Here is a 57671-nt window from a genome sequence, read left to right on the forward strand (position 1 = left end):
CACCCCTTCTCCCGAAGTTACGGGGTCATTTTGCCGAGTTCCTTAACGAGAGTTCTCCCGCTCACCTTAGGATTCTCTCCTCGCCTACCTGTGTTGGTTTGCGGTACGGGCGCCTCTTTCCTCACTAGAGGATTTTCTTGGCAGTGTGAAATCAGGAGCTTCGGTACTTAAATTCCCTCCCCATCACAGCTTGACGTTGCCGAGCGGATTTGCCTGTCTCGACCGTCTTACTGCTTGGACGCACACATCCAGTGGTGCGCTCTCCTTATCCTCCTGCGTCCCCCCGTCGTTCAAACGGAAAGGAGGCGGTACAGGAATATCAACCTGTTGGCCATCGCCTACGCCTTTCGGCCTCGGCTTAGGTCCCGACTAACCCTGAGAGGACGAGCCTTCCTCAGGAAACCTTGGGCTTTCGGTGAAAGAGATTCTCACTCTTTTTTCGCTACTCATACCGGCATTCTCACTTCTAAGCGCTCCACCAGTCCTTACGGTCTGACTTCGCAGCCCTTAGAACGCTCTCCTACCACTGATCCGTTCGGATCAATCCGCAGCTTCGGTGGTGTGTTTAGCCCCGGTATATTTTCGGCGCAGAGTCACTCGACCAGTGAGCTATTACGCACTCTTTCAATGATGGCTGCTTCTAAGCCAACATCCTGGTTGTCTAAGCAACTCCACATCCTTTTCCACTTAACACACACTTTGGGACCTTAGCTGGCGGTCTGGGCTGTTTCCCTTTCGACCATGAACCTTATCACCCATGGTCTGACTCCCAGAACAAAGTCGTTGGCATTCGGAGTTTGACTGAATTCGGTAACCCGGTAGGGGCCCCTCGTCCAATCAGTGCTCTACCTCCAAGACTTTCTATTCTGAGGCTAGCCCTAAAGCTATTTCGGAGAGAACCAGCTATCTCCGTGTTCGATTGGCATTTCACCCCTACCCACACCTCATCCCCGCAATTTTCAACTTGCGTGGGTTCGGGCCTCCAGTCAGTGTTACCTGACCTTCACCCTGGACATGGGTAGATCACACGGTTTCGGGTCTACGACCGCCTACTGCTTCGCCCTATTCAGACTCGCTTTCGCTGCGGCTCCGCTGCTTTAGCTTAACCTTGCAGACGGTCATAACTCGCCGGTTCATTCTACAAAAGGCACGCCGTCACCCATCAATGGGCTCCGACTACTTGTAGGCACACGGTTTCAGGATCTCTTTCACTCCCCTTCCGGGGTGCTTTTCACCTTTCCCTCACGGTACTGGTTCACTATCGGTTACTAGGGAGTATTTAGCCTTGGGAGATGGTCCTCCCGGATTCCGACGGAATTCCTCGTGTTCCGCCGTACTCAGGATCCACTCCGGAGAAAAGAAGATGTCGACTACAGGGCTCTTACCTGCTCCGGCTGATCGTTCCAGATCGATTCATCTATCCTCTTTTTTTGTAACTCCAAAGGAGTGTCCTACAACCCCAGAAAGCAAGCTTTCTGGTTTGGGCTGATTCCGTTTCGCTCGCCGCTACTTGGGAAATCGCGTTTGCTTTCTCTTCCTCCGGGTAATGAGATGTTTCAGTTCCCCGGGTCTGCCTTCCCTTACCTATGTATTCAGTAAAGGATCCTGCTCCATTACGAGCAGGGGGTTTCCCCATTCGGAAATCTTCGGTGCATAGCCTACTTACGGCTTCCCAAAGCATATCGGTGTTAGTCCCGTCCTTCATCGGCTCCTAGTACCAAGGCATCCACCGTGCGCCCTTATTCACTTAACTATTATCGTCGTGAAAAGACGTTAAAAAATTGATGTTTGATGTCTTGTCATCCCGTGTCGTCCTCTATCAAAAGAAGATCGCCACGTTCTGATTAATCTTATCCAGTTTTCAAGGTTCACATTGAAAGATCGTTTGATCTCTCAAAACTGAACAACCAACCATGTGCGTCTTCCGTATGCGGCAGCTTCCCGGTGTTCTCGTAAGAGAAAGGGGTTGCCTTGCATAGTTCCTTAGAAAGGAGGTGATCCAGCCGCACCTTCCGATACGGCTACCTTGTTACGACTTCACCCCAATCATTGGCCCCACCTTCGGCGGCTGGCTCCAAAAAGGTTACCTCACCGACTTCGGGTGTTGCCAACTCTCGTGGTGTGACGGGCGGTGTGTACAAGGCCCGGGAACGTATTCACCGCGGCATGCTGATCCGCGATTACTAGCGATTCCGGCTTCATGCAGGCGAGTTGCAGCCTGCAATCCGAACTGAGAATGGTTTTATGGGATTTGCTACACCTCGCGGCTTCGCTGCCCTTTGTACCATCCATTGTAGCACGTGTGTAGCCCAGGTCATAAGGGGCATGATGATTTGACGTCATCCCCGCCTTCCTCCGGTTTGTCACCGGCAGTCACCTTAGAGTGCCCAACTTAATGCTGGCAACTAAGATTAGGGGTTGCGCTCGTTGCGGGACTTAACCCAACATCTCACGACACGAGCTGACGACAACCATGCACCACCTGTCACTTGGTCCCCGAAGGGAAGACCCTATCTCTAGGGCGATCCAAGGATGTCAAGACCTGGTAAGGTTCTTCGCGTTGCTTCGAATTAAACCACATGCTCCACCGCTTGTGCGGGCCCCCGTCAATTCCTTTGAGTTTCAGCCTTGCGGCCGTACTCCCCAGGCGGAGTGCTTAATGCGTTAACTTCAGCACTAAGGGGTGGAAGCCCCCTAACACCTAGCACTCATCGTTTACGGCGTGGACTACCAGGGTATCTAATCCTGTTTGCTACCCACGCTTTCGCACCTCAGCGTCAGAGACAGACCAGAGAGTCGCCTTCGCCACTGGTGTTCCTCCACATATCTACGCATTTCACCGCTACACGTGGAATTCCACTCTCCTCTTCTGTCCTCAAGTTCCCCAGTTTCCAATGACCCTCCACGGTTGAGCCGTGGGCTTTCACATCAGACTTAAGGAACCGCCTGCGCGCGCTTTACGCCCAATAATTCCGGACAACGCTTGCCCCCTACGTATTACCGCGGCTGCTGGCACGTAGTTAGCCGGGGCTTCCTCGTTAGGTACCGTCAAGGTACCGCCCTGTTCGAACGGTACTTGTTCTTCCCTAACAACAGAACTTTACGATCCGAAGACCTTCATCGTTCACGCGGCGTTGCTCCGTCAGACTTTCGTCCATTGCGGAAGATTCCCTACTGCTGCCTCCCGTAGGAGTCTGGGCCGTGTCTCAGTCCCAGTGTGGCCGATCACCCTCTCAGGTCGGCTACGCATCGTTGCCTTGGTGAGCCGTTACCTCACCAACTAGCTAATGCGCCGCGGGCCCATCTGTAAGTGATAGCGAGAAGCCATCTTTTACCTTCCCCTCATGCGAGAGAAAGGATTACCCGGCATTAGCCCCGGTTTCCCGGAGTTATTCCGATCTTACAGGCAGGTTGCCCACGTGTTACTCACCCGTCCGCCGCTCATTCCACAAGCGTCACCCCCGAAGGGGATCTGCTTGCTTCCTGCGCTCGACTTGCATGTATTAGGCACGCCGCCAGCGTTCGTCCTGAGCCAGGATCAAACTCTCCATAAAAGTTGAGAATGACTTGCTCATTTTGCACACCGAATGTGCTTGTTTGAATTCTCTCTATATAATAGAAAGAATATGTTGACGTACTGGTTGGTTCGTTCAGTTTTCAAAGATCAAAATGTTCATGGTGGGCCTGAGTGGACTCGAACCACCGACCTCACGCTTATCAGGCGTGCGCTCTAACCAACTGAGCTACAGGCCCCTAGTGGTAGTTAATAATGGAGCGGGTGAAGGGAATCGAACCCTCATCATCAGCTTGGAAGGCTGAGGTTTTACCACTAAACTACACCCGCACAATATAATGTTAAGACTCGAAATCGATGGTCGGGAAGACAGGATTCGAACCTGCGACCCCTTGGTCCCAAACCAAGTGCTCTACCAAGCTGAGCTACTTCCCGTAAAATAATGGCGCGCCCGAGAGGAGTCGAACCCCTAACCTTCTGATCCGTAGTCAGACGCTCTATCCAATTGAGCTACGGGCGCCTTTAGAAGCGACAATATCCAATATACCATGCTTCAACTTGTGATGCAAGCACTTTTTTAAAAAAAGCTTAGTGCGGCCGAGAGGACTTGAACCTCCACGGGGTTGCCCCCACTAGGCCCTCAACCTAGCGCGTCTGCCGATTCCGCCACGACCGCTAATTGAATACACTGAGTTGCTTCAGTGAATGTATATAAGTGCGGGTGGAGGGACTTGAACCCCCACGCCGTGAAGCACTAGATCCTAAATCTAGCGTGTCTGCCAATTCCACCACACCCGCTAAAAATGGTGAGCCATGGAGGGCTCGAACCTCCGACCCTCTGATTAAAAGTCAGATGCTCTACCAACTGAGCTAATGGCTCTTAATAAAAAGTAATCTCTACTAACACTCTATAAATGAGATTTTAGTGAGTAAATTCAAATAGTTTCTGTTTTAAGCACAAGGAATATCATATAATTTTATTCCATCTTTGTCAACCCAAGGAACAAAATAAAATGGCTGGGCCAGCTGGATTCGAACCAGCGCATGACGGTACCAAAAACCGTTGCCTTACCGCTTGGCTATGGCCCAAAAAATGGCGGTCCGGACGGGACTCGAACCCGCGACCTCCTGCGTGACAGGCAGGCATTCTAACCAACTGAACTACCGGACCTAAAATATGTAAAACATAGTGACCCGTACGGGATTCGAACCCGTGATACCGCCGTGAAAGGGCGGTGTCTTAACCACTTGACCAACGGGCCATTCGACAAAAAAATAAAATGGCGGAGAAGGAGGGATTTGAACCCTCGCGCCGCTTGCGCGACCTACACCCTTAGCAGGGGCGCCTCTTCAGCCACTTGAGTACTTCTCCGTAATGGCTCCACCGGTAGGATTCGAACCTACGACCGATCGGTTAACAGCCGATTGCTCTACCACTGAGCTACGGTGGATCAATGTTAATAACGCTTAGCTTGTCATATGTAAAGTCAATATTGACTCGCAAGATCAGCGACGTTCTATATTTTATAACACTTAACGGTTTATGTCAAACCATTTTCAAATAAAAAATATTTTGTTATAAAAGAAAAGTTTCGCTTTTTTTAAGGCTTATTTAATTTAACACGCTCCTACACAATTCGTCAATGCCTTTCTATATCTTTTTTAATTCTCCCCTGCATTTCCCACAACGATATTTAGCTGTATTTATTCTTTTCCTTCGAATGTATTCGTGTGCGCAGTGCTTACATATGTAAGCATGTTTCTTCTTTTTTTCTTCAGAGGGTAGCGGCTTGCAGTGCCTTGGGGCCCCTGTCTTTTTTAAAAGTTCCTTAAATGCTCGGTCTTTATGGGCGAATCCTTTTCCTTCGATATGCAAATGATAATGGCAAAGCTCGTGTTTAACAATACCGACAAATTCTTCTTCGTCCATTTCCTTTAAGTATTTAGGATTTAATTCAATAACTCTTTTTGAGGGGATGTACCTCCCCCCTGTTGTTCTCAATCGGTGATTGAAGGTTACATGATCTACATATGGTTTCCCGAAAAACTCGAGTGATATTCTGTTAGTGAATTTATGTAAGTTTTGTTGATTGATCGACATATCGGAACACCTCTCGCCTTTTTTGCATAGTCTATTATAAAGGGGAATGTCTCCAATTACAAAAGGAGGAGATTAAATTGCCACATTGGCTTCGTAGACAGATGTTCAATGCCTTTTTAAATAAGGATAAATACCAAATTAAAATGCTGAATCAATGTTGGTACTTTTACCATCATCGGCTTAAAATAGAAAACCTGGAAGAATAGTTCTCCCAGGCAGCTACTCACCTATTTTTGAAGCATTGTAAGTGCAATCCGTTGTTTTTGTATATCTACATTTTCCACCCATATGGTAACGACATCACCTACTGAAACAACGTCCATGGGGTGTTTTACAAATTTATTCGATAATTTTGATATGTGAACAAGCCCATCCTGCTTCACACCAATATCAACAAAAACTCCAAAATCAACGACATTGCGTACCGTTCCTTCAAGCTCCATCCCTTGCTCAAGGTCCTCCATTGATAGAACATTTGTTTTAAGTAATGGTTTCGGCAGATCATCCCTCGGATCTCGACCAGGTTCCGTCAATGCTTTAATAATATCTACAAGTGTCGGCTCCCCTATATCCAGCTGTTCAGCTGTAGCGGGAATATCAATTTTATTTACCTTGTCCTTAATTTCCTCGTTTCCTAGATCCTCTGGCGAACATTCTATTTGCTTAAGCAGCGAGTAGGCAGCTTTGTAGCTCTCCGGGTGAATCGATGTTTTATCTAGTGGTTCCTCCCCTTCTAAAACTCGCAAAAAACCGATACTTTGCTCGAAAGTTTTAGCTCCTAAACGTGGAATATCCTTTAATTGCTTTCGGCTTGTAAATTTCCCTACTTCTTCTCGTTTCTTTACGACGTTATTAGCAACGCTTTTGCTAAGCCCCGCTACATATTGAAGTAAAGATGTTGAAGCTGTATTCACGTTGACACCTACCTGGTTTACTGCTGTTTCAACGACAAATGTGAGAGATCCAGTTAATTTCTTCTGGCTTACATCATGTTGGTATTGGCCTACCCCAATCGATTTCGGATCAATTTTCACTAGTTCAGCGAGCGGGTCTTGCACTCTTCTTGCAATGGATACTGCACTTCTTTCTTCTACTTGTAAATCTGGAAATTCTTCTCGTGCCAGCTTAGAGGCTGAATACACACTTGCTCCTGCTTCGTTAACGATCATATAAGAAGCTGGCAGTGTATACTTTTGAATCATCTCAGCAATAAACTGCTCGGTCTCCCTTGAGGCTGTCCCATTCCCAATAGCGATTAGTTCAATAGGATATTGCTCAAAATACGCACGAATCTTTTTCTCTGAACCTTCCACATCACTCTTTGGAGGGGTTGGGTGTATCACCGATACATCAAGCATCTTCCCTGTTTCATCAACTACAGCAAGTTTGCATCCGGTTCGATAGGCTGGGTCCACTCCTAGTACTACTTTCCCTTTAAGAGGCGGTTGCAACAATAAGTTTCTTAGATTACTGGAAAACACTTCAATCGCTTGTCCTTCCGCAGTCTCCGACAGAGAATTGCGGATCTCCCTTTCAACAGAAGGCTGAATCAAGCGTTTATAACTATCTTGAATGGATTCGGTTAAGATCACACGCAGGTCCTGGGCCGTGGATGTATGAATGACGTTCTTTTCCAGAAATTCAATAATTGCTTCCTCAGGGGGGTGTATGGAAACCTTTAATACTTCTTCCTTTTCACCGCGGTTTAATGCGAGAACCCTATGAGAAACGATGGATCGAACAGGTTCTTGATATTCATAGTACATTTCAAAGATGGATTTCTCGTCTTTTTGCTCATTTTTCACAGAAGATTCAATCGTACCGCTACGGTGTGTTTGCTGACGAATACGATCTCGAAATTCAGGACTATCTGAAATCCATTCAGCTAAAATGTCGTTGACACCAAGAGTTACTTCATCTAATGTATGTAGCTCATGCTCTTCAGAAAAATAAGTAGCAGCTTTCTCTTTATAATCAAAGTTACGCTGCTCCCACACGAGCAACGCGAGCGGTTCGAGTCCTTTCTCTTTCGCTACTGTCGCCCGTGTTCTCCTCTTTTGTTTATATGGCCGATAAAGGTCTTCTACTTTTTGTAATTGGGCAGCTTGTTCTATTTCTTTTCTCAAGTCATCTGTCAGCTTGCCTTGTTCGTCAATTAAACGGATTACTTCTTCTTTCCTTTGCATTAAGTTTTGAACATAATTCCACTGATCCTCAATTGCCTTAATTTGTACTTCATCAAGGCCTCCGGTTAATTCTTTACGATAGCGGGCAATAAATGGAACTGTATTCCCTTCGCCTAGCAACTCTATTACCTGGTTAATTGGTTTGACAGCCAAACCGGTTTGTTTGGCTACAATACTCACTACCTCTGCTTTTTCAATTAATTCACTCAAAAATAAGCCTCCTAACATTACCTTTTACATTTTTATTGTATCAGAATGGGTCGCTGATTTCCTAAACATCATGAAAGGGCCTCATTCTTAAGTAAGAATAAGACCCTTTCAGTTATACTCCATGGCGATGAGTGTTGTGTCATCCTCACGTGATTGTCCATAGAGTTCCTTATACTGTTCCGTAATTAAATGAATGTCATGCGAGTTTGTATGCTTCAAAGATAAACGGCGTTCACTGACACCATCCGAAAAGAGCAAAAAAATCATTCCGGGTTTTACATCACCACGAGTTACTTTAAGTTTCCTAGTGTACCCAGCTAAGTAACCAGCTAAAGGTATATTTCTCTGTCGTTTTCCACCTCGTTCAAGTGTAATAACTCCAATATTACCTATCGATGAATAGGAATAGATTTGATGAGTAAAATCAATCCTGAGTATGCCTAAAACAACACCCCGTTTACCGAGTAAGGCATCATTACACTTTTTTATGATCGATTCAACCTCCAGGGCAGGGAACTTTTCGATCACATCCATGACAGCTTGAGAAGACTCTTTAGCTAATTCTCCGCTTCCCAAACCATCGGCCAAAGCGCATATAAAGGCATCATCGGTTTCTTTGTAAAAATAACTATCTCCGCAATAGTAATTTCCCTTTTTCGCCTTCTGATAGACAGACACAGCCACATGTTTATGTTTTGCATCCATTAAAAGGCCTCAACAGACTCTGACTGCAAAGCTTCTCTTAGCTTTCTCAGAGCTCTTCGTTGTAAGCGTGAAACGTGCATTTGCGAAATGCCGAGTCTTTCGCCAGTGTCTTTTTGGCTCATATTTTCAAAATAAGTACACTGTAAAATTTCTTGTTCACGCTCATTTAGAGTTGGTAATACTTTTTGCAAGAGCATCTGTTGATCGATTTGATCATATCCATCTTCTTGGCTACCGATTAAATCCAAAATCGTCACCGTACTGCCATCTGAATCTGCCTCAATTTTTCGATCCACAGAAAGAGCCTTATAGCTTTTCCCCATCTCCATTGTCTCTAGAACATCTTCTTCAGATACTTCGAGATAATCCGCAATCTCTATCACAGACGGAGATCGCTGCAGCGTACTTGTTAACTCTTCAGCAGCTTTCTTAATTTTCGGTCCAAGTTCCTTTATTCTGCGCGGCACGTGGACACTCCATGTTTTATCTCTAATAAATCGCTTGATTTCCCCGATAATCGTTGGAATGGCAAACGATTCAAATGATTTACCAAAGCCTGGATCATATCTGCGAATAGCTGCAAGTAACCCTAACATTCCAACTTGTACTAAATCTTCGTGAATCGTGCTGTTCTTAGAGTATTTGCGTGCTATTGATTCCACAAGATCATTATAGACTAATACAATTTTCTCCTGTACATCTTCATCACGCGGGTTTTCTTGTAAATATGCGATCCACTCGTAGACCTCATCATTGTGTTGTCGAGATTTGGTCGCCATCTTGACCCACCTCATTTTCATGAAGGTATTTTGTCATCAGGACAATTACTCCGTATTTACTGTTAATTTCGACCTTATCCATTAGAGCATCAATTAAGAATAGACCAAACCCGCCTTCCCGCAATTCGCCAATATCTTCGCTTTGTTTGTAAGGCCCAATGTCTTCTTTGATTTCACCTAAATTAAAACTGCCACCATGGTCGGCTACCATGACTTCCAAACGGTTCTCATAAATACCAAAACCAATGGTGATTTCACCTTCACCTGTTTCCTTATACGCATGCTTAACAGCATTCGTAATCGCCTCTGAAATGGCTACTTTTAAATCTTCAATATCCTCGTACGTAAAACCCATACGGTTAGCAATTCCAGATGTACTTAGACGAACAACCCCAACATACTCAGCTTTAGCAGGGACTTTAACTTCAACAAAATCAAATTGTTCCATTATTACATTCCACCCCGCACTGTATTGTCGATGTTCATAATCTCAGTTAGGCCGGTAATTTTAAATAAACGGTGCACTCGATCCTGCATCTGAATAAGCTTCAATTCTGTATTGTGTTCCTTCGTAGATTTTAGAGTACTGATAAATACTCCTAATCCCGTAGAATCCATGTAATTGACTTCTTGAAGATCTACTTCAATCGTCTGGCCTTCCTCTTTAGTTAAAGGCAACAGTGATTCTTTAAGTTTAGGAGCCGTGAATGCATCTACTTCTCCAACTAGAGAAACATGAATCACATTTTCTCTATTTGTTACATCTATGGTCAAATTCATCTAGATCTCCTCCCAATTTCGCAAAAAACTTCATCAGGTAGAAGTTACCCGACCTCATCTTATCTTAAACATTTCTTCGTAAAATAATTAGTGTAAAGTCATCTCTTAGTTGAAAATCCTGTAATCGTTCGAAATGTTTGTAGACATGCTCTACCGTCTCCTGTGCTGGAAGATGGGAGTATTCTCTTATAACCTCTAATATTTCTTCCTGTTCGATAAAGCGGTCGCCTTGCCGGCATTCCGTTACCCCATCTGTCAATAGAACCATCATATCCCCAACATTTATTTGCTTACTATACTTTTGATAAGTCGTTTCAGGTGAGACACCTAGCACAAGACCTGAAGCTTCGATCTCTTCAAATTTATCCTCACTCTTGTTGTAGTAAAAACCAGGTTCATGACCTGCTGTGGAATATTGAAATGTATGGTTAGCAATGTCGTACATCCCATAAAACATGGTTATGAACATGCTAGGATCTATATTCCTCTCAACAACACGATTTAGACTGCCTAAAATTACACTAGGATCCATTCGCATTTCTGGAAAGCTATCCATTGAATATTTAATCATAGACATGCACAATGCAGCAGGGACTCCTTTGCCGATCACATCTGCAATAGCAATGCCAAGCGAGCCGTTATTATCCTCTACAAAATGATGATAATCACCATTCATCTGCTTAGCCGGTACACTTAATGCCCCAACTTCCAAGTCTTGACGCTCAGGTTTCACAGTAGACAGTAGTGTTCTTTGCATATTGGCTGCCACAGATATCTCTGACTTAAGTTCTAACTGCTTCTCCTTCATAGATTGGTGTTCTTGATAGGCCATTCCATATGAGATCATGGTTTCTAGTAAAAAATTTAAAGATGATTGAATATACTCCGGCATATTTGGGTATAAGTCTTGTAATGACTCGATGTGCACATTAACGATTTCTTCCGGTGATATATTGTGTTGCATCGAGTGCTTACTAAATTGTTCTGCCTGATATAGAGCTTGTTCGTCTTTTGTTTTAATGTATTCCTGCATTAATTCCTTGTAGTTTTCAAGATCAAGCTTAAGTGTATTCATTCATCTCCAACCTCCTTTAACGGAGCCACTTTACCACTTTGATTTCTGTTCCTTTTCCATTCTCAGATTGAATATCAAATTCATCCATTAACCTTTTGACCCCAGGCAGCCCAGCCCCAAGCCCCCCGGATGTTGAAAACCCATCCTCCATGACTCGGCTCAACTCTTTAATCCCGGGTCCATCATCTATTGCAACAATACTTAATCCTTTTTGGTTCATATTTTCAAGGGCCTCAAAGCAAACCTTCCCCGTACCAGCATACAGGTAAATATTTCTTGCTAACTCCGAGATTGCGGTGGCTATCCGTGCTTGGTCCACCGTTCCAAAGCCTACTTTCCTGGCTATATCCCGGCCAACCTGACGTGCCCCTACAATATCCCATTCCTTTTTAATATTTACACAGGATTGGAAGTCCATATCTACTCCTCCAGTTCCTGTTGAAGTTTAATCAACCCTTGCTCTAAATCTAATGCAGTAGGAACATCCTGCAGGTGGATACCTAAGTCAATCAACGTCATTGCAACTGCTGGTTGTATGCCGGTAAGAACAACTTTTGCCCCCATTAAATCGGACATCGTTACAACGTCACCGAGCACTTTTGCAATGAAAGAGTCTACGATGTCAACAGATGTTAAATCGATAACAACCCCTGTCGCTCCACTCTCATGAATTTTACTCAGCAAATCCTCTTGAAACTGAATAGCTGTCTGGTCATCTAAGTCGATTTGGATGGAAATAAGTAAATAATTATGAAGCTTTAAAATTGGGATTCTCATTGTCTTCACTCCCTGTTAAGAGAATCAACTAGGTTTTCAATATCTTTTACGTTCGTTTGGGTTTCTTCAATTGTTCGATTGGTTAATTCTAATGCCGCTTTAAATCCTTTACGCAAAGAACTCTTCGTAGGGAATTTCCCTAAATCTATTCCAAGGTTTACGATTGTTTGTGCAATCTCTGGCCTAATTCCTACTAAGATACAACGAGACCCAACTAAACGAACTGCCTCAGCGGCCTGAATAATATGATGAGCCACCATCGTATCCACGACAGGTACTCCCGTAATATCAATAAGCACGACTTCTGCATTATGCTTAATGACTCCGTCTAGAAGGTTTTCCATAATTAATTTAGCTCGCTCTGTATCAATGGTTCCAACCAGAGGCATAATGGTGATATCATCCATAACCGGGATCAAAGGTGCAGAAAGTTCTTGTAAGGCAACACGCTGCAAAGAAACAATGTGCTCCCAGCTTCCTGAAAACTCATTAACTAATCGATTAATGACGGGATCGACCCAATCGTCCACCTTCCTAAGCACCTTCGAGAAGTACTCCGAATCAATTTGGTCAGACCGGGAAAGGATGAACTCCGTAATAACCCTGCGGAAAACCTGCATTCCATCTGTCAAATAACTAAGAGGCCACCCTAAATTAATTAACCGCTCAGAGAAATCATCCATATCTGAAGACAATCCCTGTCGTTCGAGACTTGCAAAAATCACATTAACAAACTCACGGTTCGTACTTTCAAACAGCTCGTCCGATATCGTTGCAGTATAATCACTTTTTTTATGGTTATTAACTTCTTCCAGCCACATTTTTACAATATCATCACTATGTTCAAGCACAATACTTTTTAACTTCTCATCCATCGTTTAGACCCCGACTAAATTCTACAATTTCCTTAAAAAAATCACCGTTCATTATCTATACAAGTATTATTTTATCAAAAAATGCAATGTAAATATACTAATTAATTCTATTCTAAATTTGTTTTAAAGGACAAGCCAACATGTTGACCAAAAGTAAGCCTCCAAACAAAAAAATAAAGCTGTCTAATTAAAGTCAGCTTTATCTCAAAAGTCGATTAGACCAAGGCTAATTTGCAGTGATTCATTTACACGCTGCATCATCGGTCCATCTAGTTGTGTGATTTTATCGGTCAAACGTTGTTTATCAATCGTTCTGATTTGTTCCAGCAGAATAACAGAATTGCGTTCGAAACCATATTTTTCAGCATCAATTTCAACATGTGTAGGAAGTTTAGCTTTTTGTATTTGTGCAGTAATCGCTGCAATAATAACTGTGGGACTGAAACGATTACCAATGTCATTTTGTAAAATCAGAACAGGACGTACTCCTCCTTGTTCTGATCCTACAACTGGGGACAAATCAGCGAAATAAACGTCTCCTCGTTTGACTATCACAGACTTCACACCCCGCTCACTAATTGCTCCAGGGTGTGATCTGCCTCCTCTTCGGCCTGAAACGCTTCTGAAGCGATAGTTAGATTAATTTTCGCCATTTCCATATATCCACGACGCATGGATTCTCTAATATAGCGTTGTTTCTCTTCCCGCAAGTACATTTTCGTTGCTTTACACATGAAATCGCTCCGATCACTGTTTTCGAGTTGAACATGACCATCCACTTCGTTTAGCAGACTATCTGGAATACGAATGACAATCTCCTGCATGTTGTCGGACAAAACCATACACCTCCACCATCTTCTCTCAAAAAGAAACCAGTCAAATAAGTCCAATTTAATCTTATCATTCGCCAGTGTCTATTGCAAAGGAGTCTTGGTATTTTTTTTCGAAAAATGTTGCGCGGTGATTGATTATAAGGAGTATTGTCTTACGCTTATTAATAGAACCTCATAAAGTGTTATCTACTTCTACAATATGCCCGTTTATAAAATACATGCGCGGTACCCGGTAACTTATCATACAAGGGATCTCATAATTAATGGTTTCCAAATAATCAGCCAACTCATCTGTATGGATGATTTCGTTATCCTGCTTGCCAATTAATGTAACCCTAGTTCCAACAGAATATTCTCGATCTAGTTTAATCATGCATTGATCCATACATATTCTTCCGACTATAGGGTGACGTTTGCCGTCCACTAACACGTCCATCCCTTGCAGTTTTCGGACCCAACCGTCTGCGTAACCGATCGGAATCGTTCCAATCCATTCTTCTTCTTCCGTTTGATAGGTGGCCCCATAACTAATCGATTCATTGGGTTCTACCTTTTTCACATGAATTAATTGACTCTTTAACGAAAAGGAAGGTCTAAGATCAATCGGCCGCTCTTTCTTCACGACAGGGGACGGATAAAGGCCGTACATACTGATGCCAAATCGAACAAAATGATGCATGTGCTCTGGGAAGCGCTGACTGGCAGCGCTATTACCTGTGTGGATTTCTACAGGGTGCGGCCATACCCTTTTAAAGTGTTCATACATGTCATTAAACCGTTCTGTTTGCTCCTGATAATAGGTCAGATCTTCTTCATCTGCCGTTGCAAAGTGGGTAAACAATGCCTGTAATTCAAGGAGTGGGCTTGCTTTAATTACAGAGAGAAGGGCGTCCATTTCCTTTATATTCCGAATCCCGATTCTCCCCATCCCTGTGTCCCATTTCATATGAAGTTTAAGCGGTTTGTTAAATGAGGTTTCTTTCACTTGGTCTATCCATTCTTTTTGAAAAACAGTAACTTCAATATCGTTCTCGCAAGCCACAGGCAAGTCTTCTGGGCGTGTCCATCCCATAACTAGAATAGGTGCCGTGATCCCTGCGTCTCTAAGCTTAATCGCCTCATCCAGCAATGATACAGCGAGTCTCTTTGCCCCGGCATGCAATGCTTGCCTGGCTACTTGTACATCCCCATGACCATATGCGTCAGCCTTCACTACAGCATAAATCCCTGTATGCCGCGGAAGTTGCTTCTGCATTTGGGCTATATTATATTCAATCGCTGATAGATCAATTTCTGCCCAAGTATCTCTATAAAATGCTTCCATTGACAAGGGAACCCCCCTCTCTGTTTCAATATCTTTCTATTATTGAACGAAGGAAGCCAACTGTCAACAATATGAAGCAGGAGTTTCTTCAGTTAAAGTTTAGAAATCCCCATTAAAACCGAAGCTCAAAATTACGGAAAGAAAGAGCGTACTGCACATGAGCTATACCGCACTTTTCAAGAGTCGGCCATCTAAAAATAAAAGCAGACCGTTAAGCCTGCTCGCGAGATTGCTATTTAGAGGAATGGCTATTAATTGAACTCGCTACTGAAACCATTTCTTCTTGGGTTAACTCTTCACTCGCCAAGTTAAATGTTGTACCAGATTGACTCCAGCGCAAGCGCTGCCCAGACATTGCACCAACTGTACCTCCAGTTAATTGTACGGGGTCGCCGCTTACAGGCACTGCCTGTCCGGCACTTGTAGGCTCAACCTCGGCTGGTTCTTGGATGAGTGTAAAGCTTTTCTCCCCTTGATAGGTCATAATTACTCGAGTACCTTCATCTGTTTGTACTTCCTGCTTATCAACCAACTCAGCTCCAAGCGTCTCTTGTGGATAGAGGATAGCATTAGCTTGATTACCTTCTTCCATATTTGAAACAGGTGCTTCAGTAGGTGCCATCGCCATATTTTGATCTACATCGAAGTCTTCCTTCTTAAGTCCATCGGCTTTGTTGAAGTCATTAAATTGCACTTCTACTAGTGCCTGCATATCCTGATCAAACACTTTCACCATGACAGGTTTAAAGGTTTTCTTATCGAAATAGATTTCTTGGGATGGAAGGGTTTTATTGTTTTGGTAATTTGTTTTTGTTTTAAACACATAGTGATTTTCTGTTGTGGTAAACTCTCCCTCAGTATCCTTTTTAATATCCTCCACTAAAGAAGCATAAAGGTAGGGCTGACTCGTATTTTCAGGCCAATCGCTTTGAAACTTGAAGCTCTTATTTAAAGCAGGCGTTAAGACATATACCCCATTTTTATTTTTAAGGATGATTTGATTCCCTTTTTCATCCTCTTCATTATGAAGTTTTACTTTATAAAAGTCCTCTTTTTTATGCCAAATTTGAATCTGATATTTTTGTTCTTCTTTACCTGTTCGCATGGTCATAGTTACATCCGTTTTATAACCCGCCATCTCTTCAGCTTGTTGCGACAGTTTCTTCACAACGTCTTCTTTAGATTTCTCACCACAAGCACTTATCACAATCATCATTGTCACTAAGACGAACAAAAGGATCGGAAAACGTTTCTTCATATACTCAACTCCTTTGTCTCTTCTGAAGGACAAAGGGAACGTTTATTTGTGGATCAAGAGGAAAATGTACGAAAGGTCTGGGTTAAACCTTCAATTAAATCTGTCGCAAGTAAATCAACCATGGAGTGGTCATCCTCTATTAACATTTCAGCTGTCAGTCCGTGCAGCATGCATCCGCTATTTAGCGCATGTGTGGTTGATCCTGATTGAAGCATCATGGCAAGTAATATACCTGATAGCACGTCGCCACTGCCACCTTTTGCTAACCCGGCATTGCCTGTCAGGTCTACAAACTGGCTGCCATTAGGAGCCGTAATAATTGTGGCAGGGCCTTTTAACACAGTGTACACACCGTACTTTTTAGAGAATTCACGACTATAGGAAAAAGGTGATTGTACAATTGCAGAAATCGGTTGGTCCACTAAATGAGCAAACTCGCCAGGATGCGGAGTGAGAATTGTCGGATATGTCCTACTCCTTAATAAACCCAAGATATTCTTCAGTTGATAGAGAGCGTCTGCATCGATAAGCAGTGGAGATTTCACTGATGAGACGAGGTGATTCACTAGGTTATTAGATTCTCGCCCACGCCCCATTCCCATACCTACCGCCACTCCATCATAAGCAGACACATCAAAATCAACCGGTCCCTTGATGACACCCTCCTCTTCCGCAAGCGGCAGAAAAGTCGCCTCCTGCACATAGGTAGCAATGGTAGGCACTGCACTCTTTGGTGTAGCTACCGTTACGAGTCCAGCACCACTTCTAAGTGCAGCCTTTGCTGACATCGCAATCGATCCGGGCATATGTGCCGCTCCGCCGACGATTAACGCTTTGCCATGGCTTCCTTTATGAGAGTTTGCGTCTCTTTTAGGTAATATTCGTTTACTATCTTCTCTTTGCCATACTTTTCGATTGGGAGAAGGAAGTTTTCTCACAGGCAAACCAATATCGCAAACCTTCCATTCACCGTAATAAAGTCTGGTATGCTCCACTAACGCACTCACCTTTAAAGCAGCAATGATATACGTATAGTCGGCTTTAAATGCATCAAACTCAACGATCCCTTCATCAGCTGGAACGCCAGTTGGAAGATCTACGGCTATCCTGAAAGCTTTTTGCTCATTGGCAAGTTCGACTACTTGTTTGATTGGCCCACGTAAATGCCCTTTCACACCAATTCCAAGCATCGCATCAATAATGACTTCTGCACTTTCAAAAGATTCTCTTAGATCATCATTTTCCTCTAATTTGTATAATGTGTATCCCGTTTTCATAAAAATCTCTTTATGATGACGCGCGTCACCCTTTACTTTAGAATCAGGCACCACTTGCCACGCTTCAACAGAATAACCTCTGTTCAATAACGTCCGTGCGATAACAAAGCCGTCCCCGCCGTTGTTCCCTGCGCCAATAAGCATCATGACCCTTTGATGCTTATCTAGCTTTTTCTCTAATTCAGAACTTACAGCTCGACCTGCATTCTCCATTAATAATTTACCGTCCAACCCAGTTGACTCCATCGCCACCTGGTCCCATTCGTACATCTCTTGTGCGGTCACAACATCCATTTCGTTCCCTCCTACCCGCATTACAATGTTATGAGACAACCTATGTAATTATGCATTTGCTCTATCTTCCAAGATAATTTGCGCAACAGCCTGCTCTTTACTATGAGAAATAGCCGCCCAAATAGTAAGGGTTTCATATCCCTTTGCTTGGACGACCGGAGCTCCTGCGTCATTTGATATGACTTCGATGTCATGAAAGCTAAGTTTACCGATCCCTGTTCCAACAGCTTTAGAAAAGGCTTCCTTTGCTGCAAAACGGCCCGCTAGAAACTCAGCACGCCTCCAGTCATTCAACTGATCATAACGATCCTGTTCGCTTTTAGTTAATATTCGTTGAACAAAACGAGGATTTCGCTTTATACTTTGTTTAATACGTTTGATTTCTATAATATCGATTCCGATTCCCTTAATCATGTACATCTTCCTTTTAAGCTTCGATGTCTAGCTAGAGCGCCTTTCTCCATAGCTAGTTGTAGTATACCCGATAATTTGTACTGTTAAAAAGAATACTAGCCTGCTGATTCGCTTATATTGTGAAGTAGAACCTTTTTTAAAGGAGACAAAAACTATGTTTGTTCGAACGGAAAGCTTTAAGGAATTCCTCAAATTTTACCCCATTGTGTCAGGGCTTGTTTTGATTAACCTGCTATTATGGCTGTTTATTTCTGTATTTCAATTCAACTTTGCCCTGGACTTGCTCCGTGCAGGGGTAGGCAACAACTTTCTTGTATCACAAGGGGAATATTGGCGGCTTGTGACCCCGATATTCTTGCACGGCGGCTTTTCACATGCTTTATTTAATTCCTTTTCACTTGTCCTCTTTGGTCCGGCCCTTGAGCAAATGTTGGGAAAAATGAAATTCATCACCGTCTACCTCATCGCAGGGATCGCGGGAAACATTGGAACGTACATCGTCGCCCCTAACGCTTTTTACCAGCACCTAGGTGCTTCAGGTGCCATTTTTGGTATCTTTGGTGTTTATGTATTTATGGTATTGTTCCGTAAGCACTTAATTGGTTCAGCAAATTCACAAATGATTACAATTATTTTTGTCTTAGGATTATTCATGACGTTTGCACGCCCGAACATAAACGTACTCGCACATGTTTTTGGTCTTATTGGCGGGTTTGCTCTAGCACCTCCTTTATTAAAAAATGCCAGACCCTTTTCTGTTTGGCAAAACCGGGTCAAACACGAGAACAGGAGCCGAAGCGGGGCGAGCTTTGATCCTAACCGTTGGAATAAACGTAAATTCTCAGGAAAAGGATATGGAAAGTACATCATATGGGGGTTCATTATCTTCCTTGTCGCTCTTGCGTTAGTTAATAACTTTTTATAAATTTACAGCCGCACATCTGAAGGATGGGCGGCTTTTTTGAAAAGGCCAAAATCAATGGAGTTGCGCGAAACTGAATTATAATTGCACGTAAATCGATTAATTTTATAATTGACGTTTTAATTGCACATTTTGAGCGCATAATTGCTTTTTTTAAGAAGTTTTTGCGTTAAAATATTCACCAATTAAAAAGCTGCCAGACCATTAAAAAGTCAGACAGCCTATAACTACTTATTTAGCGTTAGAGTTACGCCCTTTGTTTTGGAAGCCGCGATTTCCTTTACCTTTGAAATTGCGGGACTTATTGTTGGGCTTATTAAAGTTGCGTTTGCCGTCTTTACGGTAAGGTTTTTTGCCACCTTTACCTTTACCACCGCCGCTGCGCTGTGCACCTTTTACACTGATCGGCTGTACAGAAGAAAGTCGAACAGGTACCTCACTGCGTTCTTTCGTAAGCATCTTCAATGCTGCAGCCACAAGATCCGTAGCATCATGCTGTTCGAGCAGTTCGTTTGCTGATTGCTTATACTTGTTTAAATCCTCATTATTAGCGGATTCGATCATCTTATCAACAGCAACTTGTTGTTGTCCGCGGCGCGCTTCATCAGAAGATGGCACACTCATACGTTCAACCTTTTTCTTCGTAAGCTTTTCAATTAAGTTAAGCTGTGCTTTCTCACGTGAAGTGACAAAGGAGACAGATTCACCTTTGCGCCCTGCACGACCTGTACGTCCAATACGGTGAACGTAGCTTTCAGGGTCCTGAGGAATATCAAAGTTATATACGTGAGATACCTCAGAAATATCCAGTCCGCGTGCAGCCACATCTGTCGCTACAAGAATTTCAATGCGCCCTTTTTTAAACTTGTTTAGAACGGACATACGTTTTCCTTGGGTCAAGTCGCCATGAATCCCTCAGCGCGGAAACCGCGTGCTTGCAAACCATCTGAAACCTCGTCGACACGGCGCTTTGTCCGTCCGAATACGATCGCCAATGCCGGTGCGTGTATATCAAGAAGACGTGTTAGTGTATCGAACTTATGTTTTTCCGGAATCTCAACATAATACTGCTCGATATTTTCAACCGTCATTTCTTTCGACTTCACTTTAACCTCTTCAGGGTTTTTCATAAGTGTTGTTGCAATATTACGGATTTCCTTAGGCATAGTCGCTGAGAACAATAACGTTTGACGTTCTTCTGGAAGTGCCTTAAGAATATCACGAATATCATCGATGAAGCCCATGTTTAGCATTTCATCTGCTTCATCTAATACTGCAGTATGAACGTTCTCAAGCTTAATCGTTTTACGACGGATATGGTCAAGTAAACGTCCAGGGGTTGCTACAACGATATGGTTATCTCTTAGTGCACGAATTTGACGTTCCATATTTGATCCACCATAAATCGGCAGCGTGCGTATCCCTTTATTTTTACCGAGACGGTGAACTTCTTCAGCTACTTGGATAGCCAACTCACGCGTTGGTGCAATGACCAATCCTTGAACAGACTTGACGTCTTTATTAATTTTTTCGATCATCGGAATTCCAAATGCTGCTGTTTTACCTGTTCCCGTTTGCGCTTGGCCGATGACATCTTTCCCTTGTAAACCGAGAGGGATTGTTTGCTCTTGAATCGGTGTTGTTTCTTCAAAACCCATGTGGTTTAAAGCTTTTAACACCGAATTAGATAATCCTAATGAATTGAATGTTGTCACTATACTTTCATACTCCTTTTTTATAAAAAATCTTCTACCTTAATTATGATTAAGACATGTAAAAAAAGCCTCCTGCCAATGCTATACGGGAGAGGCTTTGAAGCACCTGCCTGATAGATTCATCCATCATAACACACATAACAGTATCAATTCTACACATTTTTATTATGCTTTTCAATCCTATCAATGATAAAATGATGTAAAACTGTTGAGAAAAGCGCGAGGCGCCCCGGTCATGAAACCGATTGCCTGGGCGCTGTTGCCCGAGCTCCTATTAATAAGGAGGGTTAATTTTTGGATAAACCTCCATTTCATCCATATATCATGTTAGCTATCGGTGTATTATCCATATCGACCGCAGCGATCTTTGTTAAACTGGCTGGTGGTGTACCAGCTTCTATGATCGCTTTCTATCGGCTGTTATTTGCTGTGCTAATCATGGCTCCTTACGTGATGTGGAAACACACTCATGAATTTAAAAGCATCACTTCAAAGGATTGGCTGTTAGCCGTATTTGCAGGCATCTTCTTGGCCTTTCACTTTATTTTATGGTTTGAATCGCTTAATTATACGTCAGTGGCCAGTTCCGTTATCCTAGTGTCCATGCAGCCCTTATTCGCATTTCTCGGAACGTATTTGTTCTTCAAGGAGCGTTTTACTGCAGGTGCATTGCTAAGCATGATGATCGCCATCACCGGCAGTATCATCATTAGCTCAGGTGACTTCCAACTAGATGGTACGGCTTTACTTGGGGATATCCTCGCATTGCTTGGAGCGATGATGGTAACAGCCTATTTTCTCTTAGGACAAAACTTGCGTAAACGTCTCTCTCTTCTATTTCACACGTTTATCGTTTACGGAATTGCAACGATCAGTTTATTCATTTATAACGTTGCTATGAATTACCCATTTACTGGATATTCAAACAAGCAATGGTTGATTTTTTTAGCACTTGCCATTATTCCAACTTTCTTCGGCCACTCGTTATTTAATTGGTCATTAAGATGGATCAGCACCTCTACAATTTCAATGAGCATTCTGCTAGAGCCAATTGGTGCTTCCATCCTTGCTTACATCGTTCTTGGGGAGCAAATCACATCATACCAGTGGCTGGGAGGCTCAATCGTTCTATTCGGACTCATCCTTTTCATTATGAGTACAAAAAAACTGAGACGTCCTAAAATAACTCACGCATCCAAAAGACTTTGACGCTGTTATATCAAAAGAGAGACATGTTCCATCACTACTTGAGAGCAGGTGAAATAATGACGATTCAACTTATTATTGATGGCGGGGCAGATTTACCGCAAGCAATGATCAAGCACCATAACTTGAAAGTTATCCCACTGAACATCCACTTTGGTCAGGACCAATATAAATCGGGATTGACCATTGATTTACCAACCTTTTACAGAAAACTAAAAGAGTCAAGCGAGCTTCCCTCCTCCTCTTCTCCTAGTCCTAACGATTTTTACGATAAGTATAAAGAAGTAGATGCTGAAATTCCCATAGTTATGTTGGCTCTCACACAAGGTTTGAGCAGTACGTATGAAAGTGCCGTGATGGGAAAGAACATGTTACTTGAAGAGGAACCTAACCGTTCGATAGCTGTACTGAATACAAAAACAGCCTCCTGTGGAATCGCATTACTAGTTGATGAGGCTGGCAAAAGAATAAAAGAAGGTCTTGGCTTTGATTCGCTCGTCACTCATATGGAAAAGAAAATCGAGCAGACCACGACACTTTTCATATTAAAGACACTTGAAAATGTCATCAAAAGCGGTCGTCTAGATAAAGTAAAAGGAGCCATTGCTAAAACGTTAAACATTAAACTTCTAATGAAAGCCACAGAAGAAGGCACAATCGACGTCTCAGAAAAAGTCCGTGGTGATAAAAAATCACTTCGCCGCTTCGTTGATCAGATTGGGGAATATACCAAGCATTATGAAGATAAAGTCATCGCCTTATCCCACAGCAACGATGAAGAGCGCGGAAGATCTGTACTCCAAACGATCAAAGAGCGCTATGACTTCAACGATTCAATTTTCACCGAGATGGGCCCATTAATTTCAACCCATGCCGGAGAGGGCGGACTCGTTATCGCTTTTTTCAAAGACTAAGTCAGAGGAGGAATCTCCTCTGACTTTATTTATTCGTATAGTCCTCATATCGAGTTTGGGGAGATTTCAACGCTAAATTCCAGCAGTCAGCGGGAATACAATGGTCAGTAAGATTATCTCATAATAGCCTCCTAACCAATCATAGAAAAGTGGCCAAGTGCAGAACCATGACCATCCATCACAGTTTGCGCTAACCCTTTTATACTACCTAAGTGTGCTCTTCCGAAGTAGTTGGGCCAAACGATATTTAATACAATCCTTTCAAAGCCGTTTACAACTCCCCAGACCACCACCCCAAACATGATGGCCATCCACCAGGCATCTGTGAATAGTAAAATAAAGAGTGTAACAATATGGCCAAGGAATGCGAGCGCTAATATGTATTGGACATAAAATCGATCAACTAAATGTCCCACAATGAATGTAACAGGAAATCCTACAACAGCCATTAACGACAAAACGGTGTTTTTATAGGTGCATTGTAATTTTTAAAGGGCGTACCTTCCTCTCATTCACTATGGCGAAGTCCCTTGGCAAAAGCAAGTACGTGATTAAAAAGTTCGTCTTTGTCATCACCATGACAAATTAAATGTTTTGATTTCGCGAGAAAAATGACTTCCTTGTCCGTTGATGGAATTTCTTCTTCCAGAAAGTTCGCCGCCTTGCTTGGAACCATTCCATCCAGTTTCCCTTGTATGATCAATACAGGACACCTGATATCCTCTAGATAAGGTTTCGTAAAATGAACACATCTTATAAATTCCAATGTGGAGAAAATATATGTCTGCTTCAGCTTCTTTTGATAGCGCAAAAATAATTCATTTGAACCTAACGTGCCTTGAGTTGCCCCTAAAACCATTGCAAAAATATCTTTATACATCTGGGGCAGACTAACATACTTTAATGCTGCAGAAAGCAGGACCAGTCGATCTACTTTATACTTTGCCGTTAAGTATGCCGCAATCATCCCCCCCATAGAAAATCCAATGATCATAATTTGATCATTTCTTTTCAACAATTCAAGGAGTGCTAATTCTGTTGTTGCTATCCATTCTTGATAATAATGACCCCTTAAATCGAGATCGTCTCCATGTCCAGGTAACGTGGGAACAGAAATTTCCCAAGCCGTTCGATTTTCAAGAAATTCAACTAGAGGCTGTACTTCTTTAGGGCTTCCAGTATAACCATGTATGCATAAACACCCAACACTCATCGTCTTTCACCGCCATCAATAATATGTAGAAAAAAACGCGCTTAGTAGAAATAGCGCGTTTCATCGCATTCCTTTTACGAAAGACCCGATTCCTTTTACAATCGGGGATACTTGCTGTATGGTTTGCACAACTTGCCCTGTTGTTGACATCATTTTATCAAAGTCTAACTGTCCCTGCTCATCTTGAAAATAGGAAACCACACTACTCTTTTGCCCCGCTGCTGGTTCAGCTTCATTATATCCTGGATATCCGTAACCATACGTGTAAGGATATTGTTGCGTATACATCCCTTGGTTCCATGTCGTGCCAGGTGCTGCATTAAAGTTTGTATAGGGATAGTAATAATTATAATAGGGAGAGGCCGTATTTGTCCTGTTGTCTGTTTGCCAATAAGGGTAATAAGGATAATAGTACACAGATTGTTCCACCTTTTTCTTTCATTTTACTACAGCCTATGTTATCGAAAAGAAAAAAGTGTAAAAAAACAAGTGATAATAAAATCACTTGAGACTGTTAAGAGAAATGTATCGTTTTTGTAGTTTGAAAGCGTGCTTCGTAATGAATACCTAATGTCCGCTTCAGTTTATGCTTCTGGTACCCAAGGACTTTCTCATTGTCAATAATTGTCGCGGGGGTAGCATATATACCCTGTTCTTGTAATTCTTTAAAGTTTTGATTGTTATCAGTAATGCTTCTTTCTTCAAAGGCTACGTTCCATTCATTCAGCATAGACAGTACCTTCTCACTCTGAGAACAACCGACACTGGTGTAAACAACAACCTTTTGTTTATTCATTGATGTCCCTCCTCTCTCCCTTTTACTAGTTCATTAGTATCACTTAATAAGTACCCCTATCGTTAACAGATAAACTCTTTTTATCAAAAAAAGCATACAAGAGGCTAATCCCTTGTATGCCTTAATTAATTGGCTAAAGCTTCATGAATTCGCTGGTCTCCACTTAACAAATCATAAGCCTTATTCTCAGCTTTTGCCCCTGAAATTAAGAAGGATAGCGTTTCAGCGACATCTTCGCGAGGGATCTCTCCGTAACTATTTATATGCTCTTGAATTTTGATCTTTCCGTTGCCTCGATCATTTGTTAATCTACCTGGGCGAACGATCGTATAATCAAGTCCTGACTGTTTTAAATATTCATCCGCACGATGCTTCGCGTACAAGTAATGCTTCATTGCCTCTGCACCAGATTCCGGCCGGTCGGCAGCCATCGAACTTAGCATAACGAAGCGCTTTATCCCAAAATGCTTCGCACGCTCAATGGCTCTAATCGCACCTTCCTGATCAATAAGAATCGTTTTATCAGCACCGGTATGAGGTCCCGAACCAGCCGCAAAAATCACAGCCTCTATATTGTAAAAGGCAGATTCAAAATCTTTTTCTAAATCACCAATAACTGACCTGATTCCTTTGTCTTCAAACTGCGGAACTTGGTCCGTATCCCGAACCATCGCCACTGGTTCATGTCCTGAATCATTCAGCTTATCAATAACATATTTTCCAACTTGCCCATTAGCACCTATCACTAAAACACGCACGATTTATCCTCCTTTATTGCCTACCCTTAGTAAACTTCCCTAGTGTTCAAAAGAATAAACGAGTATTTAATGAACTTCCTCCTCATGTAGAAAAGCGACCACAGAGGAAGGACTGTGGTCGTTTGCAGCAAGAGGTCATTAGAAGAGATTATAATTCTTGTGAAGTCGGGCGAATAATCACTTCGTTGATCGATATATCACCGGGTTCCTCAATCGCATACCGAATTGCACGGGCAATGGCCTCAGGTCTAATCGCCTGCTTATAGAGGTCTTCCACTCCTGGTTTCACATCGGTGTCGGTAATAGTCTCAGTCAATTCAGTCCCAACAGCCCCGGGGAAAGAATCGTTGTACGAATATTATTCTGCGGAGACTCCTCTTTTCTTAACCCTTCGGTGATAGCCCGGACAGCAAATTTCGTTCCACTATATACCGAACTTCCAGGAAACACTTCATGACCTGCAACTGAGGAAAGATCAATAATATGTCCCTCTTTCCTTTCACGCATGTATGGCAGAACCGCTGCAATACCGTAAAGAACGCCCCTAATATTGACGTCAATCATGCGATCCCACTCCTCGATCTTCATATTATTCAATAAAGAAAGGGGCATTAACCCGGCATTATTGACAATGACATCAATCTTTCCATACTGGTCAACTGCAAACTGCGCCAAGTTCTTCATTTGCTCACTGGATGTCACATCGGTCACCTTATATTTTGCTTCTCCACCCTCATTTTCGATGGCTTTTTGCAGATCTTCCAGTCGTTCTTCACGACGGGCCGCCAATACGAGTTTGGCTCCATTCGCCGCCAACTCCTTAGCTGTTTTTTCACCAATTCCACTTGAAGCTCCTGTTAAAATAACAACCTTTCCTTTTACATTGGACATGTCTTGTCACACCTTCCTTATATTTGCCCAGGTCCAGTCCGCCTAGACCGATTACCCGAGCTGAGTTTTTTATACCGTTAACTTTCAACTCACGGTGTGTTGCTGTGTTTCCTCAATTAACGAATTTTAAAACATTCTCTTTCAAATAATTGACTACTTTAAACACATTGAATCCGATCATGAATAGGGATTCTCGAAATTCATATTCTATTCCTCATCTAGCCTGATTAAAAGCTGAAGAAGATCTTTCACGCACCTGTGTAGTTTAAGCTAACCTTCTTATATTGTTTCGGGTGAGTAATCATAAAATAAAATTCCAAAACTTAAGAAACCGACCACAGATACGTATCTGTGGTCGGTTTCTTAAGAGTTAATCCAGGATTCATATAGATGGTCAATTCGCTTTGTCAGCAATTCTTTCTCTTCTTGCAGAGCTATTAGTTCACCAGTATTCATTTCTTTTTCGATCTTCCCTTCAACTATACTCAGCTCGTTTTCAAGTTCCATAATCCTCTCTTCCATGGACACTTCAGCTGCACCCGTTTGACCCTGTTGTTTCTTCGGTGTAGTTGCTTGGTATTGCTTGCATTCCTGGCCTAACAATACCATCCATTTTTCTTTCGTTTCATTGTAAGAGCCAAAATAACGATAGAGTCGGCCACCCACAAGATAAGCTGTCTCATTGAAGCATTGATTTAGAAAGTGACGATCGTGCGATACTCCAATTACCGTTCCTTCGAAATGCTGCAGTGCTTCTTCTAGAACTTCCTGCGATTCAACATCCAAGTGGTTGGTTGGCTCATCAAGAACTAATAAATTTATCCCTTCATGCATAAAAATAGCTAGCTTGAGCCGCATTCGCTCCCCACCGCTTAAATGGGCAATTTTCTGGAACACGTCATATCCATAGAACATAAAGGCTGCCAGTAAGTGTCTGGCTTGCCCTTCCGTCACTCTAATATGTTGTCTGAAATAATCAATCATACGCTGTTGGTCATCTACACCTTGCAAAGGGTTTTGTGGTAAATAACCGATCAGAATAGAGCTGCCTTGTTTAATTACACCTGAATCGGGCTCTTCTTGTTGCAGCAACAGCTTAAGGAGAGTTGATTTGCCACTGCCATTTGCTCCTACAATAGCCAATCTCTCTTTGTAACGGAGTTGAAGATCGACCTCAGTTAGGATTTGCCGGTTCCCATAGTGTTTACTAGCCTTGTCTGCAATCAGAACATCATTTCCGCTTCGACCTTCAGCCTGCAGTGACAGTCCCATTTTTTTAGTGTCAAGCATAGGACGGTTAACTTTCTCCATTTTTTCTAAAGCCCGCTCCATACTCTTGGCTTTTTTAAACAGCTTCGGGTTGGGTGGATTAGCCTCATTAGCCCACTGCCTCAGCCTCCGTATTGCTTCCTTCATTTTCTTTATCTTCTTTTGCTGTTCCTGATACTGGTGAAACTCCGCCAACAGCTTTTCCTCTTTCTGTTGTTCAAATGACGAATAGTTTCCTTTATAAATTTGTGCTTCTCCAGATTCAAGGTCAACAATTCCTGAAACCACATGATCTAGAAATGAGCGATCATGGGATATAACACATAACGCCCCTTTATATTGCTGCAAGTGTTTCTCAAGCCACTCAATAGCGACTAGATCTAAATGGTTTGTAGGTTCATCAAGCAAAAGCAAACTAGGTTTCTCCAACAAAATTCTCGCGAGCGAAAGTTTTGTTTTCTCTCCACCGCTTAAATTGGAAAATGGTTGATGGAGCAAGCTTCCAACCTGAAGCCCATTGGCTACCTGACTAATTAATGACTCCATTTCATAGCCACCTTGTTCAGTAAATTGATCCTGTAACTCTCCATAAGTTACAAGCGCTTTTTCCATCTTATCTGGGTCCTTCATTTTATTTTCAAGTTGTTTCATTTCCTCGGCCAAATGCTTGAGCTCAATAAATGCTTTCTCTAAATACTCTTTCGCTGTACCAGTGAACTGGTCAGGAATCTGCTTTAAATAGCCGATCGATAGCCCTTTCTTAATAAACAGATCCCCGCCATCAAGTGATTCTTCCTTTGTAATTAAACGAAACAGTGTTGACTTTCCACTGCCATTTCTCCCTACTAATCCGAGCCTCTCTCCTACATTTATTTCAAAAGAGAGCGATTCAAATAACACTTTGCCGCCAATAATTTTATAAACATCTTTTAATGTAATCATTAAAATTTCCTCCTAAAGACAAAAAAAGCCAGAGGTCCCGTCACCCCTGGCTTCCTTATTAATAATATAATCAGGTATGAGACGCTATCTATTTCCATTATTTAACTGTAAAATTGGACATACGAGCCCCTTGTACAGTTAAACCATGAAAAAGCGCACGATTGATATATAACAGTTCACGATCAATAACGTGCTTTGATAACATCTTCATCCCTCCTTTGTCTTTAGTCATACATCTATTGTAACTTATTAATTTGAATTTTTCTACTTCTTTTGCTGCTCTGCATGCATGCCTAGTTGTTTCAATAGATCAATAGCTTGCCGCTTTTCTTCATCAGACAGCCCACCTGTGATCGATTCGATTTGTTTCCAATGCTCAGGGAAAATCCCGTGCAAGAGGTCTTTTCCTTTACTTGTGATCGCAGCAAACGTAATCCTTCGGTCATTAGGACATGGAACACGTTTAAGGTATTCTTTCTTCTCAAGTTTATCTACTACATAAGTAATACTACCGCTAGCTAATAAAATCTTTTCCCCGATTTTCTGTAACGGCTGGTCGCCTTCGTGGTATAAGAGTTCAAGCACTCCAAATTCCGTCGTGTTCAATCCATGACTTTGAATATCATCCTTCACTAAATCAGCTATCGCGCGCTGAGCCTTCGACAAAACGACAAATAACTTTAAAGAAGGGTCTTGTTTCTTTTTTCGATACAACTCTTGTTCATCCATAAATCCTCGCCCTCTCATCATTCCTCTAGTTAAAGACAGTATATAGATAAAAAAAATAGACTGTCAAACAAGAAAAGCGGAGGCGCCTTGGGCAGACTCGACAAGCATAAGTGAAGCAGCGCAGTGTGGTGCTCTTCCACACGGAGGTAATTCACTTATGTCTCGAGAGTCTAGGCGCCGGAGCTAGACAGTAGAAAAAGCGGAGAGGAGCGTTTAGCCCTGAAACGCATAAGCAAAACCATGACGTGGCGGTCTTTGCCACAAAATGGGATTGCTTATGTCGCGAAGGGCTGCGACTCGAAGCTAGACAGTAGAAAAGCGGAGGCGCCTTGGGCAGACTCGTGTAGTGCCCGAGTGAATCGACGCAGCTGGTCATAATTCGGGAGTTTTTACGAAATATGCAAAAAAGTCGTTCAACGTGCAATTATGCTTATTTATGTGCAATCAATGAGATTTTCGTGCAATTATTCAAAATTTCGTGCAATTAACCACGGTTTTCGCGCAATTCCTTCCCAAAAGGAGGATCACTCATCCTTCAATCTATTCTGGTGCAGTAAATATTGGGGATCGGGTGTTTGCTCCCACGTCCAACCAATCGCTCATCTTCCCCTTTTCTCGAAAAGCAAACTTCATCCCTTACCAAAAGAATAAAACGACTCTTACGGGCGATCGACAATCGTACCACAAACCATGACCACATGCTGATCAGGATCCTGGATATGGAACCAGCCAAAATCCCCATGACTCACTATTTCTTTTGTTATTTGCACTCCCTTGGCCGCGAGATCTTGATAACTCTCCACTAAATCTTTGGAATAAAAATTGAACACGGGTTTTTTCACTTGCTCAAAACTATAACTCGTGTCAAACTTATGGTCATCAATTGTTAAGTGAACCCCACCTGTTACGGGAAGATTATAAACAGGTGAATGGACCTGCCCTTCTTCAAAGGGCAGATCTAGTAACTCACTGTACCACTTGGCCGATCGTTTTAAATCTTTCGTATGTATAAAAACAGCATGAACTTCGGGGAGCAGGCTTTTTGTCATCACTCTTCTCTCCTCGTAGATTAATTATCCCTCCCCGATAATAATTCGCTTTCTATTTTAATAATCCTTGTTTTTGACAAAAGAAGTCCGCTCAAACTGCTTGAGCGGACTTCTTTGTATTTACTGCATATTTTCATTCCCTTGAACATTATTAAAAACGTTAGTGTCAGCGCACAGGAATGTAAAATGATTCGGGAGACCTTTAATAGTTGTTGGTGTTCTCCCTACGATCTCACCGTCCATATCGACTTCTTTATCTTTCTCAACATCGATACGAATCTTCTCTCCCTGCATGTGTGATAGTTCTTGAAATTTACTTGGATCAGTCCCTGGTTTGTTCATAGTGATTAGTTCTTTAAATGTAGTCAAGTTCGAATTTTTCACAATTAATACATCAAACTTCCCATCCTGCAGCTGGGAGTTTGGCAATGGCACTTCCCTTGTCCCGATAAATCGTCCATTCATAACGAGAACCATGACTGCTTCTTCACTAACTTTCTTGCCATCAACTTCGATTGTAAAAGAAAAAGGATCAGTTTGATTCATTGTCTTAAGAGCACTTATAAAATAACTCAGCACACCAATGCGATTCTTTTGTTCCTTATCTATATTTGAGGAGGTTTCGGCCACAAGTCCGATGCCCCAGAAATTTATAAAATAGTGATCATCGGCCTCACCTATGTCGACTTTCACTTCCTCTCCATGAAGAAGTTGTTTTGCAGCCAATTGCAAATTTTGCGGTGTGCCTAATACGCGGCTGAAGTCATTGGACGTTCCTGCCGGTAGAACAGCAATAACAGGGCGTTGTTCTTGATCTGCTAGACAATTTATACACTCATGTAATGTCCCATCTCCACCTAAAATAATAAGGATATCCACTTTAGAACTGTATTCACAACAAGTTTGTTTGAAATCTTCGAGTGAATCGGTTTGGATAACCGTTAATTCTTTGACAGTTTGAGAAATACTCGGTAACGTCATAGCTAAGTTTTGTTCTGAATTTTCACTGTCTGCATTGCCGTTATATATAAATAGTCCACTTTCATAACGAGGCATGTCACTTCCCCCTATCCATTGTCCTATATTAATGATTACCTAATTTTGAAGCATTGAAACACCTATACTTAGAAAGAGAGCTCCTTTAAAAAAGCTTCCGGTTCGTCCAGTGTTAAGTACACGGTAGACACCTTCTTCTTAAATCCAAAAATCATATAGGCGTCCAAATTTGTTTTTAACCTTAATTCAAACTGAGGGGATTTTGTTTCTAGCCCGCCAAGTGTTAAGTTTATTCCCTCTTTATCTTTCGAACATTCAGCAGCTGCTTTTTCACAAGGAGAAATAGAGGCAACTTGCTCAAACGGGACTGTTATGTGAAAACGAAGACCTTTTTGAATATGAAGGACCTGCCTTTCAATAACAACAGGAGATTTTCGTATGGCTTGGTAATCTGCGATGAGGAATAATAAGGCATACACATCAAGTAAGGTGGCGATCCAGGCAGCTGTGTGGCTAAATTGCGCAAGCATAGCGTGAACAGCTATAATTTCAATTGCCATGGCGTGGATAAGCATGAGAAACACACCAAAATACTCACTGTTTCGATGGTAGGAAAATGATCGTCGGCGGGATGGATAAGAGTCTAGCCAGGGAAACAAGCTGAAACGGATGGCAGCAGCATCTGTGGCAAGAAATCTGCCCAGCCTCTCAAAATGGGCAAGCTTTCCCCTAAAGGCAAATGTTTTTTCATTAGCGTAGAATAAGCGCGGCATAAGCAGAACATGGGTTGTTTTTGCATCTTTAAAGTGTGCTCTCCACTCAGGCAATTTACGTATGAACATAACAGCTAGTATTAATTCAACGCATATAAAGCTGACTTCAAGCATGATCACAGTGTAATTTAAGTACAGTAAGTCATCCTTGGCATAACTAGGAACAATCCAGTGTAAAAACAGCAACCCTGAGACCATTAACGGAGCAAAAAGGGTGAATGTCGGTTTCCTGCGTAACACAATAAGAAATAATACAACAGGCACAACAATCATGACGTCAATAATCGTACCGTATACAAGCCAGGGCTGAACGGGACCAGTCAATTCAAGTTTTTGCACAGAAAAATTACTTAACAAAATAAGCAGGATCAAGGATAACCCAATGTAAAATGACCTCCGTTGCACTAATAAGGGATACCCCATAGGTCCATCCTCCTTCACTATGATTGTTATACATTATATTTTACTTTAGTTATCAGGTAACCGCTATACCCCAAGTGCCAATTCTCCTAGCTCCAAGCGAGATGTTCACAAAGTGTACACGCTTACACAGGCAGTTAGGTAACCACTTTTACCTTAAAATTATTTACCTTTATTAGCCCTTGATTTATAATTAATTTGTTTAGGAGGCTAACTAATTATGGAGCGCGAAATACAACCATTGCTCGGTTACAACATCAATGTGATCTCACATTTTATTCAAAATATATATAATGAAAAACTTAGTGAATATGGACTCACCCACTCCCAATCGAAGGTCATTTACTTTCTAGCCAAATACGGTGAACAGAGCCAGTCTGAATTGCAAAAAAGGTTATACATCAAAGCATCCTCTATGAATGGCATTGTTGAATCGCTTTTAAAAAACAAGTGCATTACAAAACAAACTTGCACGAAGGATAAACGAACGAAAATCATTAAGCTTACGGAAAAAGGAATTCACCTGGATGAAACCATTTGGACCCTTATTCAAGAGATGGAAAACGAAATTGCTAAGGGTTTTTCTTCAGAAGAGCGGCAAGTCATTGTTTCCTGGTTACAAAAGATACAGGAAAATTTAAAAATCTCAGCTGGGAGGACATAAATTGTTGATGCACATCTTTACGGGCGATCCGGCTGTCATTGAATCAGGCTCGCATGCAATAAGGATCATGTTTGCAATGTCTATACTCATTGGTGTTCAAGTCGTTAGCGGAATTTTGTATCAGGTACTGGGAATGGCTAAACCTGAACCTTTCCATGGCGCGTCAAGTTCTATTCCTTATTCCGCTCGTATTGATTCTCCCTAGTTTCTTTGGTGTCACGGGGGTTTGGCTGGCTTCCCAATGGCTGATATTTTTGCTTTTTCACTCTCGATCTTCTTTTTTATACGGAGACCGGAAACTCTTTTTCAAGAAATCGAAAGATACTCCCGATTATATGCCAACTCATTCAAACTAAGAAAAGTCCTATGAAAAGCGCCGTTTCATTTTGGAACTGCGCCTTTCCATTAATGATAGAATCATATAGCACGCTTTGACAAATTAAGTTAAACTTAGAAGAGAATAGACAGATCTTAAAGGATGAAGCAGATGATTTATTCGACCCATGTACTTAAACTCTTTACACGACTTCATGATCAGTTATTTAAACTAAGAGAGGCCGAGCGAATACGAAATCTATGGAAAGCCTTCTTCTTTTTAATGCTGTTAACTATTCTTACATACATATGGATGGCTTGGCTTGGGCTAGGAACAGACCCTATATCGATGAACATGACAGAATTTAACCGCACAGAATATGAGTTATATAAGGCATGGTTCATGATCGGGCGAATTGGCTACAGTCTTCTTTTGTTCTTTGGGGTTCTTCTTATCGCTCCCCTAGTATTTTGGATCATGTTTGAGGTGCCCTACAAAAAAACAATGATCATTCAAATGAACGTTTTACTTATAATGCTAACCGAGCGAATCACTTGGATTCCACTAATGGTTTATGCTGGTTTAGACTGGTATGTATCGCCTTTCTCTTTTGGTGTCATTGCTTCCTACATAACAAACATAGAGTGGCTGATTTATTTCTTAGGTGCGATCTCTCTTTTTCAAATCCTTATCCTCTGGTTTCAAATTAAATGTATATCCTTCCTTTCGACATCAAAAAGAGGCTGGATTATTGCAGGTGTCATTCTATGGCACATGATCACATGGGCAGGAACCGCTGCCTTGACTCATTACGGTACGTTTCTCGTACATCTACTTACATCTTAACGTGAGGAGGAAGACGATGAGAACACGCTATAAAGTTAGAATTGTAGGACTATGCGCCATTGCCTTCCTACTACTTAATGCCTGTCTACTATTCTTTGACCGTGACAGTGAAGTGGAACGGAAGTCTTACATTAAAAACTGGTCTGCAGCCTTTATTTACGATCTCTATGAAACAATCAATACTAGAGGGGTTTTTACCGCAAGCGATACAAATGCTATTTACTTTGATCAACAAACCGGCTCGTTTCAAGAGTTCTTAATTGAAGAAGGCGATGAAATTTCAGAGGGTGACGAGCTTTATACATATGAAGTTGCCGATTATGACACACAAGTACATAAGCTTGAGTCAGAAGCATCTCGTTTAGAAGGAGAAATCGACTCGATAGAAACCTACATCAATGATTTGGAAAGTTTCACAATACCTGAGTCAGAAACGACTAGCCCGCCTTCTTTTTCACAAAGGTCTGAAACAGAGGAGGAAAACCCTTTTCTTTTTCCAGCACCTTCAACAGAGAATCCTTTTTCACAAAACATAAATCCTCAACAGCAGGAGAGCGATTCGGATTCAACGATTGAAACCGAATTCATGAAAGAACAAGCACTTGCTGAAAAGGAACTGGAACTTTCGCAAAAACAAGCCCAGCTTACTATGGTTGAGGATCAGCTTAGCCAGCTTGAAGAAACAGGTCAAACCATCACAGTTACGAGCGAATTTTCCGGGGTTGTGACTGACCTATCTGAAAACCTTGAATCCCCTTTGCTCACCCTTTCATCAAGCAATTTAACGGTAAGTGGTGAGTTATCTGAGAATCATAGAAAACTTGTAGAGCAAGGCATGAACACCCTTGTTCGCATTCCCGACTTAAATATTGAGTTACCGGGTACAATCGAAGCCATTCATCCTTTTCCAGAAAAGGTAGATGTCAACCGTGCTAGTGACTACCCGTATGAAATCATTGTTGAGGGAGAAAGTGAAGAAGTTAAACCAGGCTATCACGCCGAAGTTGAAATCCTAACAGATGAAGCCGTTGATACTGTCGCTGCTTTTGATGACGTGTTAATGACAGATGTGAATTCATCTGCCTGGGTCATGGATGATCAAGGACGCCTGGAAGAAAGAGAGCTTGAGACAGGCATCACCGAGGACGGAATTGTCGAAGTTATCGATGGTTTAGAAAACAACGACCACCTCGCCGTCCAACCTGTGGATGAATTCCGTCAAGGTTCTATATTTTTCACACCACTTAAGGTAAGTGACTTACAAATACGAGAACTCTTTAGTATTGATCCTTCCTTGATGCTGGATTATGGATTACTAGGGCTGATGAATAGATAAAAATAGATCGCAAACGTAATATCCGCTAATTTATAACCGTGAAATACAATACTCTCTGAAAAAGAAGGTGTCCTAAAAAGATGGATACCTTCTTTTTGGTAGATTTTACAAAACTAGACTATTTTTTTGCCTTCTACCTTTTCACATGGGATGATAATAATACTACTATTTTAAAAAGGGGCAAGGGAACATGAAATTAAGTGTATTGGACCAATCCCCTGTGCTAACAGGAATGAGTCCACATGATGCATTACAACAAACGACGGAGCTGGCCAAATGGGCAGATCAGCTCGGCTATCATAGATTTTGGGTGTCTGAACACCATAGTACAAACAGTTTGGCAGGGTCTTCACCTGAAATATTGACGGCCCATTTAGCTGCACACACCGAGCGAATCCGTATTGGTACAGGTGGTGTTCTTCTTCCACATTACAGCTCCTATAAAGTGGCGGAATCCTTTCGAGTACTTGAAACACTAAACCCTAACCGGATTGACTTAGGTATCGGACGTGCACCCGGCGGCATGCCAAACGTCAACTTAGCATTAAACCCGGGGAAAATCCCGAGTATAGAAGGATACCCTGCTCAAGTTGAAGAATTAATTGCTTATCTACATGGAAAGGATCCACAAGATATGGGTGTCTTTGCCTCCCCACAAGGTGATACTGTGCCACCCGTTTGGATGCTTGGTTCAAGCGGCACAAGTGCAAGAGTAGCGGCTGACCTCGGTGTTTCCTACTCCTTCGCGCACTTTATTAATGGGTATGGCGGGGCTCGCGCAATGGACCGTTATAAGGATAACTTTCAACCCTCCCTTCAGCAGCAGACGCCCCAAGGGAACGTGTCTATCTTTGTCGTTTGTGCAGAATCTGACGAACAAGCTGAATACTTGGCAGCCAGTTTAGACCTTGCTATCTTAAAAATTGAACAAGGTGGAATCCGTCATCACTTCCCGACACCTGAAGAAGCGTTTAGCTACCCATACACCATGTTTGAGGAACAGCGGGTTCGTGAAAATCGCAGCCGTATGATCGTCGGCTCCATTGAAAAGGTCAAAGGGGAAGTAGAAAGTCTAGCAAACTACTATCAGGTGGATGAAGTCATTATCAACACGATTGTTTCTCCTTTTGACGAACGTTTAAAATCCTATGAATTATTAGCTGATGCCTTCAAGCTTCGTGAATCTGTAGTTCGATAGATTCTTCGATATAAAGAAGTACTCATATGTTAGTTAGCTTCTGACGTTTAGTCGTTATATCATTAATATAAAAGCCCGCTTCCCTTCTAATTTATAGAAGGGAAGCGGGCTTTAGCTATTCAACAAAAAGAAAACAGTGTTTTGTAGCACCATTTTAATTCTTTTTTCCAATTAGCCCATTATTATCTCCTAAAATTCCCTACTACTTCAACCGTTTCACTGATGCTGACAAATGCCTTTGGATCAACACTTGTGATTAGAGACTTGACTATAGCTAGTTCATAACGGGATATCACGGTATAAAGGACCTTACGTTCAGTATTAGAATAGGCACCCTGCCCATCCATTACAGTAATACCTCGTATTAAATTTTTAATCAGTTCACCTTTAATCTCATCTCCGCGATCTGATACCACCATTAGACTTAATTTTATATGACGGGTATGAACACGGTCGATAATAATTCCGGTAATGTAGATCGAGGCCATCGTGTATAACGCTAGGTCCCAAGAAAAGATAAACCCAGATATAAATACAACGACACTATTTAAGCCGAAAATTAATCCGCCTAGAGGGATATCACGTTTTTGGGTAAGAACAAGTCCAATGACATCAAAGCCTCCAGTTGATCCATAAAGTCGTATGATAAAGCCAATAGATATACCTGCAATGACTCCTCCAAATACAGCAGATAACAACACGTCATCGGTTACCTTAACTACTGGTATATACTGCATCGAAATAGAGGTGATAAATACGGAAAATATACTGTTCCATATAAATTCCTTCCCTAGTTTCATCCAGCCAATAACCAAAATAGGAATATTTAAAACGACAAGCCAAATACCAGAGTTTATGGGAGAAAGCAGTCCAAAAACCATAGCAAGACCTGTTACTCCACCTGTTAATACTTCATGAGGGAGCAGGAACATATTAAAAGCAAATCCTAAAACAACAGAAAATACAAATAATAAAGCAAATCTATATAATTGATTCATTGACATGACACCCCAATCAGGACATTAGTAGAAACACCTAATGAATTCTAGTGGTCACGAAAATAAAAGTCAATACTTATTTCGCCTAAAGCATTATCTGCTTTCGTAACCAATCGATCGTAGTCTTTTTGGGAGGTGTACTGGTGCTTATATAAAGAATAAAGATCAATATAGTGATGTCTAACACTATGGTTGTAACCATAGTGTGTTTTTTTATCTTTCAAAAAATATACAAACTCACGAACAAAAGTTCACTTTATAGGACTTTTTACTTCATTTTTGTTAAAAGCTGCCGATAACATATGTTGTCAGACATCATACGATAGGAGTGGAAGCATGAAAAGACATTGGTTCGGTCTATTACTATTAGGTACACTTCTCATGGGCTGCAATAGCCAGGAAGCAGTGTCAGAGGAGAAGAATAAGGAAATCAGCGCCGGCCTGCTTGTGACTGAAAGTGGGCTTGGAGACGATTCGTTTAGCGACTCGGCCTTCCGAGGTTTGGAACAAGCTAGGGACGAACTTGGTATTACGTTCGATTATCGAGAACCTTTTGACAAAAATTATGAAAAGCATATGAAGGATTTGATTGAGCAGGGTCATGATGTAATTATTGGGCTTGGTTATAATTCGCAAGGTGCGATTGATGCGTTGGCTGAGGGCTATCCTGAGCAGCCATTTGTGTTGATTGATGCCGTTTCTGAGTTTGAAAATGTGACCTCGATTACTTTCAAAGAGGATGAGGGCAGTTATTTAATCGGTCTGATTGCTGGTATGAGGACGGAGTCAGATGTGGTTGGCTTTATCGGCGGTGAGCGCATCCCTGTAGTAGAGCGATTTGAAAAGGGGTTTGTTGATGGCGTAGAGCAAGTGAATCCTGAGGCCGAGGTGCTCGTAAACTATGCGGAAACGTTTGATGATGATAGGAAAGGTGCCGAAATCACACGCTCAATGGTCGAACAAGGAGCTGATTATATTTTCCCTGCAGCAGGGTTTACGGGAATTGGCGCCTTAAAAGAAGCACAAAAACAGGGGGTTTACGCATTTGGTGTGGATAGTGACCAGTTTTTTGTTGCGGAGAAGGCTGTTGTGACATCAATGCTTAAAAATTTGGACGTAGCGCTTTATGATGTTATGAATCAGCTCGTAAAAGGAGAGCAGCTAAAAGGCGGTCAAATCACACTTGGAGTCAAGGAGAAGGGTGTCGGCCTCGCACCGATTCGATTAATAGAGCTTACGGCGGAACAGCAAGAAACACTTGATAAGGAGAGTGGACAATGACGATTCAAAGAAGATTATATATAATGACCTTACTGCCATTGTTCCTTAGTCTGGCCCTAATTTCTTTCATTGTTTATCAAATGACGAGCCTTGAAAACTCCTCCAATCAGGATGTACAGGTTCTGCTTGAGTCAAAGGAGGTCAACGGTCAACTGGTTAAGCTTGAGCAGACGTTGAATACATATGGATACAGTCCTTCTGCGGCGACAAAAAACGAAGCTTTGACAACAATGGAAGCAGCCCAATCAGCTCTCACTGATCTTGGTTCACTCATGGTTACTCCAGAACAAGAACGCTGGTACACCCAAGCTGTTACAAAATATGAGGACTGGCAACAAATGACGACAGACGCTTTAACAGCAGAAGATACAAATGAGATCCAGCGCCAGGCTGCCCGTACTCCTGGTATTCTTAATGATATGTATATGCTTCAACAGGCATCCAGAGCCTGGTATGACAGCAAAATGGAGGAGCAATCAAGTACAGTACGTCAGTTAATTAGCTTTGCCATTATAGCTGGAGTTGTGTTAGTCGTGCTCTCGATCTTTGCGACATCCCGTTTAACTAAACACATTGCTAAACCAATGAAGGATTTGGCGGCACAGGCATCCAAAGTAGCTAAGGGGGATTTAACGACAACCATTAACGTGTCTGAGAAAGAAAAGGATGAGATTGGACAGCTTAAACAATCCTTCCAAATGATGATCGACAACCTTACCACAACCGTCAAATCCGTCCATCAAATTGGAGGAAATGTTGAACAGTTCAGTACAAAGTTAAACCATGAAATGACGGGGCTTTCTGAAGTCACGCAACAAGTCACCAGCTCAACAGATGAATTGGCGCAAGGAAGTCAATCAATTTCTAATGATATACAAGATGTCGCCTCGCTTATGGAGCAGATGCATCGCAATTTTGAGGAGAACACGGAAGAAAGTCAAAAAGCTTCAAAGTCAGGTACAGCAACTTTATCAAAGGTTCAGGAAGGACAAATGGCAATCGAGGAACAACGCAAGGTTATGGAGAAGAATAAAGGTTCCATCACGAAGGTGGGATCATCTGTTCAAGACTTCATTGGGTACACAGATCAAATTGAAGTAACTGTCCGGCTAGTCAATGAGATAGCTGAACAGACCAATTTGCTAGCTTTGAATGCAGCGATTGAAGCGGCCCGTGCCGGAGAACACGGTAAAGGATTTGCTGTTGTTGCCGAAGAAGTCCGTAAACTCGCCGATCAGTCAACTGATGCGACGAGCAAAATCTCAAATATGGTACAACAAATTAAATCAGGAGTCAGTATGATTGAACAGGAAATGAATGAAACTGTCTCCTTAACTGGAAAGCAAAATGAAGCAGTCAATCAATCAGAACAGGCCTTTGCTATGATTAAAACACAGGTGGATAGGATCAATGATCAGTTACACGCACTTGTTGACGGGATGGTCCGCTCAAAGGAACAAAGTTCTCAAATTACAACTTCTGTTGAAAATGTAAGTGCCATTACGGAAGAAACTGCTGCAGGGACAGAGGAAATCTCCGCTTCCGCGGAAGAACAGCGACATGCCTTTAACCAACTTAGGCAGGAAGCTAATGAGTTAGGGATGATGGTTAATCAAATGAACCAGGAACTTGAACATTTTACATGGTCATAAATGACAAAAAATCTAGTAACATATATTGGGTGTTCCATAGGTTAAACCTTCGGGACACCCTTTTTCTTATCTAGTCATTATTTTACTAGAACCCCTATTTCAGAATAATTGCCAGAACTATAGGGGGCCTCATCTGTATAAACCTCTAACTCTGGTGTACCTGCATGTTGATAGCCGCTTGACAGGAACCTATTCTGAAAAAAATTTGTAAATACTCATATATGGCTTCAAAACGTGCATAAAACGAGTTAAATACGCAAATACCTCATTAAATATCTTGCCGCTGATAAACATTGCAACGTGGACGTTACTGAGATCTATAGAGTTTCTGCATTTCATATCAAGATTTTTTGGCTATACAGATGAGCTCGGAAAAATCGTTGACTATCGTTTTGTCTGCATCCATTTCTACATCATATTTCATTTTAGTTAAGCCATTATAATAGTCCTCATCATTTATAAGAGTGAGCACAGAAATGTCTCTATTTTCTGCATGCTTCAGGTAGTCAGCTACTCTAATGCTCTCCATCTGGCAGCTACTCTCAATACGTACGGTAAATCCCTGGCTAGTGAGTTCATTAAAGATAACTTCCTTTTGCCAAAACCTGTCTAAGTCCTCTTGAAAAGCTGCAGGAAAGTAATGATAAACCCACCATTTTTCCATGTCATGAATGTTTATATTATGTAACTTAAAGATTCCCCCTTTCTTTAATACTCGTTGAACCTCGTCTACCACTTGTTTCTTCTTAGTAAAGTGGTGAAAAGCATAGTTATTTGAGATAAAATCAAATGACTCTGTTTCATAAGGAAGCTCTTCTGCTAAGCCTTGAACTAAGGTGACCCCTTCTAGTTTATCTTCAGCCTTTCTAAGCATTTCTTTCGAGGCATCGAGTCCATGCCACTGGATAGAATGCGAATCAAAGTTTGACGTTTGATCATTGAGATATATTCCTGTTCCACAAGCTAAATCCATGACATTGTAAGATTGCCTCTGGTAATTTTGGAGGTAACCCTCAAGGTGTGTGTCAATTTGCACCTCATCAAATCTAAACGAATTATTGTCGTAAACCTCAGCTATTTTAGAGTAATCTGTTGTTTTCATCATAACCCTCTTTCTGAATATAAGAATGACTGCATTCACCATCGTCATCGTAGACTTGGTATCCATTTTTAGCGTATAACTTTAATGCACTTACTTATCCAATCACTGTTCGTTTCTAATACTAGTCTCTCGTAGCCTTTTGTGATTACTAATGTATCCTCTTTGCTCTTTATGTAACTTCACTACCTTCACTTTTCGGGTTTAAGAACTGTCCTTTGTCAATAAAAATATATGGTCGCCCATCTATAATAAACCTACGATTGCCTTTATAACTCACTAGCCGTCCTTGATTCACAAGTTCCTCTTGAATCGTTCTTACATATTCTTTATAATTCGTATACCTTTCATCGAAATCAATAACGATATCGTTTTTCCTGTACCCCATAACCAATTGAAGCCGAATAAAATTGTACAAAACATGACTAAAAGCATAATTACATTCAAACTCATTCTCCTTTTCATTTCTTCAATAATTGCTTTCTCTAGCCACAATAAAACACTTCAACAAAGTGCGTCCATTTTCCTTCAAATGGGAACATTCCGTACTTTTTTAACTCTGGAAAAATATAAAAAGACAAAGATCTATTGCAATCTTTGTCTCATCTCATAAAGAATATGAATTAAAGCCTTCCAATATTGGTCAACTCTTCCACCTCTTTTGAATCCGTACTCCCATCTAGAATTTTTCGCACGTCTGTTAATGTGTCTTGAAGACTGACTGACTCTCCTTTTTCCCCTGTAAAACTTTCAGCTACATAAAAAGGCTGGGTGAGATAGGCTTCCAATCGCTCCCCACGTTTATAGGTCGCTAGCTCAGAAGCAGGTATTTTATCAATGCCTTGAACCTTGACTAATGAACACAATTCTCGATAACGACGTAATAATTTCTGTGCTCGTTGCTGGGTGGAAAAGTGATCTTGATCAATATGAGCACCCTCAAGAACCGAGGATGTAGAATAAATTGGATTCACCGCGGGGTATTTACGCCTTGCCGACAATTCAGCATCAAAATGCCAAAGCGTTTCAAGCGGTCCATAAGGTAGATCTTCATCAACGGCGGTCCCTTTTAAATCAACTAGAAATGTTGTGACATGATCAATCCCTATATTAGATAGGCGTTCTTGGATTTCATAAACATCTCCGGATAGAACATGGCTTCTGTCAGCTGTAAAGATTATTTCTTTACCTTTTCCGGCTGTTGCAATCTTTTCGTAAGCCTCTTCTATCGAGGTTGTCACGATATCAATATAATCGATAATGTCGTTAATTTCAGAAGATTCCCCCTCAGGTTTAAGCAATACGGTTACATATCCGTTAGTTCTTAGCCGATAAAACATTTCGGCAAGCACGACTAGCTGGCCCATCCCCGGACGAGCCACTAATCCAACAGTTCCACCTTTAGCTAATGGGGCAAACAAGTCCAATGTTTTAATTTTGGTTTCAATCATCTCCACATTCTCCCCTCTTATGATCAACTCATCCAAACTACATTCGGCCAGTGATGCAAGAGCTACTAATGTGCGAACTTCAGAACGCCCTACAGGGATCTTACCCGTACATAGATTAGATACCGTTGCAGGTCGCAAACCAACAGACCGAGCGGCCTTGGTCAGATTAGGCACTCGCCTGCGTAACAACGCTACATTCAACCGCAAATTTTCCAAACTACCCCTCCTCTTAATTTAACGTAATATAAATTACGCTAGAAAGCAACATTAAATTACTCTTTAGAGTAAATAAAATTACAATTGATTTAATTATATTACTTAGAATGCTTAACTAATAAAAACGGATTATTTTACGTTTAGCACTTCTTATGAATAAGTTTTTTTGAGGCTAAATTGGTATTCGATTAAACATTGGTGCTACTTCCGTTCTCCTTCTCAAGTTCCAATAGATATTTTTTCATTTCCAAACCGCCACGGTAGCCCGTTAGCGCCCCGGTCTTCCCGATTACTCGGTGGCATGGTACAGCTATCAGCACTGGATTGGCGCCAACAGCGGCTCCGACCGCACGTACAGCAGAAGGCTTGTGAATCATGTCAGCTAGCTGTGAATACGTGTATGTCTCACCATAAGGGATTTGCTGTAAAGCCTCCCACACCTCTTGTTGAAAAGCAGTCCCTTGTATATTTACAGCAAACGTAAACCATTCGCGTTTACCTTGAAAGTACTCAAGCCATTCCCCTTTAAAAGGTTGAAGCGCGCCATGATTCTCTAGCAACTCAAAACCGGGGAAGCGGCGTTCCGTCCAATCCTTCAGCTCTTTAAAGGGGCCATCGTGTGACCCGACATAGCAAAGCCCTTTTGATGTTGTGGCCATGTAGAAGTTCCAATTTTCATACTCTAAAAGCGACCAATAGATGATGTTACCTTTCGTATAATTCATGGTTGTGTCCCTCCTTTGATTGTTTTTGCTGGTGATTGTTCCGATAATCAGAGGGGGAACTCCCTGTTTTTTCCTTAAACAAGGTTACAAAATAAGCGATGTTGGGTAAACCCACTGCTATTCCTATATCTGTTACGGATCTATCGGTGGTCTCAAGATCGTGAATGGCTTGGGAAATTCGCACCTGTTGAATATACTTAAGCGGGCTCATCCCTTTGACTCGTTTAAAAGTACGCTGCAAATGGGATGGACTGCCATGGCTGATTTCCGCCAATCTATTTAAGGTTACTCGTTCCTTATAATGTTGATCAATCCATTCAATCATTTGTTCCATCCATTCTTCGTCTGGTTGACGCAGCCCGTCAGGTTTACACCGTTTGCAGGGGCGAAAATTCTCAAATTGGGCCAGTTTGGCATTTTTAAAGATACGTACATTCTCAATATTTGGAACTCTTGCTTTACAAGAGGGGCGACAAAATATCCCTGTCGTTCTGACGCCATAAAGGAATGTATGATCATAGGATGGATCATTCGCAACAATCGCTTGCCAATATTCATTAGGCACTTGGGGGTTTTTAGTCAGTTTCATGTGATCACCTCTACGAGAAATCATACCCTAAACAGCTGATTACGTACGGTACTGCGAATATAAAAGCAAGGTAATGAAATTCATCACACAACTTGGAAATTTGCGGTTTGAAACAGAGCGTTTAGTACACTTGATACAACTAAACAATAGAAAGTTGGACGAAACATACGACTGAGTTAAAATAAGTTAGTCGATGTTTTGATATAGTGAAGGATGATTGATATGTTAAAAGCTTATATTTGGCTAGCCTTTTGCGTGCCCCCTTACGAATAAGTTCCGACCTTGCTGATTGGGCCTTTCTGGCCGGGACTGCCGTCGTTGTACATGGAATAGCTACATTAATTTGGAATAACAACATTCGGCACATCGATGCATCAAAGGCATCGATATTATCAAACTTAGAACCTTTCATTGCTCTGATTATGGGGTTACTATTATTGTACAAGCCATCACAGGTATAGAAATAGTGGATCCTTATTCATAGTAGGAGGAGTAATGCTGTCACATATCAAAGAAAAAAGACACATAACCGAACGATATCGAGCCATTAACAAGAGGAAACGGGGAGGAGCTGCTGAGGTAAAAAACTTAAAAGAATGGGGGAGCTTGAATTTAGCTAAACCCCATTTTATCTTCCTTTTTAAAACTATACAAACACTATTTATTGTAAATTGAGTTATACCTTAAGATCGCTGAGGCCGCCCAGCTGGTCGCTCAAGCGAAAGTAAATCTTCATCGAGATTCATTACCTTTTGCTCTACCATTTGTCTGGCATCATTTATCCCCTCGTTATATAAAAATGGACCCATTTCTTGTATCATAAAGTGCAGGAATTGATCAGCAGCTAAATCTCCCATTTCTTCACCTCGCTCAAGTTCAAAATACTCCCTTATTCTAGCTTTGAGGTATTCCTTTTGCTCTTTTTTTAATGATTTAATCATGAAACGGCTCTCCCCTATCATTCGTTTATATATTATCCTAGCACATTATAGTCTCTTAGGAGGAAATCACAATGAAACTATATCATAACCCTGTTCACACCGTAGAAGAACTGTACTCCCTCCAAGGAACACCTGGAAAACTGGCAGACAATAAGGTTATTCAGCACATTGATGATTTAACTAAACAGTTTCTAGCCCATTCCCCATTTGTCGTCGTTAGTACGTCTAACGCTAAAGGAGAATGCGACAGTTCACCAAGAGGGGACACTCCAGGATTTACATACGTTCTAGATAATAAACATCTTCTGATTCCGGAAAGAATGGGTAATAAGCGTATAGATTCAATGAAAAACATATTAGAAAATCCAAACATTGGCCTGCTGTTTATGGTTCCAGGCTTAGAAGAAACGTTACGAATTAATGGAGAAGCGACCATTGTTAAAGATGAAGACCTGCTTAGCAAGCTAGAAGCCCAAGGGCATATCCCCAAGGTTGGTATCGTTGTACACGTTAACGAATGCTTTATCCATTGTGCTAAGGCTTTTAAACGATCCAAACTTTGGCGTCCGGAACAGTGGCCTGACACAACTAATCTTCCTTCTCCTGCAAAAATAATGGCAGCCCACGCCAAATTAGCCGGACATGATGAAGAAAAAGTTCAATCTTCTTTGAATGAAAGCTATAACGAACGGCTTTACTGATTTACTACTGCTGCACATACGGTATTGTTGGGCTCTGTTTGCTTAATCATTATTTCAATATGACTGAAATCCTGGATGATGAAGAAAAGCTTCCAGCTGTCCCCTAAGCACTTCTGTCGTTGAGTCAGTAGCTCGATCCTCATGCGGGTAAAGCGTACGAACGATTTCCCGCATGCCTTCATTTGTGAGCGAATGTGCTTTAGAGTATAAACAGGGTCATCATCCCAAAAGGTTACATTGTTGATAGAATAGACCCTATCAAACATTTTTTGAACGTTCTTAATCATGCTTCCCTCTCCGTGAAGTAAGCAGATTTGTCGGAGACCGCAAACTTTATTTAATCGATTTAATGCCATGGTCAGTATATCCTCAGAATCATCAATTCCATATAGGTTTACGGCCGGGTGATTTTTTGCGAATTCCGTTAAGGCGATTCCCGGTCCAAAACCAGTTTCTAACACACTCTCCCGTTCATCAATTAGTAGGAAGGATTGCGTCCACCTATTAACTCTTCATTTTCTTTGGCCATAAAAAGGCCAACCCCTTCCCCATCCAACCCCTTGGATGTGAAAATTGTTCGTTTATCTCCCACCCTTACTATTTTACTCATAGATTCCCTATTTCTCTTAGAGTTATTCTTCTTAAACATTTCCCAGCAGGTCTTATTCTTTTGTATGATAGATTATAGAGTCTCATTTTAGGTTATAGTAAACTAAGAATAGTTGCGGGGGTATAATATGAAACGTGTTTATTATCTTTTATTTGTTTCCGTTTTCCTACTTGTTGGCTGCGGGAATAGCGATCAAGCGTCGAACAGTTTGGATGAAATTACTAGCCAACCATGGTCTGAAATTGAAGAGGCGGCTAATGGAACGACCGTTCGACTATATATGTGGGGCGGTGATGAAGGAATCAACCAATACCTTGATGAATGGGCCATCCCACATTTAAAAGAAAAGTACAACATTACACTTGAACGGGTGCCCATGGATACGGCAAAAATCTTGCAAAAACTGCAAACTGAAAAGAAAGCAAACAAACAGGAGGGTACGATAGATATCATTTGGATCAATGGTGAGAACTTTAAGAATGCTAAAGAAAATGGCTTGTTAGCTGGATCATTTACCGACAAGCTTCCTAATTTTAATAAGTACTATCAAACAGACGATCCTGCATTCACAACTGACTTCGGCACGCCAGTCGAGGGAATGGAAGCTCCATGGGGAAAAGTGCAATTTGTTTTCCACTATGATGAGTCCAAAATCCAGGAACCGCCCACTTCTTTTGCCGAATTAAAGGAATGGATAAAGTCTCACCCCGGAAAGTTCACCTATCCGAATGCGACAGACTTTACAGGGAATGCGTTTTTAAGACATGTTCTCTATTCGAAAGCTGATCAGCCTTCTGATATCTATAATGAACCTTTAGATGAGGGAGCGATTTCACAAACCGCTAACAAAATGTGGGGATATTTAAATAGCATTGAACCGGACTTATGGCGTTCTGGGGAACATTATCCTAACTCATTAACGGAACTCGACAAATTATACAGCCAAGGAGAAGTGTGGATGACGATGGGCTACAATGAAGCACGAGCAGAATCACTAATTGAACAAGGGGTTTTCCCTGAGACAACGAAATCTTTTGTTATGGAACCCGGCTCGATCGGCAACACCCATTTCCTATCGATTCCTTTTAACAGTCCAAATGTGCAAGGTGCGCTTACAGCTATTAACTATCTGCTCTCACCAGAAGCACAGTTGGCCAAGTACAAGCCGAACTACTGGGGGGAAAATACTCCGATCAGTTTAGAAAAGCTGCCAGAAGAGATGAGAAAGAAATTCAAAGCAGTAGATCGAGGGGATAGTGTGCTTAGTCAACAAAAGCTTGAAGAAAGTTTCCTCCCAGAATCAGAGGCTGCCTATGTCGAGTGGGTGGAAAAGCAGTGGTTTAATGAAGTCGTCCAAGGGTAAGTTGTGGTTACTGCTCGCTCCTGCACTCGCTTTTCTAACCTTACCTTTATACGGGATGTTTGCTGCCGTAAGGAGCAGCATGAACGGTAACCAAGGACTTACATTCACCTATTATGTACAATTATTCCAATCGGATCGGTTTCTCTCATCCATCGGCTTTAGTGTACGAACATCACTATTCGCAACCATAATCGCTCTCATTATCGGATTAATGGTAACAAGACTTTTCCATACCTATTTAGAAAAAACCGCACCCCGTTTATCTGTATGGCTGCCTATGCTATTCCCCCATTTTGTTTGGGGATACTTAGTCATTCTTCTACTTGCAGAAACGGGATTGATCACGCAAATTTTTGTTGCTGTTGGTTGGATAGAGGAGACCGGGCAATTCCCGATTCTCACGCGTGACCCTTATGGCCTTGGAATCATCATTACGTACGTATGGAAAGAGATTCCTTTTGTTATTCTGATGCTTCTGCCTATCTATTCATCGATCCCGTCAAGTTACTATGATGTAGTAAAAACTCTTGGCGGGAGAAGCTGGGAACAATTTAGGGCGATCGAATGGCCTCATATCCAGCCTGTATTAATCGAAACCTTTTTAATTTTATTTTCTTTTACTCTAACGGCGTATGAAGTTCCGGCACTTTTAGGTACGACGTTTCCGGAAATGATTTCTGTGCTCAGTTACCAATGGTTTTATGGAGGGAGTTTAGAAGAACGGCCACTTGCCTTCGGTGCCATGGTATTTGTAAGCATAGTCATTTTAACACTTACCTTAGCTGGATACTTTTACATTAACCGCCGGCGCATGCGTGCTATGAGGGGGCGACTATGATGAGATCTATGAAGCCTAAGTTTTATCTGCTTGCATTCTTTCTGTTCATAGGCCCTGTCCTCATTCTTATTCTACAAAGTTTTAGTGAGGTTTGGCGCTATCAATCAGGGGAAGGCCTAACATTCAATCTACAAAGCTATCGGATATTACTTTCCGATCCAAACATAGTTGAAGCCACCCTTTGGTCGCTAGCGATCGGTGTTACCGTCTTGCTTTTTAATCTATTGATTGGACTCTTGAGCGGTAAGGCATTAGCCCTCTACTCCTTTAAAGGCCGTTCCTTTCTGGAAGCCTTATTCTTAGCGCCCATTTTGGTCCCTGTTTTGGCTGTAGCTATGGGGCTTCATTTATTTATGATCCGGATTGGACTTGCTGATACATGGATGGGAGTGGTTCTGATCCACCTGGTCCCTACTGTCCCCTATAGTATTAAAATTTTCCACAATACCTATAACCAGCTCGGTCACGACATATTAGAACAAGCGACTATTCTGGGCGCCACTTCTTTCAAACAGCTGCTTACGATTGAACTGCCGCTGCTTAAACCGGCTATTCGAAGTGTCACCTTCTTAACGATTGTCATTAGTTTAAGCCAATATGCGACGACTGCTATTATAGGTGGAGGAAGAATTATTACGTTGCCAATGATTTTCTTCCCGTTCTTAAATACAGCAAATGCCTCATTAATGGCGGCATTCTCTATTTGGTTCGCACTACTTCCCTTTTTTATGTACACCGTAGTTGAACTAGTATTGCTTCTATTTCCCTATACAAGAAAGCCTTGGAGGAATTGATAATGACCTATGTAATTGACGTCACCCAGCTGCACAAAAGATTTGGAGAAACAGAGATCGTAAAGGATGTAAACTTTCAACTTGAAAAAGGTGAACTGATTAGCGTCGTTGGGCCTTCAGGAAGTGGAAAAACGACCTTGCTTCGGATATTGGCTGGTTTGGAGCCTGCCACTTCAGGGACTGTCTTGCTTAATGGTAAGGATGTAACAGGACGTAAGGCAAATGCTAGAAACATTGGACTCGTTTTTCAGCAGCCTTTGTTATTTCCACACATGACGGTGATGGAGAACATTTCTTATGGTGTGAAAGTGGCAGGAAACAAAGCAGGAGACAAAACAAAGAATCTATTACAGGCAATCAGTCTATCGGATTATGGAGGGCGCTTTCCGTCTGAATTATCTGGAGGACAACAGCAACGTGTGGCGTTAGCTCGAGCGATTGCTACCGAGCCTGAAGTCTTACTGTTGGATGAACCGTTCAGCAGCTTAGACACGCAACTTAGAGAAGAACTGCGCTATTGGGTAAGAAATTTACTTAAAAATCACCGGATCACAGCGATCTTTGTGACCCACGACTTGGAAGAAGCGATGGTAATGGGGGATCGCATTGCATTGTTTAATGAAGGTATCTTTCAACAATTCGCTGAGGCAGATGAAATTCATAAACAGCCCGCCAACCCTTTCGTAGCCAGGTTTTTAAAAGGCCATCTTGTCTTAAACGAAGAGCAGTATTCACCTATAAGTGCGTTAACGCTTACGGAACCAGCTAAAGAGCATAAGGCATTTACGGCCGAACTCCTCCACACTACCTATTCCCAAGGTCAGAAATTGGGACACCTTTTCATTGAGGAGATAGATGAAAAGATCACATTACCGCTCACAGTAAATGAACATAGAGGTACCTTCTCTATTTATCTTCCATTAGAAAGAATCTGCTCCTTTACGACGAGAACGGGGAGTCCCTTATGAATAAAATGAAACTCCTACGCGGGCTTATCTTTCTTATCGCCTTTGTAGTCCTTGCATGGCTTGCCAGGCAGTACTTAGATGTAAACCCAGAGCAAATTCGCGATTATATTCTATCCTTTGGTTTGTGGGGACCACTGCTATTTATGGGATTATATACGATAGGGCCCATCGTCGCCCTCCCTACCTCCATTTTATCGTTGGCTGCAGCCTTCGCATATGGGATTTGGCCTGGGATGCTGTACATTGTCATCGGAGCAACCGGTGCCTCGATCACCGGATACTTTATCGGTCATTTCTTCAGTGATTCAGTTATCAAATTCCAAGAAACCAAGTGGGCCAAGAGCATTTACGAACGAATGAACGAGAAAGGATTCCTTTATGTTCTCATTCTTCGTTTAATCCCTATCGTTGGATTTGATATTTTAAGTTATTTGGCGGGAATGGCCCGTGTGAAAATACGTTCTTTTGTGCCCGCTACAATCATCGGGATGCTTCCGGGGACGTTTGCTTATAGTCTTGTCGGCACAAGTTTAGCGAGTGGGGAACGCAGCCTCATTATTATTGCCATTAGCGTTTTTACAGCGCTTTTGCTAATAACATTTATCTTTAGAAAAAAAGTCCGAAGTTGGCTTAACTTATAGCTAAAGCGTTTGTTCCATGTCTAGAAACAAACGCTTTATTTGTACTTATCCATAAACTCACGATCAATCTTATTTTTCAGCTGCCATGCCCGCTTACTATAAGCAGCAACCGGACCATATAGAAGTAAAGCCTTCTTCATACCTGTTGATATAAGGTAAAGCGCAACTTTCTGAGGCTCATACGCTAGGAGTTCTTCCGAAGCAGTAAAGCGACGCAAATTTTCATAAAGGATAGGTGCTTGCTTGACAGCGTGTACTCCACTTTTATCTAAATTAGGGTCAGTCAGTAATGTGACACAGTCCCCCGCTCCAAACATAAACTCATAATCAGCAAACTGTAAAGTTGTTCTCCCTAATGGAAACCCTCTTTCATCCACTTTGATTCCTGACGTTTCAAACAGCGGATCTGCAAGCGGGCCGCCCAGCCAAAGCACGCCAGTATGCCTAATTTTATTGTTAGCACTTGTCACAATATAATCATCGTACACTTCTTCTACTCTTTCCTGCTCCCATAATTGAATTCCTTTGGCCTGCATAATAGACTTTAGCTTTTTGGAGATTCTCTTTGTCCTAGAACCTAGGATGTTTGATGAGCTGACCAAGCGGACATCCCCGCTTATTTGCTCCTTGTTTTTATAGGCTTGCAGCGAAAGAGCCAGCTCGCAGCCTCCAGCTCCACCGCCTACAATAAGGGGATGGCTCGTTCTCCTTAATTCATCAACTCGTTCAGCAAACTGTTCATTCGGCTTAATTGAACGTGCAACTGTATGCATAAAAGGGTCCGGAAGATGTTTTGAACCAATGTCAAAACTGATCATATCAAACGGGTACACAGCGCCACCCTGACAGAAAAGTTTTTTGAAGTTCGGATAGACACGTGAAGCTCTCTTCCTAATAAAATGGACACCCGCGTCTTGAGTCAATTTCCTTATATCAAGCCGTATATCTTCAAGGGAATAGATTCCTTCCGTGTAGCCTGAGAACATCCCTGAGTAATAGAAATATTCAGAAGGTGAAATCAAGCACACCTCAACATCATCGATAGGCTGCTCCTTCATAGAACGAACCACTTCAATATGAGCATGTCCCGCTCCCACAAGCAATAGTCGTTTCGACAGATCAAACACCTCCTTATCAGTAAATGTCCTCAAAGTAACTTATCTATTTATACAATAGCGCTTTCTTTTATATTTACAAAAAACGTTCACATGGGTACTGCCATGTGAACGCTCTCTTACATGCTAGCTTGTAAAAACTCTTCAACTTCTTCAGGAGTTTTTGCATTCGCACTATGCAAATGAGCTATCTTCTCCCCCTCCTGAAAAATTAAGAGACTAGGAATACCCATAACTTCATATTTATCAGCAATTTCTGGCAGTTCATCTCTATTCACATCATACCATTTATAGTTATTAAATTCCTTAAGGATATCTCCAATAAACATATCCATTCGACGACAATCTGGACACCAATCCGCCTGGAACTTGACAATCACAGGCTGCTTACTCTCAATCACACCTTGAAATGCTTCGTTTGTATGAATAGACTCCATCATGCAACACTTCTCCTTTTTCTGTAAAATCTAACCTTATCATACGTGATTTACCTATTTATGTCTTTTCATCCGCTCACGTATATTCAACTCGACCAAGGAACCAGGCAAACAGCAGACCACTTATTAAGGTGATCATACTCAAAAGCAATGTTCCAAGGTCTCCAGGTATCCCCGGGAAGATAACAAAGATTGAACCAACAACTAACCCAATAATTAAAGCAAATGTACCTGATGTATAATTTTCAAGGAAAAATTCAATGATTTTACTCATGAAAATAATTCCACATAAGATGCCCAAGCCAACGGCCAATATAACGCCGAAATTCAAGTTAGCGACTGCATTAATGATCGTACTATACATCCCGATAATCAATAAAAGAAAAGAGCCGCTAATACCGGGTACAATCATCGCACTACTCGCAAGCCAGCCCGAGAAAAACAGCATTACATATGAGCCGAAAGTGAGGTTCGTTATAATTGCAGATTCTGAGGTTTGAAAGAATGCCATAGACCCTACCAATGCAGCTCCTATCAATAACAGCACATAATGATTGCTTCTAAAGCTATTTTTCATATCTGCTTTATATGTTAAATAAGGAAGTATGCCAATTATAAGTCCTAAGAAAAAGAATTTCGTTGGCCCTGGGTGGTGTTCAAACAGCCACTCAATCAAATTAGCCAATAATAAAATAGATGTTCCAACACCAATTCCAAGAGGAAGTAAGAACTTCAGATGTCTTTTCCACTCCTTACTGAAAAAGCCATTAATTGCTTCGATGAGCTGATCATAAATCCCGAGAACAACAGCGATCGTGCCTCCGCTCACACCAGGAACAACATCACTTGCTCCCATAATCATACCACGGTAAATATTTTTCCAATGCCACATAACATCGATCCCCTTTTATACTCAAAGTCACATCTTTTTCTATTTTATCAAATATGTATTAGCATATATCCACTATATTCACTTTGCAAAGAAAAATAAGCCTGTGGACCCCAAAGGCTTATTTTTCATCTTTGAAAGGAAATAGTTTCATTACATGAATCAGCCAATTTCTCAGCATGATGTTTAAAGTGTTTGAAATCTAGCTCATCAAGCTGCTCAGTATGGACTGCTTTCATCATATATACTCCAAACCTCCAGACGCCTTCTTTAATAGAATAATCATTTACCGCTGCCACTTTATATAATGCTTCCAGTACACCGTTCATCACAGATATGTCCTTACTGCCGTATATGCGGATTTGATAAAAGCTTTTATATAGATATTCTTCATACGCCATTGGTTCCATTATAAAGCGTAACTCTTGGTCACCGTCTGCATAATAACGGTTCGGCTTATAGACAGACCCGAGTTCTGCTAACAATGATCCGATCCTATTAATGCAGTTCACAGCAGTATGCGGATCATTAAGAGCAGGCGAAATTGCCTTAACTGCAATTTCAACAAGCTTTTGTAATGAAAACTCAATATCCTGAAGGTCTGTTCTTTCATTGCCAATTAGCAAATAATCGTGACAACCTTCCAGCCCTGCCTCGTCCCTCGTATCACTCCAGCAGTAAAAGACAGGCATTCCTTTTTGAATATAGCTGCCCACAAAAAAGTCAGCTTCAATAAGTATATCCTTTTTGCTTGCCCACTCAATTAAGGCTGGAATTCGAACGGTTTGAACATAGCCAGACTCCCTAGCGTAAATAATCTTCTTCCTCTTTTTCTTGCTTTCTTTAATCACTTGTTCATTCCAATCGCTGAACGTATAGTACTCCATCGCTTCATATGTTCTTTTTATCACCTTGGAGGTACTTGATCGAATAGTTCCTATTAAATTATTAACTTGAACGAACCTTGAAGAATGATGAACAAATAATATAAAAAAAGCCAAACACACAATCGAAACGATTACCGTGACGAATGGACTAATAAGTTCTTTACTCTGCTCACTTCCCATAAGCAGCAAGTTTATGATCACAAAGATAAACCCAAATGAGAAAACACCTAGAACATGCTGGGTTATTCTGCTTTTCATAAAATCCTGCAGTGTACGAGGTGAAAATTGCGTTGAGTACGTGGTAAGGACAACCATTATGGTCGAAAAGCTAATCGTCGTCATCGTTAAAATCGAAGTGATTAATGACCCATAAAGCGTTTGAGCAGCACTGGTATTCATTAATAGAATAGCTGGTATATTTTCTTGCACTTTAGGAATAATCCATAAATCGACCATTGTCACCAGGGATACACAAATAATCGCGAGGATACTATAAATTGTTGGCAGAAACCAAAAGCTGTCCCGTATATGAACCCATGCCTTTTCCCTGTTCAAAACAACCCCTCCTTTGATTTAATAAACCCCTTAATACAAAAGTTTCTCAAGCCATGGGTGCGTCCGTTGGGAATGCATAAGTGCCTGCTTCAGCCATTCTTTTTGATGCTCGTTCAAATAAGGGAATACGTAATTAAAATCATCATGGTCCTTATCCCTCGTGTGTTTAGCCTTATATAAAAGGACAATTTCAGGATTTAAATACGGAATCCCCTGTTCTGATTGAAGATTCATCATGGACAATGGAAATGATAGGTTAGGATCTCTCCTATAGACCCATCTTCCTTTACTTCTCTCATTAAGTAAAACTTCAAGCATCTCACCATCTTGGCGCGATGCATGGATTTCGTGAATCGGAAGTTCAATTGGATCGTTTAAATCCCACTCTTGCCTCCGCTCCTCTTGAGCAATATAGACATCCCAATCAGCTAACAAAGAAGCTAAATCTGTCTGTTCATCCCGAAAGACAGCCACCTCAATATCTTCATGCTCACGTGTCTCTTCCCCTATATGTAAATCGATTGCCCAACCGCCTGCGACCATCCACTTTCCACTATAACTCTCCATGAAATCCTTCACTTGTAAACAACGATCAAACATTCTATTCCACTCCTTTCCACAATCATATCATTCCCTAAATTTAAACACGTATCACACCCGAAAAGTAGGCAAGCCGGTTAAACATAATGTGCATACACGGAGCGGCATAGTGAAAAATGGTTCAAATTATGTACCGAGAGTCTAGAGACTGAAGATAGACAGTCGAAAAGTGAAGCGGGTACCTAAACCTAACAAATAAAATCCTCACTATTACACCCATAAGTATTCTGACAAAGGAAAAAAATTCTGGTAAAATGGTTTACGGAAAGGGGATCACGATGTTAAAAGGCAATTTAATTGAACTACGACCTGTATCTAGAAAAGACCTTGATAAACTTTTTCAATGGGCCAACGATGAACTACTAACCACACTTGGATCCGGAAGTGAATCTGCTTTGCAGAATAATAATCCAAAGGAGGCGATTGAAAGCAAGTACGAACAAAACTTACTGTCACATAACCTTTGGTCGGACGGGATTGTATTCATTGTCTATACTTTGGCTACTGAAGAACCGATCGGTAAATGTGATTATCGATCGTTAAATCCAATCACCAGGACTGCTGAAATTGGTATTAAGATTGGTGAAAGGGAGTATTGGGGCAAAGGATACGGTCAGGATATTATTCAGACTTTACTTCATCACCTATTCTACACTCTAAATATCCATCGAGTACAGCTCGATACGTGGAGTGGCAACACTCAGGCAATTCGTCTGTATGAAAAGGCTGGCTTTCAACACGAAGGTCAATTAAGGAAAAATGAATATGTAAATGGGGCTTATTATGATACAGTTTTAATGGGTCTTCTGAGAGAAGAGTTCTCAGAAGACCCTAAACTAATTAAAATGCGTGCGTTTACGTAGTGTTGAATGCGGGAATAATAGAATACCTAACGTGTCATTTTTTATAGTTTAATAAGATGAGCAAATAATTTGCAGAAAGGACCATCTATGAAAAATCAATTAC

General features: G+C 41.7%; 60 protein-coding genes, 12 tRNA genes, 2 rRNA genes and 2 pseudogenes (2 of these 76 cut by a window edge). 20 read left to right on the plus strand and 56 right to left on the minus strand.

Annotated elements, in window-relative coordinates; genetic code table 11:
- The 15 genes from MUO15_RS11330 to MUO15_RS11400 all read right to left on the minus strand — a co-directional run.
- Nucleotides 1-1753, minus strand: a 23S ribosomal RNA gene (locus MUO15_RS11330); it reaches 1167 nt to the left of the window's first position.
- Nucleotides 1754-1987: 234 nt separating this feature from the next.
- A 16S ribosomal RNA gene (locus MUO15_RS11335) occupies nt 1988-3554 on the minus strand.
- Together the 16S and 23S rRNA genes with 12 tRNA genes alongside form the textbook arrangement of a ribosomal RNA operon.
- Before the next feature lie 122 nt (nt 3555-3676).
- Nucleotides 3677-3753: transfer RNA gene (locus tag MUO15_RS11340), tRNA-Ile, on the minus strand.
- A gap of 17 nt (nt 3754-3770) precedes the next feature.
- Nucleotides 3771-3844 (minus strand) — tRNA-Gly (locus MUO15_RS11345).
- Nucleotides 3845-3872: 28 nt separating this feature from the next.
- Nucleotides 3873-3949 (minus strand) — tRNA-Pro (locus MUO15_RS11350).
- A gap of 8 nt (nt 3950-3957) precedes the next feature.
- Nucleotides 3958-4034, minus strand: a tRNA-Arg gene (locus MUO15_RS11355).
- Nucleotides 4035-4106: 72 nt separating this feature from the next.
- Nucleotides 4107-4190 (minus strand) — tRNA-Leu (locus tag MUO15_RS11360).
- Nucleotides 4191-4230: 40 nt separating this feature from the next.
- Nucleotides 4231-4312: transfer RNA gene (locus tag MUO15_RS11365), tRNA-Leu, on the minus strand.
- A gap of 6 nt (nt 4313-4318) precedes the next feature.
- Nucleotides 4319-4394, minus strand: a tRNA-Lys gene (locus MUO15_RS11370).
- A gap of 134 nt (nt 4395-4528) precedes the next feature.
- Nucleotides 4529-4603, minus strand: a tRNA-Gln gene (locus MUO15_RS11375).
- Nucleotides 4604-4608: 5 nt separating this feature from the next.
- Nucleotides 4609-4685 (minus strand) — tRNA-Asp (locus MUO15_RS11380).
- A gap of 19 nt (nt 4686-4704) precedes the next feature.
- Nucleotides 4705-4776 (minus strand) — tRNA-Glu (locus MUO15_RS11385).
- 19 nt (nt 4777-4795) lie between these two features.
- Nucleotides 4796-4886 (minus strand) — tRNA-Ser (locus MUO15_RS11390).
- A 4-nt stretch (nt 4887-4890) separates the two neighbouring features.
- Nucleotides 4891-4965 (minus strand) — tRNA-Asn (locus tag MUO15_RS11395).
- Nucleotides 4966-5165: 200 nt separating this feature from the next.
- Complete coding sequence (locus tag MUO15_RS11400; RefSeq protein ID WP_245029384.1) at nt 5166-5615, minus strand: SprT family protein; 450 nt, start codon at nt 5613-5615, stop codon at nt 5166-5168.
- A 77-nt stretch (nt 5616-5692) separates the two neighbouring features.
- On the opposite strand from MUO15_RS11400, the gene cmpA reads away from it, so the two are divergent.
- Nucleotides 5693-5821 carry a cortex morphogenetic protein CmpA gene (cmpA, locus tag MUO15_RS11405; protein ID WP_245029386.1) on the plus strand — a complete coding sequence of 43 codons (129 nt, stop codon included), beginning with the start codon at nt 5693-5695 and terminating at the stop codon, nt 5819-5821.
- A 21-nt stretch (nt 5822-5842) separates the two neighbouring features.
- Here cmpA and MUO15_RS11410 read toward each other — a convergent pair whose 3' ends face one another.
- The 15 genes from MUO15_RS11410 to acpS all read right to left on the minus strand — a co-directional run bounded on the left by MUO15_RS11410 (nt 5843) and on the right by acpS (nt 18402).
- Nucleotides 5843-8029, minus strand: a complete 2187-nt coding sequence (locus MUO15_RS11410; protein WP_245029388.1) for a Tex family protein — start codon at nt 8027-8029, stop codon at nt 5843-5845.
- A gap of 90 nt (nt 8030-8119) precedes the next feature.
- Nucleotides 8120-8716 carry a SpoIIE family protein phosphatase gene (locus MUO15_RS11415; protein ID WP_245029390.1) on the minus strand — a complete coding sequence of 199 codons (597 nt, stop codon included), beginning with the start codon at nt 8714-8716 and terminating at the stop codon, nt 8120-8122.
- Entirely contained in the window at nt 8716-9495 is a 780-nt protein-coding gene (gene sigB / locus MUO15_RS11420) for an RNA polymerase sigma factor SigB (protein ID WP_245029391.1), read from the minus strand. Before sigB ends, MUO15_RS11415 begins: the two co-directional genes overlap by 1 nt.
- Nucleotides 9467-9943, minus strand: a complete 477-nt coding sequence (gene rsbW, locus MUO15_RS11425) for an anti-sigma B factor RsbW (RefSeq protein WP_245029392.1) — start codon at nt 9941-9943, stop codon at nt 9467-9469. Before rsbW ends, sigB begins: the two co-directional genes overlap by 29 nt.
- Before the next feature lie 2 nt (nt 9944-9945).
- Nucleotides 9946-10275 carry an STAS domain-containing protein gene (locus tag MUO15_RS11430; RefSeq protein WP_245029393.1) on the minus strand — a complete coding sequence of 110 codons (330 nt, stop codon included), beginning with the start codon at nt 10273-10275 and terminating at the stop codon, nt 9946-9948.
- Between the two features lie 64 nt (nt 10276-10339).
- Nucleotides 10340-11350: a PP2C family protein-serine/threonine phosphatase gene (locus MUO15_RS11435; protein ID WP_245029394.1), complete on the minus strand. Its 1011-nt coding sequence runs from the start codon at nt 11348-11350 to the stop codon at nt 10340-10342.
- 16 nt (nt 11351-11366) lie between these two features.
- Entirely contained in the window at nt 11367-11768 is a 402-nt protein-coding gene (locus MUO15_RS11440; RefSeq protein ID WP_245029395.1) for an anti-sigma regulatory factor, read from the minus strand.
- A 2-nt stretch (nt 11769-11770) separates the two neighbouring features.
- The gene (locus MUO15_RS11445; RefSeq protein ID WP_305853242.1) at nt 11771-12127 is read right to left on the minus strand and encodes an STAS domain-containing protein; all 357 of its coding nucleotides are present in this window, start codon (nt 12125-12127) and stop codon (nt 11771-11773) included.
- A gap of 5 nt (nt 12128-12132) precedes the next feature.
- Entirely contained in the window at nt 12133-13002 is an 870-nt protein-coding gene (locus MUO15_RS11450; RefSeq protein WP_245029397.1) for an RsbT co-antagonist protein RsbRA, read from the minus strand.
- Nucleotides 13003-13206: 204 nt separating this feature from the next.
- Nucleotides 13207-13557 (minus strand): type II toxin-antitoxin system PemK/MazF family toxin, encoded by a 351-nt coding sequence (locus MUO15_RS11455; protein ID WP_245029399.1) that lies wholly within the window; start codon nt 13555-13557, stop codon nt 13207-13209.
- A gap of 5 nt (nt 13558-13562) precedes the next feature.
- The gene (locus MUO15_RS11460) at nt 13563-13844 is read right to left on the minus strand and encodes a CopG family ribbon-helix-helix protein (RefSeq protein ID WP_245029401.1); all 282 of its coding nucleotides are present in this window, start codon (nt 13842-13844) and stop codon (nt 13563-13565) included.
- Between the two features lie 163 nt (nt 13845-14007).
- Nucleotides 14008-15159: an alanine racemase gene (gene alr / locus MUO15_RS11465; RefSeq protein ID WP_245029403.1), complete on the minus strand. Its 1152-nt coding sequence runs from the start codon at nt 15157-15159 to the stop codon at nt 14008-14010.
- A gap of 232 nt (nt 15160-15391) precedes the next feature.
- Complete coding sequence (locus MUO15_RS11470; protein ID WP_245029405.1) at nt 15392-16417, minus strand: LolA family protein; 1026 nt, start codon at nt 16415-16417, stop codon at nt 15392-15394.
- Between the two features lie 53 nt (nt 16418-16470).
- Nucleotides 16471-17988, minus strand: coding sequence for an NAD(P)H-hydrate dehydratase (locus MUO15_RS11475; protein WP_245029407.1), 1518 nt, complete (start codon nt 17986-17988; stop codon nt 16471-16473).
- A 48-nt stretch (nt 17989-18036) separates the two neighbouring features.
- A complete protein-coding gene (gene acpS / locus MUO15_RS11480; RefSeq protein WP_245029409.1) occupies nt 18037-18402 on the minus strand; it encodes a holo-ACP synthase in 366 nt (121 codons plus the stop codon).
- A gap of 154 nt (nt 18403-18556) precedes the next feature.
- Here acpS and MUO15_RS11485 point away from each other — a divergent pair, with 154 nt between their 5' ends.
- Entirely contained in the window at nt 18557-19327 is a 771-nt protein-coding gene (locus tag MUO15_RS11485; RefSeq protein WP_245029411.1) for a rhomboid family intramembrane serine protease, read from the plus strand.
- Between the two features lie 228 nt (nt 19328-19555).
- Here MUO15_RS11485 and MUO15_RS11490 read toward each other — a convergent pair.
- Nucleotides 19556-21039, minus strand: a pseudogene (locus tag MUO15_RS11490) (DEAD/DEAH box helicase).
- A 294-nt stretch (nt 21040-21333) separates the two neighbouring features.
- On the opposite strand from MUO15_RS11490, the gene MUO15_RS11495 reads away from it, so the two are divergent.
- Together MUO15_RS11495 and MUO15_RS11500 are read left to right on the plus strand one after the other, a co-directional pair.
- Complete coding sequence (locus tag MUO15_RS11495) at nt 21334-22248, plus strand: DMT family transporter (protein ID WP_245029413.1); 915 nt, start codon at nt 21334-21336, stop codon at nt 22246-22248.
- Nucleotides 22249-22304: 56 nt separating this feature from the next.
- Nucleotides 22305-23159 carry a DegV family protein gene (locus MUO15_RS11500; RefSeq protein WP_245029415.1) on the plus strand — a complete coding sequence of 285 codons (855 nt, stop codon included), beginning with the start codon at nt 22305-22307 and terminating at the stop codon, nt 23157-23159.
- Between the two features lie 131 nt (nt 23160-23290).
- Here the strand turns inward: MUO15_RS11500 and MUO15_RS11505 are convergent, their stop codons facing one another.
- The 12 genes and pseudogenes from MUO15_RS11505 to MUO15_RS11555 form a co-directional block, all read right to left on the minus strand.
- A complete protein-coding gene (locus MUO15_RS11505) occupies nt 23291-23608 on the minus strand; it encodes a hypothetical protein (RefSeq protein WP_245029417.1) in 318 nt (105 codons plus the stop codon).
- 59 nt (nt 23609-23667) lie between these two features.
- Nucleotides 23668-24372, minus strand: a complete 705-nt coding sequence (locus MUO15_RS11510) for an alpha/beta hydrolase (protein ID WP_245029419.1) — start codon at nt 24370-24372, stop codon at nt 23668-23670.
- Between the two features lie 60 nt (nt 24373-24432).
- Nucleotides 24433-24789 carry a YppG family protein gene (locus tag MUO15_RS11515; RefSeq protein WP_245029423.1) on the minus strand — a complete coding sequence of 119 codons (357 nt, stop codon included), beginning with the start codon at nt 24787-24789 and terminating at the stop codon, nt 24433-24435.
- 97 nt (nt 24790-24886) lie between these two features.
- Entirely contained in the window at nt 24887-25168 is a 282-nt protein-coding gene (locus MUO15_RS11520) for a glutaredoxin family protein (protein ID WP_245029425.1), read from the minus strand.
- 125 nt (nt 25169-25293) lie between these two features.
- Complete coding sequence (locus MUO15_RS11525; protein WP_245029427.1) at nt 25294-25926, minus strand: SDR family oxidoreductase; 633 nt, start codon at nt 25924-25926, stop codon at nt 25294-25296.
- Between the two features lie 148 nt (nt 25927-26074).
- Nucleotides 26075-26817, minus strand: a pseudogene (locus MUO15_RS11530) (SDR family oxidoreductase).
- Nucleotides 26818-27180: 363 nt separating this feature from the next.
- Nucleotides 27181-29028, minus strand: coding sequence for a ribosomal protection-like ABC-F family protein (gene abc-f, locus MUO15_RS11535; RefSeq protein WP_245029429.1), 1848 nt, complete (start codon nt 29026-29028; stop codon nt 27181-27183).
- Between the two features lie 97 nt (nt 29029-29125).
- The gene (locus tag MUO15_RS21795; RefSeq protein ID WP_305853243.1) at nt 29126-29233 is read right to left on the minus strand and encodes an RAxF-45 family protein; all 108 of its coding nucleotides are present in this window, start codon (nt 29231-29233) and stop codon (nt 29126-29128) included.
- Nucleotides 29234-29292: 59 nt separating this feature from the next.
- Complete coding sequence (locus tag MUO15_RS11540; RefSeq protein WP_245029430.1) at nt 29293-29757, minus strand: MarR family winged helix-turn-helix transcriptional regulator; 465 nt, start codon at nt 29755-29757, stop codon at nt 29293-29295.
- Between the two features lie 659 nt (nt 29758-30416).
- The gene (locus MUO15_RS11545; protein ID WP_245029431.1) at nt 30417-30806 is read right to left on the minus strand and encodes a VOC family protein; all 390 of its coding nucleotides are present in this window, start codon (nt 30804-30806) and stop codon (nt 30417-30419) included.
- A 120-nt stretch (nt 30807-30926) separates the two neighbouring features.
- Nucleotides 30927-31862 (minus strand): diacylglycerol/lipid kinase family protein, encoded by a 936-nt coding sequence (locus MUO15_RS11550; protein WP_245029432.1) that lies wholly within the window; start codon nt 31860-31862, stop codon nt 30927-30929.
- Nucleotides 31863-31930: 68 nt separating this feature from the next.
- The gene (locus tag MUO15_RS11555) at nt 31931-32998 is read right to left on the minus strand and encodes a hypothetical protein (RefSeq protein WP_245029437.1); all 1068 of its coding nucleotides are present in this window, start codon (nt 32996-32998) and stop codon (nt 31931-31933) included.
- Nucleotides 32999-33215: 217 nt separating this feature from the next.
- Here MUO15_RS11555 and MUO15_RS11560 point away from each other — a divergent pair, with 217 nt between their 5' ends.
- The 5 genes from MUO15_RS11560 (at nt 33216) to MUO15_RS11580 (ending at nt 37355) form a co-directional block, all read left to right on the plus strand.
- Nucleotides 33216-33659, plus strand: a complete 444-nt coding sequence (locus MUO15_RS11560) for a MarR family winged helix-turn-helix transcriptional regulator (protein WP_245029438.1) — start codon at nt 33216-33218, stop codon at nt 33657-33659.
- Between the two features lies 1 nt (nt 33660).
- Entirely contained in the window at nt 33661-33864 is a 204-nt protein-coding gene (locus tag MUO15_RS11565) for a hypothetical protein (protein WP_245029440.1), read from the plus strand.
- Nucleotides 33865-34146: 282 nt separating this feature from the next.
- Nucleotides 34147-34821: a hypothetical protein gene (locus MUO15_RS11570; RefSeq protein WP_245029442.1), complete on the plus strand. Its 675-nt coding sequence runs from the start codon at nt 34147-34149 to the stop codon at nt 34819-34821.
- Nucleotides 34822-34837: 16 nt separating this feature from the next.
- Nucleotides 34838-36157 carry an efflux RND transporter periplasmic adaptor subunit gene (locus tag MUO15_RS11575; RefSeq protein WP_245029443.1) on the plus strand — a complete coding sequence of 440 codons (1320 nt, stop codon included), beginning with the start codon at nt 34838-34840 and terminating at the stop codon, nt 36155-36157.
- 190 nt (nt 36158-36347) lie between these two features.
- Nucleotides 36348-37355: an LLM class flavin-dependent oxidoreductase gene (locus MUO15_RS11580; RefSeq protein WP_245029444.1), complete on the plus strand. Its 1008-nt coding sequence runs from the start codon at nt 36348-36350 to the stop codon at nt 37353-37355.
- A gap of 182 nt (nt 37356-37537) precedes the next feature.
- Here MUO15_RS11580 and MUO15_RS11585 read toward each other — a convergent pair whose 3' ends face one another.
- On the minus strand, nt 37538-38353 hold the full coding sequence (locus MUO15_RS11585; RefSeq protein WP_245029445.1) for a YitT family protein: 816 nt from the start codon (nt 38351-38353) through the stop codon (nt 37538-37540).
- Between the two features lie 336 nt (nt 38354-38689).
- On the opposite strand from MUO15_RS11585, the gene MUO15_RS11590 reads away from it, so the two are divergent.
- Nucleotides 38690-39634: a BMP family lipoprotein gene (locus MUO15_RS11590; protein ID WP_245029446.1), complete on the plus strand. Its 945-nt coding sequence runs from the start codon at nt 38690-38692 to the stop codon at nt 39632-39634.
- The gene (locus tag MUO15_RS11595; protein WP_245029447.1) at nt 39631-41286 is read left to right on the plus strand and encodes a methyl-accepting chemotaxis protein; all 1656 of its coding nucleotides are present in this window, start codon (nt 39631-39633) and stop codon (nt 41284-41286) included. Before MUO15_RS11590 ends, MUO15_RS11595 begins: the two co-directional genes overlap by 4 nt.
- Before the next feature lie 340 nt (nt 41287-41626).
- Here MUO15_RS11595 and MUO15_RS11600 read toward each other — a convergent pair whose 3' ends face one another.
- The 4 genes from MUO15_RS11600 to MUO15_RS11615 all read right to left on the minus strand — a co-directional run bounded on the left by MUO15_RS11600 (nt 41627) and on the right by MUO15_RS11615 (nt 45366).
- On the minus strand, nt 41627-42388 hold the full coding sequence (locus MUO15_RS11600; protein WP_245029448.1) for a class I SAM-dependent methyltransferase: 762 nt from the start codon (nt 42386-42388) through the stop codon (nt 41627-41629).
- Nucleotides 42389-43008: 620 nt separating this feature from the next.
- Entirely contained in the window at nt 43009-44052 is a 1044-nt protein-coding gene (locus MUO15_RS11605; protein WP_245029449.1) for an ATP synthase beta subunit C-terminal domain-containing protein, read from the minus strand.
- 188 nt (nt 44053-44240) lie between these two features.
- Nucleotides 44241-44777: a methylated-DNA--[protein]-cysteine S-methyltransferase gene (locus tag MUO15_RS11610; RefSeq protein WP_245029450.1), complete on the minus strand. Its 537-nt coding sequence runs from the start codon at nt 44775-44777 to the stop codon at nt 44241-44243.
- Nucleotides 44758-45366 carry a bifunctional transcriptional activator/DNA repair enzyme AdaA gene (locus MUO15_RS11615; RefSeq protein ID WP_245029451.1) on the minus strand — a complete coding sequence of 203 codons (609 nt, stop codon included), beginning with the start codon at nt 45364-45366 and terminating at the stop codon, nt 44758-44760. The genes MUO15_RS11610 and MUO15_RS11615 overlap by 20 nt, the downstream gene beginning before the upstream one ends.
- Nucleotides 45367-45617: 251 nt before the next feature.
- Here MUO15_RS11615 and MUO15_RS11620 point away from each other — a divergent pair, with 251 nt between their 5' ends.
- Entirely contained in the window at nt 45618-45827 is a 210-nt protein-coding gene (locus MUO15_RS11620) for an EamA family transporter (RefSeq protein WP_245035979.1), read from the plus strand.
- A 222-nt stretch (nt 45828-46049) separates the two neighbouring features.
- Here MUO15_RS11620 and MUO15_RS11625 read toward each other — a convergent pair whose 3' ends face one another.
- Nucleotides 46050-46307 carry a DUF2164 domain-containing protein gene (locus tag MUO15_RS11625; protein WP_245029452.1) on the minus strand — a complete coding sequence of 86 codons (258 nt, stop codon included), beginning with the start codon at nt 46305-46307 and terminating at the stop codon, nt 46050-46052.
- A gap of 71 nt (nt 46308-46378) precedes the next feature.
- Between MUO15_RS11625 and MUO15_RS11630 the strand changes: the two genes are divergently transcribed.
- Nucleotides 46379-47008 carry a pyridoxamine 5'-phosphate oxidase family protein gene (locus MUO15_RS11630; protein ID WP_245029453.1) on the plus strand — a complete coding sequence of 210 codons (630 nt, stop codon included), beginning with the start codon at nt 46379-46381 and terminating at the stop codon, nt 47006-47008.
- On the opposite strand, the gene MUO15_RS11635 is transcribed toward MUO15_RS11630, so the two are convergent.
- Both MUO15_RS11635 and MUO15_RS21670 read right to left on the minus strand, forming a co-directional pair.
- Complete coding sequence (locus MUO15_RS11635; protein ID WP_245029454.1) at nt 47002-47469, minus strand: methyltransferase domain-containing protein; 468 nt, start codon at nt 47467-47469, stop codon at nt 47002-47004. The two genes, MUO15_RS11630 and MUO15_RS11635, sit on opposite strands and share 7 nt — an antisense overlap.
- A gap of 17 nt (nt 47470-47486) precedes the next feature.
- Complete coding sequence (locus MUO15_RS21670) at nt 47487-47618, minus strand: hypothetical protein (protein ID WP_256464121.1); 132 nt, start codon at nt 47616-47618, stop codon at nt 47487-47489.
- Nucleotides 47619-47745: 127 nt separating this feature from the next.
- Between MUO15_RS21670 and MUO15_RS11640 the strand changes: the two genes are divergently transcribed.
- From MUO15_RS11640 to MUO15_RS11660, 5 genes are read left to right on the plus strand one after another with little or no spacing between them, the layout of a single operon-like run.
- Entirely contained in the window at nt 47746-48981 is a 1236-nt protein-coding gene (locus MUO15_RS11640) for an ABC transporter substrate-binding protein (protein ID WP_245029455.1), read from the plus strand.
- Entirely contained in the window at nt 48962-49819 is an 858-nt protein-coding gene (locus MUO15_RS11645; protein WP_245029456.1) for an ABC transporter permease, read from the plus strand. Before MUO15_RS11640 ends, MUO15_RS11645 begins: the two co-directional genes overlap by 20 nt.
- Nucleotides 49819-50613: an ABC transporter permease gene (locus MUO15_RS11650; RefSeq protein ID WP_245029457.1), complete on the plus strand. Its 795-nt coding sequence runs from the start codon at nt 49819-49821 to the stop codon at nt 50611-50613. The genes MUO15_RS11645 and MUO15_RS11650 overlap by 1 nt, the downstream gene beginning before the upstream one ends.
- A gap of 2 nt (nt 50614-50615) precedes the next feature.
- The gene (locus tag MUO15_RS11655; RefSeq protein ID WP_245029458.1) at nt 50616-51581 is read left to right on the plus strand and encodes an ABC transporter ATP-binding protein; all 966 of its coding nucleotides are present in this window, start codon (nt 50616-50618) and stop codon (nt 51579-51581) included.
- Complete coding sequence (locus MUO15_RS11660) at nt 51578-52222, plus strand: TVP38/TMEM64 family protein (RefSeq protein WP_245029459.1); 645 nt, start codon at nt 51578-51580, stop codon at nt 52220-52222. The genes MUO15_RS11655 and MUO15_RS11660 overlap by 4 nt, the downstream gene beginning before the upstream one ends.
- A gap of 35 nt (nt 52223-52257) precedes the next feature.
- Here MUO15_RS11660 and MUO15_RS11665 read toward each other — a convergent pair whose 3' ends face one another.
- From MUO15_RS11665 to MUO15_RS11685, 5 genes are all read right to left on the minus strand, one after another.
- Nucleotides 52258-53373, minus strand: a complete 1116-nt coding sequence (locus MUO15_RS11665; RefSeq protein ID WP_245029460.1) for an FAD-dependent oxidoreductase — start codon at nt 53371-53373, stop codon at nt 52258-52260.
- An 83-nt stretch (nt 53374-53456) separates the two neighbouring features.
- The gene (locus MUO15_RS11670; protein ID WP_245035981.1) at nt 53457-53774 is read right to left on the minus strand and encodes a thioredoxin family protein; all 318 of its coding nucleotides are present in this window, start codon (nt 53772-53774) and stop codon (nt 53457-53459) included.
- 76 nt (nt 53775-53850) lie between these two features.
- Entirely contained in the window at nt 53851-54666 is an 816-nt protein-coding gene (locus MUO15_RS11675; RefSeq protein ID WP_245029461.1) for a DUF368 domain-containing protein, read from the minus strand.
- Nucleotides 54667-54791: 125 nt separating this feature from the next.
- Nucleotides 54792-56105 (minus strand): DUF2254 domain-containing protein, encoded by a 1314-nt coding sequence (locus tag MUO15_RS11680; protein ID WP_245029462.1) that lies wholly within the window; start codon nt 56103-56105, stop codon nt 54792-54794.
- A 30-nt stretch (nt 56106-56135) separates the two neighbouring features.
- The gene (locus tag MUO15_RS11685) at nt 56136-56705 is read right to left on the minus strand and encodes a nucleotidyltransferase domain-containing protein (RefSeq protein ID WP_245029464.1); all 570 of its coding nucleotides are present in this window, start codon (nt 56703-56705) and stop codon (nt 56136-56138) included.
- A gap of 278 nt (nt 56706-56983) precedes the next feature.
- Between MUO15_RS11685 and MUO15_RS11690 the strand changes: the two genes are divergently transcribed.
- Together MUO15_RS11690 and MUO15_RS11695 are read left to right on the plus strand one after the other, a co-directional pair.
- On the plus strand, nt 56984-57568 hold the full coding sequence (locus tag MUO15_RS11690; RefSeq protein ID WP_245029466.1) for a GNAT family N-acetyltransferase: 585 nt from the start codon (nt 56984-56986) through the stop codon (nt 57566-57568).
- 87 nt (nt 57569-57655) lie between these two features.
- Nucleotides 57656-57671, plus strand: the 5' portion of a protein-coding gene (locus MUO15_RS11695) for a BCCT family transporter (RefSeq protein ID WP_245029468.1). It continues 1505 nt past the right edge of the window; only the first 16 of its 1521 coding nucleotides appear in the window; the start codon lies at nt 57656-57658; the stop codon falls past the right edge of the window.

Origin of the sequence: Halobacillus amylolyticus (assembly GCF_022921115.1) — a bacterium.
Lineage (GTDB): Bacteria > Bacillota > Bacilli > Bacillales > Halobacillaceae > Halobacillus_A > Halobacillus_A amylolyticus.

Coding starts and splice junctions, on each gene's coding strand:
- MUO15_RS11400 (WP_245029384.1), bottom strand. CDS start 5,615: ATGTCGATCAATCAACAAAACTTACATAAATTCACTAACAGAATATCA.
- MUO15_RS11410 (WP_245029388.1), bottom strand. CDS start 8,029: ATGTTAGGAGGCTTATTTTTGAGTGAATTAATTGAAAAAGCAGAGGTA.
- MUO15_RS11415 (WP_245029390.1), bottom strand. CDS start 8,716: ATGGATGCAAAACATAAACATGTGGCTGTGTCTGTCTATCAGAAGGCG.
- sigB (WP_245029391.1), bottom strand. CDS start 9,495: ATGGCGACCAAATCTCGACAACACAATGATGAGGTCTACGAGTGGATC.
- rsbW (WP_245029392.1), bottom strand. CDS start 9,943: ATGGAACAATTTGATTTTGTTGAAGTTAAAGTCCCTGCTAAAGCTGAG.
- MUO15_RS11430 (WP_245029393.1), bottom strand. CDS start 10,275: ATGAATTTGACCATAGATGTAACAAATAGAGAAAATGTGATTCATGTT.
- MUO15_RS11435 (WP_245029394.1), bottom strand. CDS start 11,350: ATGAATACACTTAAGCTTGATCTTGAAAACTACAAGGAATTAATGCAG.
- MUO15_RS11440 (WP_245029395.1), bottom strand. CDS start 11,768: ATGGACTTCCAATCCTGTGTAAATATTAAAAAGGAATGGGATATTGTA.
- MUO15_RS11445 (WP_305853242.1), bottom strand. CDS start 12,127: ATGAGAATCCCAATTTTAAAGCTTCATAATTATTTACTTATTTCCATC.
- MUO15_RS11450 (WP_245029397.1), bottom strand. CDS start 13,002: ATGGATGAGAAGTTAAAAAGTATTGTGCTTGAACATAGTGATGATATT.
- MUO15_RS11460 (WP_245029401.1), bottom strand. CDS start 13,844: ATGGTTTTGTCCGACAACATGCAGGAGATTGTCATTCGTATTCCAGAT.
- alr (WP_245029403.1), bottom strand. CDS start 15,159: ATGGAAGCATTTTATAGAGATACTTGGGCAGAAATTGATCTATCAGCG.
- MUO15_RS11470 (WP_245029405.1), bottom strand. CDS start 16,417: ATGAAGAAACGTTTTCCGATCCTTTTGTTCGTCTTAGTGACAATGATG.
- MUO15_RS11475 (WP_245029407.1), bottom strand. CDS start 17,988: ATGGATGTTGTGACCGCACAAGAGATGTACGAATGGGACCAGGTGGCG.
- acpS (WP_245029409.1), bottom strand. CDS start 18,402: ATGATTAAGGGAATCGGAATCGATATTATAGAAATCAAACGTATTAAA.
- MUO15_RS11485 (WP_245029411.1), top strand. CDS start 18,557: ATGTTTGTTCGAACGGAAAGCTTTAAGGAATTCCTCAAATTTTACCCC.
- MUO15_RS11500 (WP_245029415.1), top strand. CDS start 22,305: ATGACGATTCAACTTATTATTGATGGCGGGGCAGATTTACCGCAAGCA.
- MUO15_RS11505 (WP_245029417.1), bottom strand. CDS start 23,608: ATGGCTGTTGTAGGATTTCCTGTTACATTCATTGTGGGACATTTAGTT.
- MUO15_RS11510 (WP_245029419.1), bottom strand. CDS start 24,372: ATGAGTGTTGGGTGTTTATGCATACATGGTTATACTGGAAGCCCTAAA.
- MUO15_RS11520 (WP_245029425.1), bottom strand. CDS start 25,168: ATGAATAAACAAAAGGTTGTTGTTTACACCAGTGTCGGTTGTTCTCAG.
- abc-f (WP_245029429.1), bottom strand. CDS start 29,028: ATGATTACATTAAAAGATGTTTATAAAATTATTGGCGGCAAAGTGTTA.
- MUO15_RS21795 (WP_305853243.1), bottom strand. CDS start 29,233: ATGTTATCAAAGCACGTTATTGATCGTGAACTGTTATATATCAATCGT.
- MUO15_RS11540 (WP_245029430.1), bottom strand. CDS start 29,757: ATGGATGAACAAGAGTTGTATCGAAAAAAGAAACAAGACCCTTCTTTA.
- MUO15_RS11545 (WP_245029431.1), bottom strand. CDS start 30,806: ATGACAAAAAGCCTGCTCCCCGAAGTTCATGCTGTTTTTATACATACG.
- MUO15_RS11550 (WP_245029432.1), bottom strand. CDS start 31,862: ATGCCTCGTTATGAAAGTGGACTATTTATATATAACGGCAATGCAGAC.
- MUO15_RS11555 (WP_245029437.1), bottom strand. CDS start 32,998: ATGGGGTATCCCTTATTAGTGCAACGGAGGTCATTTTACATTGGGTTA.
- MUO15_RS11560 (WP_245029438.1), top strand. CDS start 33,216: ATGGAGCGCGAAATACAACCATTGCTCGGTTACAACATCAATGTGATC.
- MUO15_RS11570 (WP_245029442.1), top strand. CDS start 34,147: ATGATTTATTCGACCCATGTACTTAAACTCTTTACACGACTTCATGAT.
- MUO15_RS11575 (WP_245029443.1), top strand. CDS start 34,838: ATGAGAACACGCTATAAAGTTAGAATTGTAGGACTATGCGCCATTGCC.
- MUO15_RS11580 (WP_245029444.1), top strand. CDS start 36,348: ATGAAATTAAGTGTATTGGACCAATCCCCTGTGCTAACAGGAATGAGT.
- MUO15_RS11585 (WP_245029445.1), bottom strand. CDS start 38,353: ATGAATCAATTATATAGATTTGCTTTATTATTTGTATTTTCTGTTGTT.
- MUO15_RS11590 (WP_245029446.1), top strand. CDS start 38,690: ATGAAAAGACATTGGTTCGGTCTATTACTATTAGGTACACTTCTCATG.
- MUO15_RS11595 (WP_245029447.1), top strand. CDS start 39,631: ATGACGATTCAAAGAAGATTATATATAATGACCTTACTGCCATTGTTC.
- MUO15_RS11600 (WP_245029448.1), bottom strand. CDS start 42,388: ATGAAAACAACAGATTACTCTAAAATAGCTGAGGTTTACGACAATAAT.
- MUO15_RS11610 (WP_245029450.1), bottom strand. CDS start 44,777: ATGAATTATACGAAAGGTAACATCATCTATTGGTCGCTTTTAGAGTAT.
- MUO15_RS11615 (WP_245029451.1), bottom strand. CDS start 45,366: ATGAAACTGACTAAAAACCCCCAAGTGCCTAATGAATATTGGCAAGCG.
- MUO15_RS11625 (WP_245029452.1), bottom strand. CDS start 46,307: ATGATTAAATCATTAAAAAAAGAGCAAAAGGAATACCTCAAAGCTAGA.
- MUO15_RS11630 (WP_245029453.1), top strand. CDS start 46,379: ATGAAACTATATCATAACCCTGTTCACACCGTAGAAGAACTGTACTCC.
- MUO15_RS21670 (WP_256464121.1), bottom strand. CDS start 47,618: ATGAGTAAAATAGTAAGGGTGGGAGATAAACGAACAATTTTCACATCC.
- MUO15_RS11640 (WP_245029455.1), top strand. CDS start 47,746: ATGAAACGTGTTTATTATCTTTTATTTGTTTCCGTTTTCCTACTTGTT.
- MUO15_RS11645 (WP_245029456.1), top strand. CDS start 48,962: ATGAAGTCGTCCAAGGGTAAGTTGTGGTTACTGCTCGCTCCTGCACTC.
- MUO15_RS11650 (WP_245029457.1), top strand. CDS start 49,819: ATGAGATCTATGAAGCCTAAGTTTTATCTGCTTGCATTCTTTCTGTTC.
- MUO15_RS11655 (WP_245029458.1), top strand. CDS start 50,616: ATGACCTATGTAATTGACGTCACCCAGCTGCACAAAAGATTTGGAGAA.
- MUO15_RS11660 (WP_245029459.1), top strand. CDS start 51,578: ATGAATAAAATGAAACTCCTACGCGGGCTTATCTTTCTTATCGCCTTT.
- MUO15_RS11670 (WP_245035981.1), bottom strand. CDS start 53,774: ATGGAGTCTATTCATACAAACGAAGCATTTCAAGGTGTGATTGAGAGT.
- MUO15_RS11675 (WP_245029461.1), bottom strand. CDS start 54,666: ATGTGGCATTGGAAAAATATTTACCGTGGTATGATTATGGGAGCAAGT.
- MUO15_RS11685 (WP_245029464.1), bottom strand. CDS start 56,705: ATGTTTGATCGTTGTTTACAAGTGAAGGATTTCATGGAGAGTTATAGT.
- MUO15_RS11690 (WP_245029466.1), top strand. CDS start 56,984: ATGTTAAAAGGCAATTTAATTGAACTACGACCTGTATCTAGAAAAGAC.